Raw genomic sequence first — 56,930 nt, 5'->3', positions numbered from 1 at the left:
GTCGTCGGCCCGGTGCTCGCCGAACCAGTAGTAGTAGGAGCCGACCTTGATGACGCCGCCGCCGTGCGCGTGCAGCGCCTCGCCCGAACTCGTCGTGAACTGGGTGCCGTTGGCGATGGTCTGGGGTGCGGCCTGGGCGGGGGCCGCGGTCAGCAGGGCGGCGGCGAGGGCGCAGCCCAGGGCGAGCAGGGCCGCACAGGCACGTCTCAGGGATGTCATGTCAGGCGCTCTCCTTCGGGGTGGGCGCGTCGGCGACGGGGATGCCGAAGTGCGGGGTGCCGTCGCCGCGCCATCCGAGCTTCTGGATGCGGGTGTGCCGGTTGGGGTCGTCCAGCGGGTCGCCCTCGATCTCCTTGTACGGGCGGGCGTGGTAGACGAGGACGTCGGTGCGGCCGTCCTCGGCGACGGTGAACGAGTTGTGTCCCGGGCCGTACTGCCGGGTGCTGTCGTTGCTGGTGAAGACGGGCTCCGGGGACTTGGTCCAGGAGGCCGGGTCCATCAGGTCGGCGCCGGCGTCGGCGGTGAGCAGGCCGAGGCAGTAGTGGAAGTCGGTGGCGCCGGCCGAGTAGGAGAGGAAGACGCGGTCGCCGCGGGCGAGGAACGAGGGCCCTTCGTTGACCTTGTAGCCGACGCACTCCCAGTCGTACTCGGGTGTGGTGAGCCGGACTTGAGGGCCCGCCAGGGTCCAGGGATTCGCCATCTTCGACAGCCAGACGGCGGTGTTGTTGTCGACGTCGGGCTCGTGCTGCGCCCAGGCGAGGTAGCGCTCGCCCCGGTGGGTGAAGGTGGTGGCGTCGAGCGAGAAGGTCTCCCAGGCGGTCCTGATCTGCCCCTTCTCCTCCCACCTGCCCTTGAAGGGATCGGGGTTGGTGTTCTCCAGGACCCAGATCCTGATGTCCCAGACGCTCTCGGCGGGCGCGGCGGCGAAGTAGACGTACCACGCGCCGTCGATGTGGTGGATCTCCGGCGCCCAGATGTGCGCGCCCATGTCCCCGGTGGCGTGCTTCCTCCAGATGACGGACTCGTCGGCGCCGGACAGCCCTTGGAGGGTGCGGGAGCGGCGCAGGATGATCCGGTCGTACTCGGGGACGGTGGCCGTGAAGTAGTAGTGACCGTCGGAGTGCCGGTGGATGTGCGGGTCGGCGCGCTGCTCGACGAGCGGGTTGCGGTAGCCCCGAACCCGGTCCACCGCCGCGGCCTGCGACGCGGTTCCGGGAAGGGCGACGAGCGCACCGGTGGCCGCGGCGCTCCGCAACATGCCCCTGCGGGTGGGCTGTTCGGATGTGTTCATACTCCCCTTACGCCTTCGTCCGAGTGGCCGAACGTCAATCGTCATCACGAACAACGTGAAGGTAGAGGCGTGTTACGGGGAGGTCAACGGGTCGGACGGAACTGGCGGGTCCGCCGTGTCCCCGGCACATTCGGCATAGCCGACGGTGATGGAAGAAGGACTTGGACGGCGAGCGGACGACCGCGGAACCTTGAGTACGGCGCACGGGGCACCGAAGTCCCGTCACCCGATGACGAGTTGAGGTCACTGATGAGCAAGGTCTGGTTGATCACCGGTGCGAACAGCGGTTTCGGCCGCGCCTTCGTCTCGGCGGCTGTCGCCGAGGGTGACACGGTCGTGGCCACCGCCCGCAGGCCCGAGACGCTCGCGGACCTGGTCGCGGCGCATCCCGGGCGCGTGGAGGCGGTGCCGTTGGACGTGACGGACCTGCCCGCGATCGACGCGGCCGTCGCCGGCGTCCTCACCCGGCACGGCCGGATCGACGTGCTGGTGAACAACGCGGGCCGCGGTCATGTCGGCGCGGCGTAGGCGGCCACCGACGCGGAGCTGCGGGACCTGTTCGACCTGCATTTCTTCGGGCCCGCGGCGCTGGTGCGCGCCGTCCTGCCGGGGATGGGGGCGCGTCGCTCCGGGGCGATCGTGCAGATGAGCAGCATGGGAGGGCAGGTGTCGTTCCCCGGCGTCGCGGCGTACAGCGCCACGAAGTTCGCCCTGGAGGGGTTCTCGGAGGCGCTCGCCCAGGAGGTCGCGCCGCTCGGCGTCAAGGTGCTGATCGTGGAGCCCGGGGCGTTCCGCACGAACCTGATGTTCAGCAGCACGGCGAGCGCGGAGATCGCCGGCTACGAGGAGACGGTCGGAGCCTTCCTCACCATGTCGGACAAGGCGACGGGGAACGAGCCCGGCGACCCGGCGAAGGCCACCGCCGCGGTCCTCTCTGCGCTGGGTGCGGACGCGCCCCCGCTGCGGCTCCCGCTGGGGGACATGGGGGTGGACCGGGTGCTCGGGCATCTCGACTCGGTGCGCACAGAGGTACTGGCCTGGCAAAAGGTCACCCGAGCCACCGCCTTCGGCGATTGACCTGCCCGGGGCGGCGCCGAGGCCGCGTCGCCGCCCCGAACCCCGCTGCTCAATCGCCGGAGAGGCTCGCTCGACCGGAATCGGAGGGGCTCGCACGATGCCGTGCGCGGCAGAAGTCGGCCGTCTCCTTGATGGCCTCGGGCCCCACCCGGCAGCACCCGCCGATCAACCGGGCTCCCCGATCCCGCCACCCGGCGAGCGACTCCCCCGCGAAGGACGAGTGCCCGACCCAGCGGCGTGCCCGCGCGTCCCAGGTCTCCCCGCTGTTCGGATACACCACCACCGGCTTCCCGGTGACCCGCGCGGCGCTCTCGATCGCCCGGTCCACGTCTCCCGGTACGCAGCAGTTGACGCCGACCGCGATCACCTCGGGTACGTCGGCGGCGAGTGCGAACGCCTCGTCCAGCGGCTGCCCGGCGCGGGTCCGGTCCCCGTCGATGCTGTACGAGAGCCAGGCCGGCACCCCGAGCCCGCGCACCGCGCGCAGCAGGGCCCGTGCCTCGTCGGCGTCCGGCACGGTCTCCAGGGCGAACACGTCCGGCCGCGCCGCGGCGAGGGCTTCGAGGCGGGGCCGGTGGAAACGTTCGAGTTCCGCCACGGTCAGCCCGTACCGGCCCCGGTACTCCGAACCGTCGGCGAGCATCGCCCCGTAGGGCCCGGCCGACGCGGCCACCCACAGCGGCCGCTCGACCCGCGCCCGCCGCGCCGCCTCCCGGGCCAACTCGACGCTCAGGGCCATGAGTTCGGCGGCCCGCGCCCGTCCGATGCCGCGCCGCGCGAACCCCTCGAACGTCGCCTGATAGCTGGCGGTGATGGCGACGCTCGCGCCCGCCTCGTAGTACGTGCGGTGGGCCGCGACGATCGCCTCGGGGTGCTCGTCGAGCAGCCGCGCCGACCACAGCTCGTCGCTCAGGTCGTGCCCGGCGGCCTCCAGCTGGTTGGAGAGGCCGCCGTCGAGGACGAGGACCGGGTCGTCGGAACCGAGCGACGGGAACGCCTCACCGCCAGGAACACTGTTCATGACGTCGACGCTACTAGGGCCAGTCTTCAGACTCCCGCCTGCCTCGTGCGCCCCCGTCGCCCCTGGTACGCCCTACTGGTCGATGAGCTGCCGCTCGCGCCCTCCCTGGTCGAGCCGGAAGGGCGGGTACACGTCGGTCATCAGGTACGCGTAGGCGAGCACGCGTGCGGCCCAGCGGTGCAGGCCGACGTTCAGGTCGTACATGCCGCGCGGGTAGACGCCCGTGAACAGGAGGGCCACGCCGGCGTAGAAGGTGAGCAGCCCGCACAGGCCGACGGCCGTCGTGGAGGAGCCGACCAGGAGCGACAGCAGGAACAGCTGGGGCAGCACGAGCAGCCAGCCCTTGATGAGCACCAGCCAGCGGTTGAGGTCCTCGGGGTAGGCGACGTCGAGGCGGGCCGGGTAGTCGGGCGCGGCGCCGAGCGTGAAGGGCGGATAGCGGTCGGTGCCGAGCGCGCCGTACGAGTAGTAGCCGACGCGCCAGGTCCAGCGCAGCACCCCGAGGTTGAAGTCGAACAGGGCCCTCGGGTAGCGGGTGGTGAACAGGATCGCGAAGAAGGCGATGACGGTGACGACGGCGTGCGCGATCCACAGGAACAACAGCAGGACGTAGTGCGGGATCGCGAGGATCCACTTCACCAGCCACAGCCAGCGCGAGAGCGCCGGATCGTAGTCGCCTTCCAGGGTGACGGGGCTCGGTGGGTGCTTGCTCGGGGCGGTGCTCAGGGTGGGCGCGGACATCGTTCCCCCTCCGCCTGGCGGTCTGGGCCCTTCCTGTGTAAGTCCGCCCGGCGGCCCGAACAAGGAGATGCGCCGCGTCCGTTTCGTACAAGACCGTGGGCGCGCCGCGCGCCTACGGTGAGCGCATGAACGACATCAGCAACCGTGAGATCCGTATGGACGCCATCGGCGTCGCCACCTCCGACCTGGCCGCCGCACTCGCCTTCTACCGCCTCCTCGGCCTCTCGTTCCCGGAGGGGGCCGAGCAACTGCCGCACGTGGAGGTGGAGTTGGCGGGCGGCATCCGGTTGATGTTCGACCCGGTCGAGGACGCGCCGGGCCGCGGCACCGGCCGGATCGCGCTCGCCTTCCACTGCGGCGACGCCGCCGGGGTCGACGCCGCGTACGACACGGTGACCGCCGCCGGGCACCACGGTGAGAGCAAGCCGTTCGACGCGCCCTGGGGCCAGCGGTACGCGGTCGCGCACGATCCGGACGGGAACCAGATCGACCTGTTCGCCTGACCGTCGCTACCGGGGGCGGCGCACCTCGAAGTCGGCGAGGCGGAAGTGGCTCCACGTCGTACGGAACGCGAAGTGCCCGCTCGTGTACGGCTCGGGGTCGGTGTAGTCGAAGACCAGTTGCCCGTTGTTCCACCACTGGACCGTGGAGCCGTCCGAGACGATCCGGACCCGGTTCGGCTCGTTCGCGGTGAGGAGCGGCCCCGGGTAGTCGTAGACCAGGGGCCGCACCCCGCTCTCGCCGACGTAACGGCGCAGCCGGGTCGTGGTGTTGTAGTTCGCGCCGAAGCCCGCGTAGTACGTAGTGAGGTAGTCGTAGTCGGCGAGCGCGCCGGTGCGGGTGGTGGCGAAGAGGTCGCGTGGGGAGCGGACATCGGTCGCGTTCCAGAAGTTGTTGAGGTCGGACACGCGGTCGTTGACGCCACCCTCGTCGACCGGCGTGGCCGTGTACGAGATGACGTACGGGCCGGTCAGGCGTTGTCTGAACCAGAGGGACGCACCGGCCGGTACGTCGATGTCGAGGACGCCGCGCGAGGCCGTGACGCTGCCGCCGTTCTCCAGCTCGACGGCCCAATGGCGCAGTCCGTGGCGGAAGCCGTCGGCCGCGATCAGCCGCCCCCGCGGCCGCGCCGACGCCGTACCCGCCGGCAGCAGGACCCCGGCGGCGGCGCCCGCGAACAGGGCGCCGAAGGTGCGGCGGGAGGGGGTGGTGCGCCTGGTCATGCGTGCTCCTCGGGGTGCGGTGCGCGACGGGCTCGGCTCCACGGTGCCGATGCCGACTACCGGTGACGATGGCCGTCGAAGCGCATCGACACCAGATCCTCACGGAACACGCCACGCGATCGCAACACTCCGCACATGAACCCACAGGTTTCCCTGGGGCCTCTGACGGCTTCCTCCAGGTCGCCTCACACGAGGCGGCGCAGCGTGTCTCCCGTCAAGTCCTTCACCTCGCGGGCGAGATGGGCCTGGTCCGTGTACCCGGCGCGGTACGACGTCTCGGCGAAGGGGACGCCCGCGCGGGCCAGGGCGAGGGCGCGCTGGAGGCGGAGGATCCGGGCGAGCGTCTTGGGTCCGTAGCCGAAGGCGGCGAGTGAACGGCGGTGCAGGACACGGGTGTTGAGCCCCGCGCGGCGCGCGGTCTCGGCGACGGTGGCACCCGCGCGCAGGGTGCGGACGATGCCGGCGAGCCGCGGGTCGGGCGGGCCCGTGGCGTCCGCCAGACGGACCGCCAGCGCCTCCAACTCGGCCGCGGGGTCGGGCGATTCACCGATGCGCTCGGTGAGCCGCCGCACCCGCGCGGACGGCCACAGCTCGGCCAGGCCGACACCGCGGTCCCGCAGTTCGTGGGCGGGGACGCCGAGGCAGGCGGGGGCCGCGCCGGGCGCGAACCGGATGCCCGCGTACCGGGTGACGGCGGCGGGGGCGGGGCGGTGGGCCCGGGTGTCGGGGCCCGCGACCCTCAACTCCCCCTCCACCCACAGCAGATCCATGCAGCCGTCGGGCAGCACCGGCGCGGCAGGGCCCCGGGCCGGGTCGACGGTGCGCCGCCACACGACGGCGCCGGGCACCAGGGCCGTCCGCTCCTCGTACCCACCGTCGCCCGTCACGACCGGTACTCCTGCGGGCTCACGCCGTACACCCGCTTGAACGCGCTCGACAGGGCGAAGGCGCTCCCGTACCCGACCCGGCGCGCTATCGCCGCGACCGTCAGCTCCTTGTCGCCGTCGCGCAGCGCGTCCGCCGCGAGCGCGAGCCGCCAGCCCGTCAGGTACGTCATCGGGGGCTCGCCGACCAGTTCGGTGAAGCGGCGGGCGAGCCCGGCCCGCGACACCCCGGCCTTCTCGGCGAGTTCGGTGACGCTCCACGGGTGCGCCGGGTCGTCCTGGATCAGCCGCAGCGCGGGGCCGACGACCGGGTCGCCGAGCGCCCGGTACCAGGCCGGCGCGACCGCCTCCGGGCGGGCGAACCAGGCCCGCAGCGACGCGATGAGCAGCAGGTCGAGGAGCCGGTCGAGGACGACCTCCTGGCCCGGCTCGTCCCTGCCGATCTCGTCGGCGACCAGCGGGGTCAGCGGGCACCGCCACACCTCGGTCGGCAGGACGAGCAGCGGTGGCAGCGCGTCGAGCAGCCGGGCCGTGATCTCGCCGCGCATCTGGTACGTCCCGATGAGCATCCGCACGGGCGCGCCCCGCGCCTCGCCCCACTCCCGCACCCCGAGGTCCCGGTACCGGCCGACGTGCGCCGGGCCGAGCGGGCGGCAGGCCTGGCCGGGGCCGATCTCGGCGCGCGGCGCGGTCGCCGGGTCGTCGCAGCAGACGTACGGGTCCGGGCCGCGGGCGATGGCGATGTCCCCGGGGCGGATGTGCCGCGGTACGGCGTCGCCGCCCGGCCCCTCGGGGAGGATCCACGCCTCGCCCTCGTCCATGATCATGACGGTGAGCGGCGCCTCGTCGGCGATCCGCAGGGACCACGGCGGCTCGAAGCAGGCCCGGATCATGAAGGCCCCGCGCGCCCGCGGCCCCTCCAGGAGCCCTGCGAATACGTCCATACCGGCCAGCGTAGACGGACGCGTATGGGAGTGAGCGGCTCACCGATGTCGGCGTGCGCGGGGCGGCAGTTGACTGAACGCATGACAGAAAACACGCGGGACAAGCAGCACACAGAGCACGTGAAGACGGTGACGACCGTGCTGGTGACCGGCGCGACCGGGCGGACGGGGAGCCGGGTCGCGGACGCGGCGCGCGCCGCCGGGCTCACCGTGCGGGCGGCATCGCGCTCGGGCGAGGTGCGGTTCGACTGGGCCGACCCGGGCACGTGGGACGCGGCGCTGCGCGGCGCCGACGGGGCGTACCTGGTGTACCCGCCGGACGTCGGGGCGCCGGGCGCGGCCGACGCGGTGGGCGCGCTGGCCCGCCGGGCGGTGGCCCTCGGGGTGCGCAGGCTCGTGCTGCTCTCGGCGCGCGGCGAGGATCAGGCGCTGCCCGCGGAGGCGGCGCTGCGCGCGTCGGGGGCGGACTGGACGGTCCTGCGGTGCGCGTGGTTCGACCAGACCTTCAGCGAGGGGCCGCTGCTCGAACAGGTGCGGGGCGCCGAGCTGGCGTTCGCCGCGCCGGACGCCCTGCACGAGCCCTTCATCGACGTACGGGACATCGCGGACGTTGCGGTGACGGTGCTCCGGGACACGACGGACCGGTACGCGGGCCAGGTCGTGGAACTGACCGGGCCCCAGGCGCTCACGTGGGGCGAGGCGCTGGCGGAGGTGGGGCGGGCCACGGGCTCGCCGAAGCGGTATGTGGCGGTGCCGGTGCGGGAGTACGGGGCCGCGCTGCGGGAGTTCGGTGTCCCGGAGGAGGAAGTGGCGTTCCTGGTCGACCTGTTCGGCACGCTCCTGGACGGCCGCAACGAGTCGGTGACCGGTGCCGTGGAGCGGGTCCTCGGCCGCGCCCCACGCCCCTTCTCCGCGTTCGCCACGCAGACGGCGACATCCGGCACCTGGAAGTAGGGGGCACCCCGCCGGGGACGCGGGCCAGGACCAGCCCCATAAGGGGCGCGGGGAACTGCGCGACCAGCCCCCACCGGGCGATCACCCGCGAACGGCGCTGTACCGGCCGCCCGATGAAGCGCTCACCCCGCGCCGGGGGCGCCGCCCCGAGACGGCGGGGCCGGGCGTCAGGCCTCCTCGTCCTCCGGAGGAACGTCGCGGCGGGTGTGGGTCGTCCGCAGGCGTGACGTCACGTCCTCCGGGGGCAGGAACTTCGACCAGCGCTCGGGGAACTCGGACGGCATGTCGGGGTCGTCCGGATCCCGCGCCGCCTCGGAGCGGGCCACCAGCTGCGCGGCGACAGCCGTCCGCACCCGCTCGTTCGCGGCCCGCGCCGCGGCCGTGGCGACCGAGGGCCACACCCGGTCGATCGCGGCGTTCACCGCGGCGCCGACGAGCACCGCGAACGCGGACACGCCGATCCACAGGAGCACCGCGACCGGCGCGGCCAGCGAGCCGTAGATCGTCGGGCCCTCGATGGTGTTGGTGATGTACAGCCGCAGCAGGAAGCTGCCCGGGATCCACATCGCGAGCGCCACCAGCGCCCCCGGCACGTCCTCGATCCACGGCGAGCGCACCGGCACGGACACGTGGTACAGCGTCGTGAGGAAGGCGATCGAGAGGATCAGGACGACCGGCCAGTACAGGATCTGGACGAGCGTCTCCGACCACGGGACGAGGGCGATGACCGCGTCGGGACCGGCGATCATCAACGGCAGCGCCACCGATCCCACCACCAGGCCCACCAGGAACAGCAGGAACGCGAGCAGCCGCGTTTTGACGATGCCGCGCACACCGTCGAGGCCGTACATCACCGTCACGGTGTCGACGAACGTCGACACCGCGCGCGAGCCCGACCACAGCGAGATGAGGAAGCCGATGGAGATGACGTCGGGGCGGCCGCCCTTGAGGACGTCGTCCAGGATCGGCTGCGCGATCTCCCGTACGCCCTCGTCGGTGAGGACGGTGCGCGAGGCCTCCAGGATGTTGTCGCGGACCCCCTCGATGGTGTTGGCGCCGGTCCACGCGTCGACGTAGGCGAGCAGTCCGACCAGCGACAACAGCAGGGGCGGCACCGACAGCAGCGTGAAGAACGCCGCCTCGGCGGCCAGGCCCAGGATGCGGTACTCCATGCAGGAGTTGACGGTGTCCTTGAGCAGCAGCCAGGCGGTCCTGCGCTTGGAGACGTTCTGGTAGAGCACACGCGCCCGGTGGAGACGGCCCTGCGGCTGGGGGGATTCACTTGCTGGCTGCACGCCCTAAAGGTATCCGTCACACGTGGCCACACCCATCCCCGGTGCCGTGCCCGGCCCGGCGTCCACTGCCGGAACCGCGCTGGCCGAATGACGCGGCCACTCGCGGGGAACCGCCCGGCGCCTTTATGCCGTCTTCCGTGTGAGTTCCCCGGCAGTGGACGCCATTTCAACGAAGAAACGACATGACCGCGTCAGCGCCGGGGAACGGGAAAGAGCCAACTGTTCAATCCGGGTTGAACCGTTCATGAAACGGCAGAAAGAATCCGGATTGTATTCGTTGTGCCCGGCGGGGGGCCGTGCGAGCGCAACGTACCTGGGGGGACATCGGGGGTTGCGGGCCTTGCCCGTTGCAGAAGCGCTGCCGTGCGAGGTGCGCATTTCACCGTTTGCTCCTGCTTTTCAGAAACAACAGCGATAACCACGAGGAGCATCTGTGGCGAACGGCACCGAAATCGTTCTCGCCGAAGTTCTGGCGGATGTCGTGCGGCAGGATCATGTGCCGCCCGAGAGTCATTTCTTCGACGATCTGTGCGCCAATTCCCTGGTGATGGCACATTTCTGCGCCCGCGTGCGCAAACGCACCGACCTGCCGTCGGTGTCGATGCGGGACGTGTACGGCCATCCCACGATCCGCTCGCTCGCGGCCGCGCTCGACGCGGTCCCGGCGGCCGAGCCGGTCCCGGCCGCGCCGCCGGAGCCACCGCCGCCGCCCGGCAGCACGCGCCGCTATCTGGTCTGCGGCGCCCTGCAGTTCCTCGTCTTCGCCGTGTACTGCGCGGTCGCGGGCCTGGCCACCGCGGCCGGCTACGAGTGGGTGTCCGCGGGCTCCGGCGGCGCCGACGTGTACCTGCGCTCGGTGATGTTCGGCGGCGCCCTGTTCGCCGGCGCGTGCGTCGTGCCGATCGTGGCGAAGTGGCTGCTGGTCGGCCGGTGGCGGGAGACCGAGTTCCCGGTGTGGAGCCTCGCGTACGTCCGCTTCTGGACCGTGAAGGCGCTGCTGCACGCCAACCCGATGGTGCTGTTCGTCGGCAACCCGCTGTACGTGCTGTACCTGCGGCTGCTCGGCGCGCGGATCGGCAAGGGCGTGACGATCCTGTCGCGCGACGTGCCGGTCTGCACGGACCTGCTGACGATCGGCGCGGGCACGGTGGTCCGCAAGGAGTGCCACTTCCTCGGCTACCGGGCGCACGCCGGTCGGATCCGCACCGGCCCGGTCACGCTCGGCCGGGACGTGTACGTCGGCGAGAAGACCGTCCTGGACATCGGTACGTCGATGGGCGACGGCACCCAGCTCGGCCATGCCTCCGCCCTCTACGACGGGGCCTCGGTCCCGGCGGGCGAGCACTGGCACGGCTCTCCCGCGCGCCGCACGGACGTCGACTACGTCCGGGTGCCGCCCGCCCGCACCTCGGCCGTCCGCCGGTCCTGGTACGCGCTCGGGGGCCTCGCGCAGATGCTGCTGCTGTACGTGCCGCTCGCGATCGGCGGCAGCTATCTGCTGCTCACCGAGGTGCCCGCGCTCGGCTCGCTGCTCTCGCCGGCCTCGAACGACCTGACGTCGGCGGCGTTCTACGGGCAGGCGCTCGCCCTGTCGCTCGCGGGCTTCGTCGGGTTCCTCGTCCTCGGATTCGCCGTCGTGTCCCTCGTGCCGCGCGCGCTGCGGCCGCTGCTGCGCGAGGACCGCACGTATCCGCTGTACGGCTTCCACTACTCGGTGCAGCGCGCGATCGCCCGGATGACGAACCTCAAGTTCTTCAAGTGGCTGTGCGGCGACAGCTCGTACATCGTCGGCTACCTGCGCGCCATCGGCTACGACCTGTCGCAGGTCGAGCAGACCGGCTCCAACTTCGGTACGGAGGTGCAGCACGAGACGCCGCACCTGGCCACGGTCGGCAGCGGCACGATGGTCGCCGACGGTCTGTCCGTCGTGAACGCCGACTTCTCGGCCACGTCGTTCCGCGTCTCGCGCGCCACCATCGGCGCGCGCAACTTCCTCGGCAACCACATCGCCTACCCGGCGGGCGGCCGCACCGGCGAGAACTGTCTGCTCGCGACCAAGGTGCTCGTGCCGCTGGACGGCGAGGTGCGCGAGGGCGTGGGGCTGCTCGGCTCGCCGCCGTTCGAGATCCCGCGCTCGGTGGAGCGCGACAGCCGCTTCGACCATCTGCGTGAGGGGGCCGAACTGCCCCGCAGGCTCGCCGCGAAGAACCGCTTCAACCTGCGCTCGATGGCGCTGTTCCTCGGTGTGCGCTGGCTGCACTGGTTCGCGCTCTCGCTCCTCGGGTTCGCCGCCTTCGACCTGTCCGACCACTACGGCCGGACCGGCGGACTGTTCGTCGGCGCGGGCATGGTCGCCGCGCTCGCGTTCAGCACCGGCTACTACGTGCTCGTGGAGCGGATCCTGTGCCGCTTCCGGCCGCTGGAGCCGCGGTTGTGCTCGATCTACGACCCGTACTTCTGGTGGCACGAGCGGCTGTGGAAGGTGCCGGACAACCATCTGGCCGCGTTCAACGGGACGCCGTTCAAGAACGTGGTGTGGCGGGCGCTCGGCGTCCGGCTCGGCCGCCGGGTCTTCGACGACGGCGTCAGCATCACCGAGCGGACCCTGGTGTCGATCGGCGACGACAGCACGCTCGCCGCGCACACCAAGGTGCAGGCGCACTCGCAGGAGGACGGCACGTTCAAGTCCGACCGCATCGCGATCGGCGCGGGCTGCAGCCTCGGCACGGGCGCGCTCGTCCACTACGGCGTCGACATGGGCGACGGTGCCGTGCTCGCCCCCGACTCCTTCCTGATGAAGGGCGAGCAGATGCCGCCACAAGCACGCTGGGGCGGAAACCCCGCGGTGGGGAGGTAGGGCCATGACCTCTATGACCGAGTACGAAGTGCGGCTTCCCGCGGGCCTGTCGACGTCCCACGAGGCGCTGGAGTCCGCGCACGCCCGGGTGCTCGACGCGCTGTCCGCCGCACCCGACGACACCGCGCTGCGCGTCGGCGTCACGGACCGGCACACCCTGTGCCTGCGCTACCGCCCCGACACCTACGACCGCGCGGCCGCCGAGCGCATCGCCGGCTACCACGTCGCCGCGCTCACCGCCCCGCTGCGCCGGAGCCTGCTCTCCGAGGAAGAACTCCGTTACCAGCTGGAGGAGTTGGCGGGACCGCACCGCGATCTGCCCGACCGGCGGGTGCACGAGCTGTTCGAGGAGCGGGCCGCCGCGCACCCGGAGGCCGTCGCGGCCGTGCACGGGGAGCGGCAGTGGACGTACACCGAGCTCAACTCCCGTGCCAATCAAGTGGGTCGGGCGCTCCTTGCACGCGGTCTGCGGCCCGAAGGGGTCGTCGCCGTGGTGATGGAGCGCGGCCTGGAGTGGATGGCCGCCGTCCTCGGCGTCCTGAAGGCGGGCGGCGCGTATCTGCCCGTCGAGCCGCACTTCCCGCGGGAGCGGATCACGGGGATGCTCGACCGGGCGGGCTGCTCGCTCGTCGTCACGGACGACCGGGCCGCGAGCGGCACCGTGTCCGTGGCGGGCGCCTGCTCCGAGGGGCACCTCGACACCGACCTCGGCCTGCGGATCGGCCCGGACCAACTCGCGTACCTCTACTTCACGTCCGGCTCCACCGGCGAGCCCAAGGGCGCGATGTGCGAGCACGCCGGGTTCCTCAACCACGTACTCGCGAAGATCGACGACCTGGGGATCGGCTCCGGTGACGTGGTCGCGCAGACCGCGCCGCAGTGCTTCGACATCTCGCTGTGGCAGCTGGTGGCCGCCCTGGTCGTCGGCGGGCGCACGTGCGTGATCGGGCAGGAGACGATCCTGGACGTGCCGCGGTTCGTGGAGGCGGTGGAGCGCGACCGGGTGAACGTGCTGCAGGTCGTGCCGTCGTATCTGGAGGCCGTGCTGGCCGAGTTGGGCCAGCGGCCACGCGAACTCCCCTTCCTGCGCTGCGTGTCGGTGACCGGCGAGGCGGTGAAGGCGGAGCTGGTGCGTCGCTGGTTCGCGGCCCGGCCCGGGGTGCGCCTCGTCAACGCGTACGGCCTGACGGAGACGTCGGACGACACCAACCACGAGGTGATGGAGCGGGCCCCCGACGGCGACCGGGTGCCGCTCGGGCGGCCGGTCGCGAACGTGCGGATCTACGTCGTCGACGAGGATCTGCTGCCCGTGCCGCTCGGCGCGCCCGGCGAGATCGTCTTCTCGGGGGTGTGCGTCGGGCGCGGGTACGTAAACGACCCGGAGCGCACGAAGGCCGCGTTCACCGAGGACCCCTACCGGCCGGGCGAGCGCCTGTACCGCAGCGGCGACCACGGGCGCTGGCGGGCCGACGGGAAGCTGGAGTTCCTCGGGCGGCGCGACAACCAGGTGAAGATCCGGGGCTTCCGGGTCGAGCTCGGCGAGATCGAGAACGCGCTGCTGCGGGTCGCCGGAGTCCGGGACGGCGCGGTGGTCGTGGTGCGCGGCACCCAGCTGGCCGCGTTCTGCACCGCACCCGACCCTGCACAACTCACCCACGTACGAGACGAGTTGGCGGTTTCGCTGCCGCCATACATGGTGCCGTACGCCGTGCACTGGCGGGAGCGGCTGCCGCTCACCGGCAACGGCAAGGTCGACCGCCGTGCGCTGACCGCGCTCGCCGAGGAGCTCGACAGCACGGCGACGGAGCCTCCCCGTACGGACGTCGAGCGCCGGCTGGCCGCCGCCTGGGCCGAGGTGCTCGGCGTACCCGTCGAACGTGTCGGCCGCCACGACCACTTCTTCGACCTCGGCGGCACGTCCCTGGCCGCCGTGAAGCTGGTGATCGCCCTCGACCGGGCGCTCACCCTCAAGGACGTCACGCGCCGGCCGGTCCTCACGGACCTCGCGGCGCTGCTCGACCGAGCCGTCTGAGAACCGAACCGACCGAGAACCGCCCGGAACCGCTCCGGGAAACTTCTGAAAGGAACCGCACCCGCATGCCGCTCTCAACCCCGTCCCACGACCTCGACCTCTCCCCCGGGAGCCCGCCGGTGCTGCGCGCCGAGCGCGACGGCAGTCCGGAGGAGTGGGCGGCCCGGCACCGCGACCATCTGCGGGCCGCCGTCGCCGAGCACGGCTGTCTGCTCGTCCGCGGCCTAGGCCTGACCGGCCCCGACACGGCGGGAGCAGTCTTCCGCCGCGTCGCCCGCACGCTGATGCCGGACCGGGAGCCGTTCGCGCCCCGGCGCTCGTACGGGGACGACGTGTACTCGGCCACCAAGTGGCCGCCGACCCAGCAGATGTGCATGCATCACGAGGTGAGCTACGCCGTCGAGTTCCCCGGACTGATGCTCTTCGCCTGCCTGGAGGCCCCGGCGAGCGGGGGTGCCACCGGCCTCGCCGACGCCGCCGCCGTCCTCGACGCGCTCCCCGCCGGGCTGACCAAGCGGTTCGAGCAGGAGGGGTGGCTGCTCACGCGGACGTACCACGACGAGATCGGGGCGTCGGTCGCCGAGGCGTTCGGCACCGACGACCGGGACGCCGTGGCCGCGTACTGCCGGGAGCAGGCCATCGATTTCGCGTGGCGGCCCGACGGTTCGCTGCGCACCCGGCAGCACCGCGCCGCGGTCCTGCACCATCCGGTGGACGGCCGCCGCGTCTGGTTCAACCAGATCGCGTTCCTGAGCGAGTGGACGATGGAGCCGGAGGTCCGCGAGTTCCTCGTCGAGGAGTACGGCGTCGACGGGCTGCCCTTCAACACCCGCTACGGCAACGGCGATCCGATCGACGAGGACGTCGTGCGCGCCCTCAACGAGGTGTACGAGGCGCACACCGTGCGCACCCGCTGGGCCTCCGGTGACCTGCTGCTCGTCGACAACGTCCGCACCGCGCACAGCAGGGAGCCCTTCGACGGCCCCCGTGAGGTGCTCGCCGCGCTGGCCGACCCGGTCCGGCTCGCCGACTGCGCCCCCACGGCCGAGGTGGGCACCTCATGACCCCCACCTTCGCCGTGATCTCCGGTGCACAGGTCCAAGAGGCCCTGAAAGGAAGGGAGTCGGAGACCGCGGAGCTGATCGAGGCGGTCTACCGGCAGCACGACGCGGGCGGGACGGTGAACCCGCCCTCGTACTTCCTGCGCTTTCCCGACCGGCCCACCGCCCGCATCATCGCGCTGCCGGCCTCGCTCGGCGGACCACTGCGCGTGGACGGTCTGAAGTGGATCTCCAGCTTTCCGGAGAACACCGCGTCGGGCCTGCCGCGGGCCTCCGCCGTGCTGATCCTCAACGACCCGGACACCGGGTATCCGTACGCCTGCCTGGAGAGTTCGGTGATCAGCGCCACCCGCACCGCCGCCTCCGCGGCCCTCGCGGCCGACCGGCTCAGCCGCGAGCGGACGCGCCCGACCCGGGTCGGCTTCATCGGCACCGGACTGATCGCCCGGCACATCCACACCCATCTCGCCGCCACGGGCTGGGAGTTCGAGGAGACGGGCGTGTACGACGTGGCGGCGGACAGCGCGGCGGGCTTCCGCTCCTACCTGGAGCGGGCGGGCACCCAGGGGAAGATCACGGTGCACGACGCCGCCGAACCCCTCATCAGGTCCAGCGACCTGATCGTGTTCGCGACGGTCGCCGCACGCCCGCACATCCACGACCCGGCCTGGTTCGGTCACCATCCGCTGGTGCTGCACGTCTCGCTGCGCGACCTGGCGCCCGAGATCCTGCTCGCGTCCGCGAACTACGTCGACGACGTCGAGCACTGTCTCAAGGCGGACACGTCACCGCATCTGGCCGAACAGCTCACCGGGAAGCGGGACTTCGTCGACGGCACGCTCGCCGACGTGCTCACCGGGAGGGCCCGCGTGCCGGGCGACCGGACCGTGGTGTTCTCGCCGTTCGGACTGGGGGTACTCGATCTGGCCGTCGGCCGTTTCGTGCACGACGAAGTGGCCCGCAGAGGGCAACTGCACGTGGTGGACGGCTTCTTCAACGAACTACGACGCCACGGCTGACCAGCCGGAGAACAGGAGCAGGGGGACATGAATAACGGGGGACCCAAGGAGAGGGGGGCGGGACGACATGTCAGTCATTGACGATCCCGCACAGTTCAACGAAGAGGAGCTCTACGTCAATCTGCGGGCCTCGATGGGCCTGCCGCTCTTCCTGAAGTGCGAGGGCTTCAACTTCGCCGGATCCATCAAGATGAAGGCCGCCACCGAGATGGTGAACGCCGCCGAACGGGACGGGCTGCTGCGGCCCGGTTCCGTGCTCATCGAGTCGTCGTCCGGGAACCTGGGCGTGGCGCTGAGCGTCATCGCGGCCCATCGCGGCTACCGGTTCCTGTGCGTCACGGACGTGCGCTGCAACGCGCCGACGATCCGCCTCATGCGGGCGCTCGGCAGCCAGGTGCACGTCGTGCGCGAACCGACCGCCCACGGCGGTCTCCTGGGCGCCCGGCTCGCCTACGTGCGGGCCCTGTGCGCCTCGGACGACCGGTACGTCTGGCTCGACCAGCACAGCAACGCCGGCAACTGGCGGGCGCACTACCGCACCACGGCCCCGGCCATCGCCCGGCGCTTCCCGCGCCTCGACGTGCTGTTCGTGGGGGCCGGGACGACGGGGACGCTGATGGGCTGCGCCCGCTGGTTCTGGCAGTGGCGGCGCCCGGTGCGCATCGTCGCCGTCGACAGCGTCGGCTCGGTCACCTTCGGCGGGCCCGCCGGGCCCCGGCGGATCCCGGGGCTCGGGGCGGGTGTGCGGCCGCCGCTGCTCGACACCTCGTACATCGACGACGTCGTGCACGTCGAGGAGAGCGACGCGGTGCAGGTGTGCCGCCGGCTCGCGAGCCGCGGGTTCCTGTTCGGCGGCTCGACGGGCACCGTCATCAGCGGGGCGGGCCAGTGGCTGGCCCGGCACGGGCGGCGCGGCCTCACCTCGGTGGCGATCGCCCCCGACCTCGGCGAACGCTATCTCGACACGGTGTACCGCGAGGACTGGCCGCCGGCGGACGTGCCGCGGCCCGAGAGGGGACCGGAGAGGGAGCAGGCGATGGCACACATCGGCTGAGTGCGGTGGTGAGGCGTCGAGGGACGCCCGGGTAGGTTCCAGACATGGCAGGCAGCACGCACACCGTGGGGAACCAGCCCCCGCCCCTGACGGGGTACGACGTCTTCACCACCGACCGGGTGCTCACCGAGGGCGTGACCCGGCACCTGGCACCCGAGCTCCGCGCCGAGGCGGGCGCGGAGCTCGCACTGCTCGGCCGGACGGCCGGTTCGGCCCAGGCCCAGGAGTGGGGCCGCCTCGCGAACGAGAACCCGCCGGTCCTGCGCACGCACGACCGCTACGGACACCGGATCGACGAGGTCGAGTTCCATCCGTCCTGGCACCGCCTCCTCGGCAAGGGCGTCTCGTCCGGGCTCACCGCGGCCTGGACCCGGCCGGGCGGCCATCTGCGGCGCGCGGCCGCCTTCCTGGTCTGGTCGCAGGTCGAGGCCGGTCATCTGTGCCCGCTGTCGATGACGCACGCGGCGGTTCCGGCGCTGCGCGCGCGTCCCGACCTCGCCGAGGTCTGGGAGCCGCTGCTCACCTCGTCCCTCTACGACGCCGGGCTGCGGCCCGCGGCGCGGAAGGCCGGGGCGCTGTTCGGCATGGGGATGACGGAGAAGCAGGGCGGCAGCGACGTACGGGCCAACACGACGCGGGCCCGCGCCCTCGACGATGCCGGGACGTACGAGCTGACGGGCCACAAGTGGTTCTGTTCCGCGCCCATGTCGGACGGCTTCCTGGTGCTCGCGCAGGCCGACGAGGGGATCACCTGCTTCCTGGTGCCGCGGGTCCTGGCGGACGGCGGCCGCAACCCGTTCGCGATCCAGCGGCTCAAGGACAAGCTCGGCAACCGGTCGAACGCGTCGGCCGAGGTCGAGTTCGACGGGACGTGGGCGCAGCGGGTGGGCGACGAGGGGCGCGGGGTGCGCACCATCATCGACATGGTCGCGGCGACCCGTCTGGACTGTGTGCTCGGCTCCGCGGCGCTCATGCGGCAGGCCGTGGCGCAGGCGGTGCACCACTGCACGTACCGGGAGGCGTTCGGCGGCCGGCTGCTCGACAAGCCGCTGATGACGAACGTGCTCGCCGACCTGGCCCTGGAGTCGGAGGCGGCGACGACGCTGGCGCTGCGGCTCGCGGCGGCGTACGACGCGGACGATCCGCGGGAGCGGGCCTTTCTGCGGATCGCGGTGCCGGCCGCCAAGTACTGGGTGACCAAGCGCTGTACGCCGTTGGTGGCGGAGGCCCTCGAATGTCTGGGCGGCAACGGGTACGTGGAGGAGTCGGGCATGCCGCGGCTGCTGCGCGAGTCGCCGCTCAACTCGATCTGGGAGGGCTCGGGGAACGTCCAGGCGCTCGACGTGCTGCGGGCGTTGCAGCGTGAACCGGAGGCGTTCAACGCCTTTCTGATGGAGATCGGCAAGGCGCGGGGCGCGGACCACCGCCTCGACACGGCGGTCAAGCACCTGCTGACCGAACTCGGTGATCTGGACGGGATGGAGGCGCGGGCCCGGCGCCTGGTGGAGCGGATCGCCCTCGTCCTGCAGGGGTCGTTGCTCGTACGGTTCGCGCCGGCCGAGGTCGCGGACGCGTTCTGCGCGACGCGGCTCGGCGGGGACGGGGGCGCGGCGTTCGGGACGCTGCCGCACACGCTCGACCTGGCCGGACTCGTGGAACGGGCGCGGCCCGTCTGACCGCCCGGCGCCGATGCGGGCGACGGGCTGGTCGGCGGGGATGGTGCTGCGCCGACACGGCACCATCCCCGCCTTCAGAGGCCCCACAGGGGAGCTTGAGCGCCGCCAGGGGAGGCGGCGTTGGTCCCATTTTCAAACGCCGCACGGCTGTTCGCCAGGGTTGCAGGGGGTTGCAACGATCCTTCATAAGACCGACCCTTGCCGTGGCTCGGGGAGCGCGTGACGTCGTGACTCCCCGCACACCTCTCGCAGAGCGAGGAAGCAGGCATGAAGAACGACTCGACGATCGATCTGGCGCGGCTGTCCGCGATGGACGTGAGGCTGGCGTCCCGGCTGCTCAAGGGCGTACGCGACGCGACGCTCTCGGGGCAGCGGCCGCCGGTGCTGCCCCGGCCGGTGATCGGTGAGTCCTGGGGGCGGATGCTGCGCGGCGGCGTCGATCCGGACCGTGACGTCCGCACGAGCCTGCTGAGCGTCGACGAGGTGGAGGAACGGCGGCAGTCCTCGCCGCTGTTGCCCGTCCTGCCCGTGCTGCGCGAGGGCCTCGTGGCGGTGGCCGAGGCCGCGCAGCACATCATGGTGATCAGTGACGCGGAGGGCCGGATCCTGTGGCGCGAGGGGCATCCGGCGGTGCTGCGCAAGGGCGACCGGCTCGGTTTCCAGGTGGGTGCGCACTGGGCGGAGGACGTCGTCGGCACGAACGGGGTCGGCACCCCGCTGGTGACGCGCCGCCCCGTCCAGGTGTTCTCCGCCGAGCACTTCGTGCGCTCGCACCACTCGTGGACCTGCACGGGCGCGCCGATCATGGATCCGCGTGACGGGCGGCTGCTCGGCGTCGTGGACGTCAGCGGGCCGATGGAGACCATGCATCCGGCAACGCTGTCGTGGGTGACGTCGGTGGCCCAGCTCGCCGAGGCCCGGCTGCGCGAGCGGCATGTGGCGGGCCTGGAGCGGCTGCGGGCGGTGGCCGCCCCGCTGCTCGCCCGCATCGACGGCCGGGCTATCGCCGTCGACCGGCACGGCTGGCCCGCCGCGGTCACCGGGATGCCGCTCCCGGAGCGGGTGGCTCTGCCCAAGTCCCTGACCGAGGGCATCTGTTGGATACCCTCGCTCGGCGCCTGCCGGGCGACACCGCTGCCCAGCGGCTGGCTGCTGCTCCTGATGGACGACGTGCCGGAGCCGCTGGCCGCGACCCGGATCACCCTGGACCTGAGTCGGCCGCGCCGCTGCTCGATGCGGGTGTCGGGCGGCGCGGCGCCCTGGGCGCACGAACTGAGCCCGCGGCACGCCGAGTTGCTGTACCTGCTGGCCCTGCACCCGGACGGGCGCAGCGCGGCGGGTCTGGCCGAGGACCTGTTCGGCGACCCGGGCCGCACGGTGACGGTGCGCGCGGAGATGTCCCGGGTGCGCCGCTATCTCGGCGGTCTCCTCGCACACCGCCCGTACCGCTTCCTGGAGGACGCGGAGGTCGAAGTGCTGCTGCCCGAGGACCCGTTGGACCTGTTGCCGCATTCGACGGCGCCTGCGGTGGTCAGAGCGCGGAATCCGGAGCCCTGACCGCGGTGACCGCATCCGCGATCCGCCGGGCGGCCTCGGCGGGGGTGATGTGCGTGGTGTCGACGACCTCCGCCTCGGCGTGCAGCCAGGTGCGGGCCGCCTCCGCGTACGGTTCGAGGTACTCCATGCGGAATATGGAGGGCCCCATCACGACGTCCCCCTCGATGCGCCCGCGCAGGGTCTCCTGGTCGGCGTGGAGCACGAAGTGCCGTACGGGGATGGCGTGTTCGGCGAGGCCCGCGCTGATCTCGCGCCAGTACGCCTCGACGAGGACGGTCATGGGCATCACCAGGGTGCCGCCGGCGTAGTCGAGCACGCGGCGGGCGGTCTCCACGACCAGCGGCCGCCACGGCGGCCAGTGCTGGAAGTTACCCGTCCAGGGCAGCGCCGGCTTGATGTCCATGAGCGTCTCGCCGACCTTCTCGGCGTCGAACACCCGTGAATCCGGGATCAGTCGCTGCACCAGCGCACCGGTCGTCGTCTTGCCCGCGCCGTGGGTGCCGTTCAGCCATACGATCATGGGCCTCACGCTAGCGTCACGCGTCGGCCACCTCACAGACCTCACCGGCGGCCAGGGGTACGCTCCGCCCCCGTGGCCGCACTCTCACTGACCGCACTCGTCACGGGCGTCACACGAGCCACACGCGTCATGGGCAAGCAGAGGACGGAGCGGAAGTACCCCACCCCGCTCACGCTGCACCAGCTCTGGATGGTCTCGCTCGGCGCCCCGGTGAGCCGCGACCGCGACGCGGCGCGCACGACGCTGTACCCCTTCACCCGCATCGACGACGACAGGGCCCGGCACCGGCTCGCGGAGGAGTGGGAGATCCACACGCGCGAGCAGCTGATCGGCCGCCTCGGCGACCTGGCCCGCTCCGGCTACCGCGCCGCGGCCCGCGCCCGCCTCGGCGTCGAACCGCTCGCCTGGGACATCGCCCTGTACACCGACCTCACGCGCCGCGGTTTCGCCTGTGGTCTGGTGACGGAGGCCGACGCCTGGAACCTGCTCAAGAACGTCGTACCGCGGGTGGCGGGCACGTACAACTCCTGGCAGGAGTACGCGGACCACTACCTGCTGGGGCGGCAGGTGTGGCGGGACGGTCTGCGCGGCACCCCGGACGCGTCCTTCGCCGCCCCGCAGACCACGGCCGACGCCCACCTGCGCCGCCTCCTCGATCCGTCCGACGCGCGCAGCCCCTGGAATCTGGCCCCTTGGGAAGCGATACGCCGCCCGGACCGCGCCCGTACGGTCTGAGCCCCCCGCGACGGCCGAACCCGCATGTCGGACGCCCTTCGGCCCCACCTTGGCCGCCCCGCCCGCCCCGTGATCCGATGTCCCCCATGAACACCGTCACCGTCACCACCTGGTCCCTCGAACAGACCTCCCCGGCCGATCTGCGCCCCGCGACCCCGCCCCCGGGCGACGACGTGCGCATCGTGCGCGCCGAGGTGCCGTCGCCGGAGTTCAGCCGGTTCCTGTACGCGTCCGTGGGCGGCGACATCAAGTGGATCGACCGGCTCGGATGGACGTACGCGCAGTGGCAGGAGCAGCTCGGCAGGCCCGGGGCCGAGACCTGGGTCGCGTACGACCGGGGTACGCCGGCCGGATATGTGGAGCTGGACGCGCAGGACGACGGTGTCGTGGAGATCGTCTACTTCGGGCTGATCCCCGCCTTCCGCGGGCGGCGGATCGGCGGACACCTGCTGTCGTACGGGGTGGCGCGGGCCTGGGACCTGGCCGAGCGGTGGCCCGAGCGGACGCCGACCAAGCGGGTGTGGCTGCACACGTGCTCCCTGGACGGGGAGCACGCGATGGCGAACTACGAGCGGCGCGGGTTCCGGCTGTTCAGGACGGAGGACGGCGAGGAGCCCGAGGTGGCCGCTCCGGGACCGTGGCCCGGCGCTTAGGGATCGCACCGCCCCGCGGAACCCCCGCACCGAACAGGCCTTTCGCCGCAATCCGGGCAGTCGGATACCCCTCCGACGTGACCCGGACCACACATGTCCGCGATGTGGGACACATGCGTCCACATCGCGGACGATGGTGGACCGGGCCCAAAGTCCCATGACACGCTTCCGTCATGTCTACAGCTGGAATTGCCTTGGTGAGTCGGCGGCACGTCGACTTCGGCCGCATGTCCAGCGCCATCTGTCCGGCGCGCTGAGAGAACCAGCACCGCAGACTTTCCGCCTTCGTCGGATTCACTTGTATCTCCCTGCGCACCGCCGCGCCTCGCGCGAAGTGTGCGGGTCAGAGCCGTCTTAAGCCTGCCCGTAAGGAATTACCTCCATGGCTGCCACCCCTGAAAAGCCCACCCCGGCCGCGCCCCGCCGCAAGGTGAGCCGTCACCGCGGCGAGGGCCAGTGGGCCGTGGGCCACTTCACGCCGCTCAACGGCAACGAGCAGTTCAAGAAGGACGATGACGGTCTCAATGTGCGGACACGCATTGAGACGATCTACTCCAAGCGCGGCTTCGACTCCATCGACCCCAATGACCTGCGCGGACGCATGCGCTGGTGGGGTCTGTACACCCAGCGCAAGCCCGGGATCGACGGCGGCAAGACGGCCGTCCTCGAACCGGAGGAGCTGGACGACGAGTACTTCATGCTGCGGGTCCGGATCGACGGCGGGCGGCTGACCACCGAGCAGCTGCGTGTCGTCGGCGAGATCTCGCAGGAGTTCGCGCGCGGCACCGCCGACATCACCGACCGGCAGAACATCCAGTACCACTGGATCCGGATCGAGGACGTGCCCGAGATCTGGGAGCGGCTCGAGGCCGTCGGGCTGTCCACGACCGAGGCCTGCGGTGACACGCCCCGCGTGATCCTCGGCTCGCCCGTCGCCGGGATCGCCGCGGACGAGATCATCGACGGCACCCCGGCGATCGACGAGATCCAGCGCCGGATCATCGGCAACCCGGCGTTCTCGAACCTGCCGCGCAAGTTCAAGTCGGCGATCTCCGGTTCGCCGCTGCTCGACGTGGTGCACGAGATCAACGACATCGCGTTCGTGGGCGTGAACCACCCCGAGCACGGGCCCGGCTTCGACCTGTGGGTCGGCGGCGGCCTGTCCACCAACCCGAAGATCGGGCAGCGGCTCGGCGCCTGGGTGCCGCTGGACGAGGTGCCGGACGTCTACGAAGGCGTCATCTCGATCTTCCGTGACTACGGCTACCGGCGGCTGCGCACCCGCGCCCGTCTGAAGTTCCTGCTCGCCGACTGGGGCACCGAGAAGTTCCGCCAGGTGCTTGAGGACGAGTACCTGAAGCGGAAGCTGGTCGACGGGCCCGCGCCCGCCCAGCCCGTCGAGCGGTGGCGCGACCACGTCGGCGTGCACCGGCAGAAGGACGGCAACTTCTACGTCGGCTTCGCCCCGCGCGTCGGCCGGGTGGACGGCGCCACGCTCACCAAGATCTCCGAGGTCGCGGCCGCCCACGGTTCGGGCCGGCTGCGCACCACCGCCGAGCAGAAGATGATCGTCCTCGATGTGGCGGAGGACCAGGTCGACGCGCTCGTCTCCGCACTGGAGGCGCTGGATCTGCGGGTCAACCCCTCCCCCTTCCGGCGCGGCACCATGGCCTGCACCGGCATCGAGTTCTGCAAGCTCGCGATCGTCGAGACGAAGGCGCGCGGCGCCTCGCTCATCGACGAACTGGAGCGCCGTATCCCGGACTTCGACGAGCCGATCACCATCAACCTCAACGGCTGCCCGAACGCCTGCGCCCGCATCCAGGTCGCGGACATCGGTCTCAAGGGCCAGCTGATGCTCGACAAGAACGGGGAGCAGGTCGAGGGCTATCAGGTGCACCTCGGCGGCGCGCTCGGCCTGGAGGCCGGGTTCGGCCGCAAGGTCCGCGGCCTGAAGGTAACCGCGACCGAACTGCCCGACTACGTCGAGCGGGTCCTCACGCGCTTCCAGGCGGAGCGCGAGGACGGCGAGCGGTTCGCGACGTGGGCCTCCCGCGCTTCCGAGGAGGCCCTCTCATGAGCGAGCGCGCCGCCCCCTTCTACTGCCCGTACTGCGGCGACGAAGACCTTCGTCCGAACGAGGAAGGTCACGGCGCCTGGGAATGCGCGGCATGCAACCGAGCCTTCCAGTTGAAGTTCCTCGGGCTGCTGTCCCGTGGACTTCAGCGCAACGACGGTGGAGGGGAAGAGATATGACGACCGCTCAAGTCACCTCTGAAGCAGAAGAGTTGAAGGCGCTCGCCGAGCAGGCCGGGCGCGACCTGGAGGACGCCTCCGCCCTGGAGATCCTCCGGTGGGCGACGGAGACCTTCGGCAAGAAGTTCTGTGTGACCTCGTCCATGGAGGACGCGGTCGTCGCCCACCTCGCCTCGCGCGCCCTGCCCGGCGTGGACGTCGTGTTCCTCGACACCGGCTACCACTTCGAGGAGACGATCGGCACCCGGGACGCCGTCGAGGCCGTGATGGACGTGAACGTCATCACCTTGACGCCCCGTCAGACCGTCGCGGAGCAGGACGCCGAGTTCGGCCCGAAGCTGCACGACCGCAACCCCGACCTGTGCTGCGCGATGCGGAAGGTCAAGCCGCTGGAAGAGGGGCTGACCAGGTACGCCGCCTGGGCCACCGGGCTGCGCCGCGACGAGTCCCCGACCCGCGCGAACACGCCGGTCGTCGGCTGGGACGAGAAGCGGCAGAAGGTCAAGGTCTCGCCGATCGCCCGCTGGACCCAGGACGACGTCGACGCCTATGTCGCGGAGCACGGCGTGCTCACCAACCCGCTCCTGATGGACGGTTACGGGTCCGTGGGCTGCGCCCCGTGCACCCGCCGCCTCCTGGAGGGCGAGGACGCCCGCGCCGGCCGGTGGGCGGGCAGCGGCAAGACCGAGTGCGGCATCCATGGCTGAGACCGCCGGGGAGCCCGAACTCACGCACCAGACACAGACCTTGGAGAAGCAAGTGACCGGAGCCACGATCTGGCTCACGGGTCTGCCGAGTGCCGGCAAGACCACCATCGCGTACGAGCTGGCGAACACGCTGCGCGCCGAGGGCCGTCAGGTCGAGGTGCTCGACGGCGACGAGATCCGCGAGTACCTCTCGGCGGGCCTCGGCTTCAGCCGTGAGGACCGGCACACGAACGTGCAGCGCATCGGCTTCCTGGCCGAACTCCTCGCCCGTAACGGCGTGTTGGCCCTGGTGCCGGTCATCGCCCCGTACGCGGACAGCCGCGAGGCGGTGCGCAAGCGCCACCAGGCGGGCGGCACCGCCTACCTGGAGGTGCACGTCGCCACTCCCGTCGACGTGTGCTCCGTCCGCGACGTGAAGGGCCTGTACGCCAAGCAGGCCGCCGGTGAACTGACGGGCCTGACCGGGGTGGACGACCCCTACGAGGCACCGCAATCGCCCGACCTGCGCATCGAGTCGCAGAACCAGACCGTGCAGGAGTCCGCGGCGGCGCTGCGTGCGCTGCTCGCCGAAAGGGGTCTCGCCGCATGACGACCGTAGTGACCGCCTCCGAGGAGACGGACAGCCCTTACGCCCTCAGCCACTTGGACGCTCTGGAGTCCGAGGCGGTGCACATCTTCCGCGAGGTGGCGGGCGAGTTCGAGCGGCCGGTGATCCTGTTCTCGGGCGGCAAGGACTCCATCGTCATGCTGCACCTGGCGCTGAAGGCGTTCGCGCCCGCCGCGATCCCCTTCTCCCTGCTGCACGTGGACACCGGGCACAACTTCCCCGAGGTCATCGAGTACCGCGACCGCGCGGTGGCCGAGCACGGATTGCGGCTGCACGTCGCCTCCGTACAGGAGTACATCGACCGCGGCGCCCTGAAGGAACGGCCCGACGGCACCCGTAACCCGCTGCAGACCGTCCCGCTCACGGAGAAGATCCAGAGCGAGAAGTTCGACGCGGTCTTCGGCGGCGGGCGCCGCGACGAGGAGAAGGCACGCGCCAAGGAGCGGGTGTTCTCCCTGCGCGACGAGTTCTCGCAGTGGGACCCGCGCCGCCAGCGCCCCGAGCTGTGGCAGCTGTACAACGGCCGCCACGCACCCGGCGAGCACGTCCGCGTCTTCCCGCTCTCCAACTGGACCGAGCTCGACGTCTGGCAGTACATCGCCCGCGAGAACATCGAACTCCCCGATATCTACTACGCCCACGAGCGTCCGGTGTTCAGCCGCAACGGCATGTGGCTGACGGCCGGCGACTGGGGCGGCCCGAAGGACGGCGAGACGGTCGAGACCCGCCTCATCCGTTACCGCACCGTCGGCGACATGTCCTGCACCGGCGCCGTCGACTCGGACGCCACGACCATCGAGAAGGTCATCGCCGAGATCGCCGCGTCCCGGCTCACCGAGCGGGGTGCCACCCGCGCGGACGACAAGATGTCCGAGGCCGCGATGGAAGACCGTAAGCGCGAGGGGTACTTCTAACCATGAGCACGACCACTGCTGCTGAAGAGCTGGCCGGTCTGTCGGCCACGACCCTGCTGCGCTTCGCCACGGCCGGGTCGGTCGACGACGGCAAGTCCACCCTCGTGGGCCGCCTCCTGCACGACTCCAAGTCGGTCCTCGCCGACCAGCTGGAGGCCGTCGAGCACGCCTCGCGTTCGCGCGGTGCCGCCGAGCCCGACCTCGCGCTGCTCACCGACGGACTGCGCGCCGAGCGCGAGCAGGGCATCACGATCGACGTCGCGTACCGCTACTTCGCGACCCCGCGCCGCCGCTTCATCCTCGCGGACACCCCGGGGCACGTGCAGTACACGCGGAACATGGTCACCGGCGCCTCGACCGCCGACCTGGCCGTGGTGCTCGTCGACGCCCGCAACGGCGTCATCGAGCAGACCCGCCGGCACGCCGCCGTCGCCGCGCTGCTGCGCGTCCCGCACGTCGTGCTCGCCGTGAACAAGATGGACCTCGTCGCGTACGAGGAGCAGGTCTTCGCGCGGATCGCCGAGGAATTCACCGCGTACGCCAGCGAGTTGGGCGTCCCGGAGATCACCGCGATCCCGATCTCGGCGCTCGCCGGGGACAACGTCGTGGAGCCGTCCGCCAACATGGACTGGTACGGCGGCCCGACCGTCCTGGAGCACCTGGAGACGGTGCCGGTCAGCCACGACCTGACCAGCTGCCACGCGCGCCTTCCCGTGCAGTACGTGATCCGTCCGCAGACCGCCGAGCACCCCGACTACCGGGGATACGCGGGTCAGATCGCCGCCGGCACGTTCCGCGTCGGCGAGTCCGTGACCGTACTGCCGTCGGGCCGTACGTCGACGGTCGCCGGGATCGACCTGCTCGGCACGGCCGTCGACATCGCGTGGACGCCGCAGTCGATCACGCTGCGCCTGGCGGACGACATCGACATCTCGCGCGGCGACCTGATCGTGCCGAGCCACGACGCGCCCGCCACCTCGCAGGACGTCGAGGCGACCGTCTGCCACGTCGCCGACACCCCGCTCGTCGTCGGCCAGCGGGTGCTGCTCAAGCACACCACCCGCACGGTCAAGGCGATCGTCAAGGAGATCCCCTCAAGGCTCACGCTCGACGACCTCTCCCAGCACCCGGCGCCCGGGCAGCTCGTCGCGAACGACATCGGCCGGGTCAAGGTGCGGCTCGCCGAGGCGCTCGCCATCGACTCCTACGCGGACTCGCGGCGCACCGGCTCCTTCCTGCTGATCGACCCGGCGGACGGCACGACGCTCGCCGCCGGCATGGCCGGCGAGGCGTTCGCCAACGCCGCCGAGACCACCGCCAACTCCGTTGCTGACGAAGACGGTTGGGACTTCTGATCACCATGATCTCCATCGACTACTACGGGACGTTCGCCAAGGAGGGCGGCCGCGTCGGCAGCGGCGCCCTCGGCAGCGGACAGGGCGGGGTCGCCCGATGTGCGTGAAGACGTACGCGCACTGCCTGCGCGCCCTCACCCCCCACGCCCCGTACATCAGAAGACGAAGACCAGTCGACCTCCCGGCCACGCCATAGGCGCGTGACCCGCCGGGCCTACGAGAGGAACACCTCCCGTGCCTGCCAATCGCTCGACCCTTGTGCGACGCTCACTCGCCGCCGTCGCCGCCCTGCCGCTCCTCGCGCTCACCGCGACGGCCTGCGGATACGGGTCTGCCGACGACGACAGCTCCAAGGAGAACGTCTCCGCCAAGGGCAAGACCCTCTCCGCGGACACCGTGAAGATCGGCTACTTCGGCAACCTGACCCACGGCACCGCGCTCGTCGGGCGTGAGCAGGGCATCTTCCAGAAGGAACTGAAGGGCACGAAGGCGCAGTACTCGACCTTCAACGCCGGGCCCGCCGAGATCGAGGCGCTGAACGCCGGATCGATCGACATCGGCTGGATCGGTCCCTCGCCCTCCATCAACGGCTTCACCAAGTCCAAGGGCACCTCGCTGCGCATCATCGGCGGCAGCGCGGCCGGCGGTGTGAAGCTGGTCGTCAACCCGAAGAAGATCAAGACCCTGGACGACGTCAAGGGCAAGAAGATCGCCACCCCGCAGCTCGGCAACACGCAGGACGTCGCGCTGCTGAACTGGATCGCCGAGAAGGGCTGGAAGGTCGACGCCCAGTCCGGCAAGGGCGACGTCTCCGTGGTCCGCACCGACAACAAGATCACCCCGGACGCCTACAAGTCCGGTTCGATCGACGGCGCGTGGGTGCCGGAGCCGACCGCGTCCAAGCTGGTCGCCGAGGGCGCGAAGGTGCTGCTCGACGAGAAGGACCTGTGGCCCGACAAGACCTTCGTGATCACGAACATCATCGTGTCGCAGAAGTTCCTCAAGGCGCACCCGGACGTCGTCGAGGCGGTGCTGCGCGGCTCGGTGAAGACCAACGCGTGGATCAAGTCGAACCCGGACGACGCGAAGGCCTCGGCCAACAAGCAGCTGGAGGCCGACTCCGGCAAGGCGCTGCCCGCCGAGGTGCTCGACCCGGCGTGGAAGTCGATCCAGTTCACCGACGACCCGCTGGCCTCCACGCTCACCAGTGAGGCCGACCACGCGGTGAAGGCGGGCCTGCTGGAGAAGCCCGACCTGAACGGCATCTACGACCTGAAGCCGCTCAACAAGATCCTCAAGGCCGAGGGCGCGTCGGCGGTCGACGACGCGAGCCTGGGCGTCAAGTAACTCAATCCCCTTTCCATACAGCCGAGTTATTGAGACCCCAGGAGGTGACGACCATGGCGACGACACTCGCCAAGGCGGCCGACTCCGCCGCCGCGACGGGCGGCCAGGCCGCACGGATCGAGCACGTCTCGAAGTCCTTCGCCACGCCGGCGGGCTCCCAGCTCGTCCTGGACGACATCACCCTCGATGTCGCTCCGGGCGAGTTCGTCACTCTCCTGGGGGCCTCCGGCTGCGGGAAGTCGACACTGCTCAACCTGGTCGCGGGGCTCGACGCCCCGTCGGCCGGCTCCATCGCGACGGACGGGCGGCCCGCCCTGATGTTCCAGGAGCACGCCCTGTTCCCGTGGCTGACCGCGGGCAAGAACATCGAACTCGCCCTGAAGATGCGGGGAGTTCCCAAGCAGGACCGCCGCGGCCGCGCCGAGGAACTCCTCGGACTGGTGCGGCTGCGGGGCGCGTACGGCAAGCGGGTGCACGAACTGTCGGGCGGCATGCGCCAGCGGGTGGCGCTCGCCCGCGCGCTCGGCCAGGACGCCCGGCTGCTGCTGATGGACGAGCCGTTCGCCGCGCTCGACGCCATCACCCGGGACGTGCTGCACGACGAACTGACCCGGATCTGGGCGGAGACGAACCTGTCGATCCTGTTCGTCACGCACAACGTGCGCGAGGCCGTGAAGCTCGCGCAGCGTGTGGTGCTGCTGTCCTCGCGTCCGGGCCGGGTGGCCCACGAGTGGACGGTGGACATCCCGCAGCCGCGCCGGATCGAGGACGCGGACGTGGCGGAGCTCTCCGTCGAGATCACCGAACAACTGCGGGGGGAGATCCGTCGCCATGGCAAGGACTGAACCGGCCCCGGCCGTCGACAAGGCCGGGGCCCGGCACGACGACCTCGCGGGCCTGGAGGCGGGGCTCGACGCGCTGGAGACGACGCACGCGAGCCGCACCCCGTTCTCGAGGACGCTGCGGGACAAGGTCCTGCCGCCGCTGACCGCGATCCTCGTGATCCTGGTGGTGTGGCAGGCACTGATCTCGTTCAAGATCGTCGACGATCCGACGAAGCTGCCGTCCCCCGCGGACGTGTGGCACGAGGTACAGACGTCCTGGCTCAAGGGCGACCTGCTCGGCTATGTCTGGACGAGCGTCTCGCGCGGCCTGCTGGGCTTCCTGTTCGCGCTGGTCATCGGCACGCCGCTGGGGCTGCTCGTCGCGCGGGTGAAGTTCGTGCGCGCGGCGATCGGACCGATCCTGTCGGGCCTCCAGTCGCTGCCGTCGGTCGCCTGGGTGCCGCCGGCCGTGCTGTGGCTGGGCCTGACCAACGAGATGATGTACGCGGTGATCCTGCTGGGTGCCGTGCCCTCGATCGCCAACGGTCTGGTGGCCGGTGTCGACCAGATCCCGCCGCTGTATCTGCGGGCGGGCCGCACCCTGGGGGCCACGGGCCTGAACGGCCTGCGGCACGTGGTGCTGCCGGCCGCGCTGCCCGGCTACCTCGCGGGCATGAAGCAGGGCTGGGCGTTCTCGTGGCGGTCCCTGATGGCCGCCGAGATCATCGCGTCCTCGCCCGACCTGGGCATCGGCCTCGGCCAGCTCCTGGAGAACGGGCGCACCAACTCCTCGATGCCCATGGTCTTCCTCGCCATCCTCCTGATCCTGATCGTCGGTATCGTCATCGACCTGCTGATCTTCAGCCCGCTGGAGCGCCGCGTGCTGCGCGGACGCGGCCTCCTCGTCAAGAACTGAGCGCACTGCCATGCACCACTCCTCCACCTCCCCCGTCCTGCTGGTCATCGCCCACGGCAGCCGCGACCCGCGGCACGCCGCGACGGTGCACGACCTCGTGCGCGAGGTGCGGGCGCAGCGCCCGGACGTGCGGGTGGAGACGTCGTTCCTGGACTTCAACATCCCTTCGGTGAACGGGGTGTTGGAGTCCCTGGCGGCGGAGGGCGTCCGTGACGTGATCGCCCTCCCCCTCCTGCTGACCCGGGCCTTCCACGCGAAGGCCGACATCCCCTCGGTGCTGCGCGAGGCGCCGCGGGGCATGCGTGTCCGGCAGGCGGACGTCCTCGGCCCGTCACCGCTGCTGGTGTCGGCCCTGGAACGCCGTCTGTACGAGGCCGGGCTGAGCCCGGCCGACAGGCCCACGACCGGGGTCGTCCTGGCCTCGGCGGGCTCCTCCGACCCGGAGGCGATCGCAGTGATCGCTGAAATCGCGCGGGAGTGGCGGCACACCGGTTGGTGCGCCGTGCGGCCTGCGTTCGCCTCCGCATCCCTTCCCCGCACCGCGGACGCGGTGCGGGAACTGCGCGCCCTCGGCTGCGAGCGGATCGCGGTCGCCCCGTACGTCCTCGCCCCCGGCCGCCTGCCGGACCGGATCGCGGCGGGCGCGGCGGACGCGGACGTCCTCGGCGACGTACTGGGAGCCGCGCCGGAGGTGGCGCGTGTCCTGGTGCGGCGCTACGAGACTGCTGTCGTACGGGAGTTGGTGGCGGTCGGCGCCTGACCGCCAGGTCGGCCACCGGGTCGGCCACCGGGTCACGTCGTCGCCGGCAGCACCTCCACCGTCCGCACGATCCGCTCCAGCAGCGTCTCCTCATAGGGCAGGAACGGCAGCGCCCGCGCCTTCGGCCCGTCCTGCGGTACGTCGATGTCGACGGGCTCCCCGTGGCGGCTGACGCGGCCGGTGGCCAGGTGCACGGTGTGGCCGCGCACGGTCAGGTGCCGGTCCGCCACCGCCACTCCGTCGGCGTCGGCGAGGATCCGGCGCAGCCGCTCCCACCGCTCGTGGCCGGCGTCGGCCGCGCGCAGCGCCTCGGAGCGCACCACCGGGTCGAGCTCCCCGAGCGGCGGGGCGAGGCGGACTCCGCACACGGTGAGCCAGCCGGTGCGGCCCGGGTGGACGTGCTCGCCGAAGTCCACGGTGACCCGGGCGGGGCCGAACCGCCGGGCCAGTACGTCGTGGTCGAGGGTCCAGCCCTCGCGCACGGCGATCCCGGGGAAGGTGGCCGCGTCGAGCAACGGGCCCTCGAACAGGGCGGTCTCGGCACCGGTCTCGGCGGGCGCGTACCTGACCTGCGAAGAGACCACGTGACACCCCGTCACGTCAGCCGCACAGCTCCTCCCCCAGCTCGCTCCGCATGTACCGCACGCTGCGTCCGCTCCGCGTCCGCGTCGGCAGTCCCGCGTCGTAGAGGACGGACAGGTGCTGGCTCACCGCGCCCGGGGTGACGTCGAGGCGGTGGGCCAGTTCCGTCGTGGAGGCGGGTTCCTCGAGCAGGCGCAGGAGGCGGGCGCGGGGGCCGCCGAGGAGGCGGGTCAGGGCCTCGTCGGAGACCGGTGGCGGGGTCTGCGAGATCGTGGCGCGGCCACGCGCGGGGTAGCTGAGCAGGGGCGGCAGGCCGGGGTCGATCATGGTGTGGGCGCCGTGGCAGAAGAGGGTCGGCACGAGGACCAGACCGCGGCCGCCGATGCGGATGTCGGCCGCGGGCCAGGGTCGGTAGTTGTGCGACGCGACGAGGGTGAGCACGTCGCCGTTCCAGGACAGGCGCGGGTCGAGGCTGGTGAACAGCCCGCCGACGCCCTCTTCCGCGAGCACCTTGCCGCGGTGGGTGAGGTCGCTCTCCAGGACCGAGTGGACGCGCGGCCACCAGTGCGGGGCGAGGCACGTGTGCCAGTAGGACTCCAGGGCGTCCGCGACGCGGTCCAGGTGCGGTGGGCGCGGCGGGACGGGGACTGGCGCGGCGAGTGACGCCCGGAAGCCGTGTCACCCGAAGTCGAGGCCGCCGGTGCGGGTCCGCTTGAGCTCGAAGAAGTCGGGGTGCGCGGCCAGCACCCGGAAACTGTCGAAGAGTTCGGCAGCCCGCTCGCCGCGCGGGATCGCCCGCAGGACGGGCCCGAACCACACCGTCCCGTCGACGTGGATCGCGGGCGTGCCGACGTAGCCGTCCGCGTCGGGCTCCTTGCCCGCGTCGTGGCTGCGGCGCACGGCGTCGTCGTACGCCGGATCGTGCGCGGCGGCCGCCAGTTCGGCGGGCAGCCCGAGCTCGGCGAGTGCCTCGGCGACCACGGCGTCGAAGTCGCCGTTCTTCTCCTCGTGGATCCGGGTGCCGAACGCCGTGTAGAGGTCGCGCAGGACGGCGTCCCCGTGGCTCCGGGCGGCCGCCACGGCGACCCGCACCGGGCCGATCGACTTGTCGACCAGCTCCCGGTACCAGTCCGGGAGTTCGTTGCCGATGTTGTGCAGGTACAGGCTCATGGCGTGGAACCGGAGGTCGAGCGGGCGCTCCCGCTCGACCTCCAGGATCCAGCGGGAGGTGATCCAGGCGAAGGGGCAGGCGGGGTCGAAGTAGAAGTCGACGCGAGTGGTCATGCCCGAGAAGCTATCCGCCGGATGGCCCTGAACTGTGGTCCATTCCCGCCGCGATTCACTGGGCCATTCACAGCGGCCGAGGATCCCGGCCGCTGAGCGCCAGGGCCCGCGCGTACACCGGTGCCCCGTCCGGGAGCTCGACGGGATCGGCGAACCCTTCGTACTGCCGGTACATCGCGGCGTTCTTGTCGACCACGGACAGGAGCAGCGCGGCGGCGCCGTCCGAGACGCGGAACTCCTGGCCGGTGGCGCGGGCCACGTCCCAGCCGTGCAGGACGAGTTCGGCCCACAGCAGCGAGGCGACCTCCGGCGCGGGCTGCCGCGCGAATCCGAGCTCCACCTCGCCCTCCCAGACGGCCGGCTCCGACCAGGCGGCGACGGCCCGCTCCAGCCGCTGCGCGTACCGGTCCGCCCAGTCCGGGTCGCCGGTGAAGTCCCGGGTGCCGAGGTCGTCGGGCAGCGGCTCGCGCCGGGCGCGGTGCTCCATGCCGGTCCCGGTGTAGGCGACCCAGTGGTTGACGAGGGCGCGCACGTCCCAGTCGCCGCAGCCGGACGCCGCGTCGAGCCGGTCGGGCTTGACCGCCGCCGCGACGCGGGACGCCTCGGCGGCGCATTCGGTCAGGCAGGGGTACACGGTCTCCATACGCTCTTCGATGCGTTCCATGCCCTGACCGTACGAGGAGGCACCCCCGCCCTTCTTGAACAAACGCGACAGCCCCGGGCCCGGGGGCTAGACACGTGCGTCGACGGCCTCGACCAGCTCCGCGACCGACATCGCCCCGGCCGGACGCCCTTCCCGTGCCGCCTCGTTGACGAGTTCCTGGAGTGCGTCGTTGACCGGGGTCGGTACCCCGTGCAGTCGTCCGAGCAGGCCGATCTCGCCGTTCAGGTAGTCCGCCTCGACGGTGCCGGAGCCCCGGTTCAGGGACTGCCAGGTGGAGCCGCCGCCGCGGGGCGAGCCGTCGAGGGGCTCGAAGCGGATCTTGTCGGCCCGCGCCTCCTTCTCCTCCTCCTGGCTCGCGTACGCGATCCCGGCGGCGGCGAACGCGGCCTCGCCCTCGGCGCGGGCCCGGCCGACCAGGGCGAAGCCCTCGTCGCTGCCGATCACCCCGGTGAGCGCCTCGATCGCGTTGGCGAGGTTGTTGAGGAGTTTGGCGTACTTCCAGCGCATCGCGTCGTCGACGACGGGCGCGCCGAGCCGTCCCCTTTCCAGGCCGTCGGCGATGGCGCGGGCCGTGTCGTCGCTGCCCGCCGGGTAGCGGCCCAGGTGGAGGATCCCGGTCAGCGGGGCGCCTGCGGCGCGGACGACGCCCGGCTCGACGTACGTGGCGGGCAGCCAGACGCACATCGCGTACACGCGCCGGAAGGTACGGAGCGCGATCCGTTCGCTCTCGACGCCGTTCTGCGCGCACACCAGCGGCAGTCGCCGGGCCGCGGTGCCGCCGCCCTCGACGGGGGCGGCGGCCCACGCGGCGAGCGCGGCGGTGCTGTCCTGGGTCTTCACGCAGAGCACGAGGACGTCGTCGGCGCGCAGGGCGCCGAGCGCCTTCGGCCCGTCGGCCACCGGCAGCCGATGGGTGTGCGTCCCGTCCGGCGCCTCGAACGTGAGGCCCCGCTCGCGCAGCGCCTCGTACTGCCGGCCCCGTGCGACGAGGACGACGTCCTGCCCCGCCTCCGCGAGCCGGGCGCCGATGGCGCCGCCGACCGCTCCTGCTCCGATGATGAGATAGCGCATGCCGACGACCCTGGCACAGCCGGGACCTCGCGAACCAGATGCACAGACCATCCGTTACGGTCGCCCCATGACGCACTCGGCCCCGCGGGCGACCCTCACCATCGGTTCCGGCCTGCCCGTACGCCGTCTCGGCTACGGCACGGTGCATCTGGCCGGGCACGGCGCCTGGGGCCCGCGCGGCACCGACGCGAACGCGACGGCGGTGCTGCGGCGCGCCGTCGAGCTGGGCGTGAACCTGGTCGACACCGCGGACAACTACGGTCCGGGCGTGGTGGAGGAGCGGGTAGCCGCGGCCCTGCGCCCGTACGCCGACGGTCTGTTGATCGCGACCAAGGGCGGTGTGGTGCGGACGTCCGCCGAGTCCTGGCACATCGACGGCCGGCCGGAGCGGCTGCGCGCGATGTGCGAGGCGAGCCTGCGCCGCCTGCGGCTCGACCGCATCGACCTGTACCAGCTGCACCGGCTCGACCCGGACGTGCCGATGGCCGAACAGCTGGGCACACTGCGGGAGTTGCGGGACGAGGGGAAGATCCGGCACGTGGGTCTCGACTCGGTGCGGGCCGAGCAGTTGCGGCAGGCGCTCGACCTGGACATCGTGCCGATCGTCTCGGTCCAGAACCGCTACAACGTCCTGGACCGCGTCTCGGAGCCGCTCCTGAAGCTGTGCGAGGAGCACGGCATCGCGTTCCTGCCGTGGTTCCCGCTGGGCAACGGCGCGCTCACCGGGCACGCGGTCCTCGCCGACATCGCGGCGGCGCACGGCGCGAGTCCGTCGCAGGTCGCGCTCGCCTGGCTGCTGCACCACTCCCCCGTGCTGTGCCCGACGCCCGGCACGGGCTCGGTGGCGCACCTGGAGGAGAACGTGGCCGCGGCCGGGCTGCGGCTGACGGATGCGGACATGGCCCGCCTGGACGCGCTCACTCCCGCGGGCTCGTGAGCTCCACCAGTTTGACGACGGTGTTCCAGTTCCGGCTCGTCGCGATCAGCCCCTTGGTGACGGCGGGCCTGGACAGCTGCTCGGCGAGCTTGGAGCGGCCGAGGCCGTCGGGCGCGTAGAGGTAGAGGGCGCGGTCGCCGAGGCGGAAGTCCTCGGGTGCGTACGCGGGCAGGTCGATGCCCGCGAACCGCTCGGCCTCGACGGGCTGCGAGAAGTACGTGACGTGCAGCTGCTTGCCCTCCAGCTCGGCGGCGGGGAACGGGCAGTCGTCCCGCACGGCCCGCAGATACGCGTGGTCGCGCACGAGGACGTCGACGGTGAAGCCGAACGTGTCGGCGACGGCCTTCTCGATCGCGGCGGCGTGGCCGCTCTCGTCGCCGCTGCCCGAGGCGGCGAAGGTGACGTTGCCGCTCTGCAAGTACGTCGCCACGTCGTCGTAGCCCAAGTGCTCGATGAGTGGCCGCAGTTGGGCCATCGGGACCTTCTTGTTGCCGCCCACGTTGATGCCGCGCAGCAGGGCCGCGTACCGGGTGATCGCCATGCGCACACGATAAGGCGGCCGTCGTGCCCCGTGGGGGTGGGCGCGACGGCCGCCGGCTCAGGAGAGGCCGTCGGAGCTACTCGACGATCTTCAGGAGCTTGTTCGCGGTGCCGTCCGACGCGTTCTTGATGGCGTCGGGGGTGGCCCCGTCGGTGAGCGCCTTGGCGACGTCGGCCGGGGCCGCGTCCGGGTGACCGCCGAGGTAGACGGCGGCGGCGCCGACGACGTGCGGGGTCGCCATCGACGTACCGGAGATGGTGTTGGTGGCGTCGTCCCCGGTGTTCCAGTCGGAGGTGATGTCCGAGCCGGGAGCGTAGATGTCCACCACGGAGCCGTAGTTGGAGAAGTCCGACTGCTCGTCGTCCTTGGTGGAGGAGGCGACGGTGATGGCCTCCGGGACGCGGGCGGGGCTGGACTGTGCGGCGTCCGAGGACTCGTTGCCCGCAGCCACCGCGTAGGTGACGCCGGAGTCGATCGACTTCTTCACCGCGGCGTCCAGCGCCTCGTCCACGCCGCCGCCGAGCGACATGTTGGCGACGGACGGGCCCGAGTGGTGCTCGGTGACCCAGTCGATGCCCGCGACGACCTGCTCGGTGGTGCCGGAGCCCTGGTCGTCGAGGACGCGGACGGCGACGATCTTCGCCTTCTTGGCGACGCCGTGCGCGTCACCGGCGATGGTGCCGGCGACGTGCGTGCCGTGCCCGTTGCCGTCGTCGGCGCTGTCGTCGTTGTCGACGGCGTCGAAGCCGTAGGAGGCGCGGCCGCCGAAGTCCTTGTGGCTGATGCGGACGCCGGTGTCGATGACGTACGCGGTGACGCCCTCGCCCGCGGTGTCGGGGTAGGTGTACTTGCCGTCGCCCGCGGTGTCCGCCTGGTCGATGCGGTCCAGGCCCCACGACGGCGGGTTGTCCTGGGTGGCGGTGGTGTGGAACTTCTTGTTCTGGACGACCTTGGAGACGGACTTGTCGGCGGCGAGCCGCTTGGCCTCGGTCTGCGAAAGACCGTTCGCCGAGAAGCCGTTGACGGCCGAGTCGTAGTTGCGGCGCAGGGTGCCGCCGTACTCCTTGGCGAGGTCCTTCTTGGCGGCGGTGTTCGCCTTCTGGTCGAGCAGCACGATGTAGCTGCCGGACACGGCGCCCTTGACGCCCTGGCCGTACACGGTGCCCTCGGCGGGGGCGGCGTCCGCGAAGCCGCCCGTGAGGACGGTGACGCCCACGGCGGTCGCCGCCGTGGCTATCGCGGCGGTCAGCTTCATCGAACGCGCACGCTTGTGAAGTGCCATGAAGAGTGAACTCCTCGTGGTGTGTGGGGGGTTGTGTGGTGTCTACGCGCGTGGGGGCGCGCAATTTCGTGCAACCTCCGGCAATCTCCGGAAGATGTCCGGGGGTTGAGACGAAACCCTGACCGATTGACGCGACCAGATCAAGACCTACATGCACCTGTGACTTGTTCAACAAGGTTTCGTAATAATAAAACCGACATAGCACTCAACCCCTCATAGATGTAAGGGACTTGCGTCATCCTCGCTGCCGACCCGCGCGCCCGACACTTCACCGAACAGCACGACGAACCGCTCTTAAGTCGCCCATACCTTCGAATCCGGAGGTGACCTCATGGCGAGGAACGGGGAACGGCGGCACCGACAGGACGGCCGGGTACGCGGCTTCGCGGCCCGGGCCGGCGGATGGAGCGCCCGGCATCGGTGGGCGGCGGTGGGGATCTGGGTGCTGTTCGTCGTGCTGGCGATGGGCATCGGCTCCGCGGCGGGACGCGTCGACGTCGAGGAGAGCGACCAGCTCAGCGGCGAGACCAGCCAGGCGTCGCGGATCGTCGACGACGCGGGCATCGACGAACCGGCGGGCGAGACGGTGCTCGTCCAGGGCAAGGACCGGCAACTGGCCGCCACCGCACCGGAGTTCAAGCGCGCGGTCGCCGACGTCATCAAGGCCGTCGAGGGCACCGGCGCGGTCACGAACGTGCGCTCGCCCTACGCGGCCCGGGCCCAGACGATCTCGAAGGACGGCCGCACCGCGCTCGTCCGGTTCGACATGCGCGGCGACCCGGACACGGCGTCCGACCGGGTCGAGCCGGTCCAGAAGGCGGTCGAGGGCGTCGCCGGCGACCATGACGCGCTGCGCATCGAGGAGATCGGCGCGGCGAGCATGAACAAGACCTTCGACGACGCGTTCGGCGACGACTTCCGGCGCGCCGAGCTCTCGGCGGTCCCGGTGGCGCTCGGCATCCTGCTGATCGCGTTCGGCGCGCTCGTCGCGGCGCTGCTCCCGGTGGCCCTCGCGATCACGGCGATCATGGCGACGATGGGCCTGATGGGCATCGTCAGCCATCTCCAGCCGATGAGCGAGACCGCCAACTCCGTGATGCTGCTCGTGGGGCTCGCGGTCGGCGTCGACTACTGCCTCTTCTATCTGCGCCGTGAGCGCGAGGAGCGGATGAAGGGCCACGACCCGCGGACGGCGCTGCGGATCGCGGCGGCCACCAGCGGCCGGGCGATCATCGTCTCCGGCGTCACCGTGTGCGTGGCGATGGCGGGCATGCTGTTCACCGGCCTCGCCGAGTTCCAGGCGATGGGGCTCGCCTCGCTGATGGTGGTGGCGGTCGCGATGGTCGGCTCGGTGACCGTGCTGCCCGCGCTGCTCTCGCTGCTCGGTGAGCGCGTGGAGAAGGGCCGCATCCCCTTCCTGCACCCGACCAGGCGCCGGGGCGGGACCGGGAACGGCGAAGGGGGCAGCCGCTTCTGGACGCGCGTCCTGACCGTCGTGCTCAAGCGGCCCGCCGTCTCCGTGCTCGTCGCGGTCGGCGCGCTCCTCGCGATCGCCGCGCCCGCACTCGGCATGAAGACCCAGAACCTCACCCTGGACCAGGAGTTCGGGAACTCGCTGCCGATCGTCGCGACGTACGACCGCGTCAACGAGGCGTTCCCCGGCGGCTCCGACCCGGCCGAGGTGGTCGTCAGGGCCGACGACATCAACGCCCCGCAGGTGCGCGCCGCGATCGACGACTTCCGTACGCGGGCGGTGGGTTCGGGTTCCTCGCGCGGCCCGGTCGAGGTGACCGTGCACGCGCGGCAGAACGTCGCGCTCATCGACGTACCGCTCGTCGGCGGTTCGGACCAGGGCCGGGCGGAGGAGAGCCTCGCGCTGCTGCGGGACGAGATCCGGCCGGACACGCTCGGGAAGGTCGACGGCGTCGAGGCGCCGATCACCGGTCAGGTCGCGGGGTCGAAGGACTTCAACGACCAGATCGTCGGCTCGGTCGCGCCGGTCCTCGCGTTCGTGGTCGTCTTCGCGTTCCTGCTGATGCTGCTGTCGTTCCGCTCGCTGACCGTCGCGATCACGTCGATCGTGCTCAACCTGCTGAGCGTGGGCGCCGCCTACGGGATCCTCGTCGCCGTCTTCCAGCACGGCTGGGGCGCGGGCCTGGTCGGCGCCGAGGGGGTCGGCGCGATCATCTCGTGGCTGCCGCTGTTCCTCTTCGTGATCCTGTTCGGCCTGTCGATGGACTACCACGTGTTCGTGGTGTCACGGATCAAGGAGGCGCGTCTTCAGGGACGTACGAACACCGACGCCGTCCGGCACGGAGTGGTCACGACCGCGGGCGTGGTCACCAGCGCGGCCGTGATCATGGTCGCCGTCTTCTCGATCTTCGGCACGCTGTCGATGCAGTCGATGAAGCAGATGGGCGTGGGCCTGGCGGCCGCCGTGCTGATCGACGCGACCGTCATCCGGGGCGTGCTGCTCCCGGCCGTGATGGCGCTGCTCGGCGAGCGCAACTGGTACCTGCCGAAGTGGCTGCACCGGATGCCGGACCTCACGCACGACGAGGTGCCCGCCGGAATCGACGTGGCACCTCGTAAGGGGGGCGAGGAACTGCGGGTCTGAGGGCCTGCGCCGACCGCGCGCCCCCGCCCCGCCCCGGACGGTCCGTTCGCCGCCGCGTCACACGGCGGTGACCAGGCCGTCCTTCTTCTCGCCGTCCTTCTCGCCGTCCTGTTGCGCGGCTTCGCTCTGCGCCGCTTCCTGCTCCGCCGCTTCCCTTTCCGCCGCCTCCTTCTCGAAGGCGGCGAGCGTGCGGCCGAAGTCGCGGGTGGACAGCAGCAGCTTGTAGATGATCGCGAGCTCGAAGACGAGCAGCAGCGCACCGGCCACGATGGTGGTGCCGATCACCTGGTCGAGCAGGGGGCCGATGATGAAGACGGCCATCTGGAACTCGATGCCGCTGATCAGGTGCGTACGGATCCGGTGGCGCAGCAGGAAGGCGCGCATGCGCAGATAGACCGGGAAGCGGCTGCGGAATTCCTGGTGCAGGTCGACGACCTGGGGCTTCGGGGCCGGGAGCGCGGTCTCCTCCGGGGCCTCGGTGTCGTCGTCGATCGCCGCGTCCTCGGCCGTGGCGTCGGCGACCGCTCCGCGCAGGTCCTGCTCCATGTCGGCCGACGGGTTGGCCCGCAGCAGGTCCTCCATGAAGGCGAGGCCCTGCGCGTTCTGGGCGCGGCGGGCGGCTCGCACATGGGCCTTGATCTTCTTGCGCATGTTGTGCCGGGTCTTGAAGATCTCCAGCGCGTTCAGGTAGCGCAGCGCGTCGAGGAAGACGACGGCGACCGCGAGCCACACGTACCAGATGTCGCCGGTGCGGTGGTACTGGCCGCCCATCAGGGCCACGGCGCAGGCCATGACGCGGACGCGGTCGAAGATGTAGTCGAGCCAGGCACCGAACACGGAGCCCTGCCCGGTCAGCCGCGCGACCTTGCCGTCCATGCAGTCGAGGATGAAGCTCAGGTGGTAGATCACGGCGCCGAGGATCAGCCAGCGCCAGTCGCCCATGGCGAAGCAGCCGGCCGCGCCGAGGCCCAGGATCAGGGCGCCCCAGGTGATCTGGTTCGGGGTGATACGCGTCCACCGGGCCGTCAGCCGCACCAGGGGCGTGGCGACCGGGTCGACGAGCAGCACGGTCCACCAGGCGTCGCGCTTCTTCTGAGTGATCCGACGCACTTCAGGCAGCGGTGGTATGTCTCGAGGCATGAGGTGCGCCAACTTTCCGGGATTCAGAGCAAGTTCACCTCACGCTAAGAAAACGTTCTCACCAAATTCAAGAGGAACCGGGTACAACCTTTTACCGGAGGTAGGGGTCGTACGTAGCGGGTCAACGGGCATTCCCCAATGACCCGGCGTTACCCGAGCGTTATTCAATGACCTACTCGTTATCGCACGGGCACATTATTTTCACCGGGTGAGTGGAACCATTTACCGCTGAATCCCGTCCGCCGTCCGGCCGCGCTCCCCGGGCAACTCCGCCTCGATGAGATCGGCCGCCCGCTTCGTGCCGCCTTCTTGGGCCATGTCCTGCTGGATGGCGGCGAGGCGACGCGCCACCTCGGGGTCGCCCACGAGCGCGAGCACGGCCTCCCGCAGAGTCTCCGCGGTGGCCTCCTCCATGGGAAGGTGCCGGGCGACACCGAGCCCCTGCAACATGTCGGCGTTGCCGAACTGGTCGACGGCCTGCGGCACGGCGACCATCGGGGTGGCGGTGGCGAGCCCCTCCTGGCTGCCGCCCGCGCCGGCGTGCGTGACGAAGGCGTCGGCCTGTTTCAGGATCGCCAGCTGCGGCACCCAGTCGCGGACCTCCACGTTCCCGGGGACCGGCCCGAGGTCGTCGGCGGTGACGTGCTTGCCGACCTGGAGCACGACGTGCCAGCCCGGCAGATCACCGAACGCCTTCGCGCACTCCCGGTAGAAGTCCGGCTGCTTGGTGAACGACGAACCGAGCGAGACGAGCAGCACCCGCTCGGCACCCTCCGGCCGCCGCCAGTCGCCCTGCGCGCTCCGGTCGCCCTGACAGGCTCCCACGAAGGTGTTCTTCGTCTCGTCGACCCGGTCGGCGTTGGGCTGGAGGGCCCTCGGGATGAGCACGAGGGTGCGGTCGTAGCGGCCCCAGAACTCGTCGGCGCTCTTCGGCACCCCGGACTCCTTGAGCCAGGCGTCGAACTTCTCGAAGTACGCGTTGCCGCGCGGTGTCTGCCGGGGCTCGGCCCACATAGGCTCCGCGACCTCCTCCTGGTACCCCTCCCAGGCGACGAGGTTGGGCGAGAGAGTGATCGCGGGCACGCCCCAGCGATGGGCGAGGACGCCCGCCGGATACGAGGTGATGTCGTGCAGCACCAGGTCGGGCACGCCCGCTCCGCCGTCCCCCTCATAGGCCTCGATGAGCTGGGGCAGGGCCTGGATCGCGTCGTTCAGGAACGGCTCGACGTTGTCGAGCAGCGTGGTCCCCCACGCCGCCGGGTCGTCGTCGGGGCCGGGCAGCGTGGTGCGATAGAGGACCGGCTCCGCACCGGTCTCGGCGACCTTCTCCTCGAAGAGGTGCGGAATCGCGTACGTGACGCGGTGCCCACGGGCGACGAGTTCCCGGATCACTTCCAGACTCGGGTTCACGTGCCCGTGGGCGGCGATGGAGAACATGGCGATGTGGGCGCGCTTGCCGTGCTGGAGCTGTTCCGGGTTCGTCATGCGCCCACCGTAAGCGAGACGAGACGTCTCGTGCAACTCATTTCACGCGAGAGGCGCCCCCGAGTCCGGGCGGTCCGGCCGACGACGGCGGTCGGCCACCAGCTCTCGATGGAGCGTCAGCCACTGGCCCGGCGACACCTCGCCCACCAGCGCGGCCGGAGCGATCCCGGCCGTGCGCGCCGCCGCGTCGACCCGTCGGCGCGGGTGGGCCCTGCTCAGTGAGGCGCGCAGGCTGCCGCCGATGCCGGAGTAGCCGAGTTCGACGAGCGTCCGGTACGTCGCGTACGCGGCCGGCGCGAGGAGGGGTTCCGGGCGCCTCTCGATCCGCAGGATGCCGGCGTCGACGCGGGGCACGGGGCGGAAGGCGGCGCGCGGGACCCGGCCGAGCAGCCGCCACCCGAAGTGCGGCCAGGTGAGGACGGTCAGGCGGGTCCAACTGCCGTAGTCCCCGGTGCGTTTGCGGGCGTACTCGAGCTGGGTGAGGAAGGTCGCGTCGGTGAGTTCCGGCGCGCGCAGGCACCACTCGACAACGGCGGAGGTGCGCGAGAAGGGCACGTTCCCGGCCACGGCGAACGGGGTGCGGGGCGGGCGTGCGGCGAGGAAGTCGCCGTGGCGGACCTCGACTTGGGGGTGGCGGGCGGCGCAGCGCCGACGCAGCCCGGGGACGAGCCGGCCGTCGATCTCGTACGCCACGAGCGACGCCACCCTGCGGGCCAGGGGCTCGGTCAACGCCCCCTTGCCCGCGCCGACTTCGAGCAGGAGCGAGGTGTGCGCGGGGTCGTCGGGATCGAGGCGGGGGACGGCGAGCCGGGCGAAGCGGTGCGCGACGGCTCGGTCGGTGAGGAAGTTCTGCGAGAGGGACTGCCGAATGCGGGCAGGGGCGGCCATGGCCTGCGGTCCTTGTCATCCGTACGGAAAGAGGGCGGATGAGGGCCCTGACCGAGGACCGGGTACGTCGAGCGGGATGCGTCGGAAGGACCCGGGGTCAGAGCACCGGGCCGACGCGCAGCCGAGCGGCGTGCGCGCAGCCCAGGACCTGGCGGGTCACCGAGACGGCCATCATGGCGGCGCTGCACATGGGCGTCATGGTGGACGGCCGGGGCCGCCGCCGTCCACCGAGTTTCCCGCTCCTGCGGGGCCTACCGCTGGTACCGGGCCAGGACGAGGTTCCCGTCGTCGACCAGGCGGTGGCGCAGTTCGTCGAGGTCGATCGCTCCGCTGTAGTACTCCTGGAACGCGGGGGTCGCCACCTTGTCCTTCCACTCCGGGTAACCGCGCACGGACTGCGCGGGCGCCGAGCGGAGGTGGGAGGCGAGGGCGGTGCCGGCCGCCCAGTCGTTCTTCGGTGTACGCAGAGCAGGGGCTTTCAGGGCCGCGGTGCCGGTCGGCAGCATCCAGTCGCCGAGGGCGAGGCGCACCATGTTGCGGGGCTGGAGAAGGAAGTCGATGAACTGGGCCGCCTCCTTCTTGTGCGGGCTGTCCTCGGCGATGGAGAGGGTCTGCGGGCTGACGCCCTGGGTGAGCCCGTCGGCGCCGGCCGGCGCGGGCAGCACCTGCCAGTCGAAGCCCTTGGGGGCCTGCTGCACGATCTGCTGCCGGTAGGAGAACCCCAGGGGCACCATCGCGTACTTCCCCGCGAAGAACCCGGGCAGTGTGTCGGATCCGCCCATGCCGAGGGTCGCGTCGGAGGCGCTGCCGTCGATGTTCACCTGGTCGTGAACGGTGCGCGGCATCACCTCGTCCGCCGCGTCGAAGCGGATCGTCACCTTGCCGTCCGCGCCGCGGTGGAACATGCGGCCGCCGGTCGACAGGGAGAGGTTCAGGGTCGCGGAGACCGGTTCCTTGAGCGGCCAGGCGACGCCGTACGTGCCTTTGCCGCCGCCTTCGGCGCCGAGCTCCTCGGTGATCCTCCGGAACTCGTCCCAGGTCCATGGGTCGTCCGGGGTCGGGATGCGGACGCCGGACTTCTTGAGCAGCTTGGCGTTGGCGATGAGGACGCGCGGTTCCTGGAGGAAGGGGACGCCGTAGATTCCGTCGCCGAACGTCGCCGTCTCCCAACTGCGCTGCGGGATGCCGGACTTGAGGCGTCTCGGGAGGTAGTCGCGCAGGTCGGCCAGGTAGCCGCCGTAGGCGAAGTCGGCCAGGTCGTCGGAGGCGTCGTGGATGATGTCGGGCGCCTCACCGCCCTCGAAGGAGGTGAGGAGCTGGTCGTGGACGCCGTCCCAGCTGCCCTGGACGTACTCGACATGGATGTCGGGGTGCTCGGCGTTCCACTCCCTCACCAGCTGTTTGTTGGCGTCGACGGACTCCTTCTGCCAGGCGAGGGACTGGAACGCGAGGGTGACGCGGCCGCCGGTGTCCTTCGCGTCCGACGTGCATCCGGCGAGCAGCAGCGCCCCCACCGCGACCAGCGCACCGGCCAACCTCCTTGCACGTCGCATCACTTCACCGCCCCGGCCAGCATTCCGCCGGTGATCCGTTTCTGGATCAGGGCGAAGATCAGCAGCGACGGCAGCGTCGCCAGGAACGCCCCGGCCGCGAGCGGGCCGAGGTCGGCGACGCCCTCGGCGCCCAGGAAGTGGGTGAGGATCACCGGCAGCGTCTGCCGCTCCGGCGTCTTCATCAGGACCAGCGCGAAGAAGAACTCGTTCCACGCGGTGATGAACGCGAACAGTCCCGTCGCCACCAGCCCGGGCGCGAGCAGCGGCGCCGTGACGGACACCAGGATGCGCAGCCGCCCGGCGCCGTCGACCGCCGCGGCCTCCTCCAACTCCCTTGGTACGGCCCGGACATATCCGACGAGCATCCACAGCGCGAAGGGCAGCGCCCACACCACGTAGACCATGGTCAGGCCGACCAGGGAGTTGATCAGGTGGAGGTTCTTGAGGATCAGGAACAGCGGGATGATCAGCAGCACGAACGGGAACGCCTGGCTGATCACCACCCATCCGGTCGCCGCCCGCGCCAGCGGGCTGCGGTGGCGGGCCATGACGTAGGCCATCGGGGTCGCGATGACGATCGCGATCACGGCGGCACAGACGGCGACGAGCAGCGAGTTCACCGCGGCCCGCAGCAGGGGCTGTTCGTCGAAGGCCTGCCGGAAGTTGGCGAGGGTGGGGTCCTTCGGGATCCAGGTGGGGTGAAGGCTCGCCAGTTCGCGCGGCGGCTTGAACGCCGTGGAGATCAGCCACAGGAACGGGAAGGCGAGGAAGACGAGATAGGCGAGGAGCGCGAGGTACTGACCCGCGCGCGGGTTTGCTCGTCCTGTTCATCACTCGTCGCCGCCCTTCAGTCGGCCCACGAGATAGAGGGCGAGGAGGATCGAGATCACGGCGACCATGGCGCAGCCCATCGCCGCCGCGTAGCCGAACTGGCCGTAGCGGAAAGCCTCTTCGTACGCGAACAGCATCGGCAGGCGGGTGCGGCCGCCCGGTCCGCCGTTCGTCAGTACGTAGACCAGGGCGAACGAGTTGAAGTTCCAGATGAAGTTGAGCGCGCTGATGGCGAGCGCGATCGGCCGGATCGCCGGCCAGGTCACCGTGCGGAACCGGCGCCAGGCGCCCGCGCCGTCCATCGCCGCCGCCTCGTGCAGCTCGCGCGGGGTGTTCTGCAGTCCGGCGAGGAGCGCGACCGTGGTCTGCGGCATGCCCGCCCAGATGCCGACGACGATCACGGCGGGCAGCGCGGTGGTCAACCCGGTGAGCCAGTCGTGGCCGTCGCCGAGGCCGAGGTCGCGCAGCGTCTCGTTGAGGATGCCCGCGTCCGGGTTGTAGACGAGGCGCCACATGATGCCGACGACGACCTCCGGCATCGCCCACGGGATGATCGCGAGCGCCCGCGCCAGCCAGCGCAGCCGCAGCTCCTCGTTGAGCAGGAGGGCGAGGCCGAGGGCCAGCACGAACTGCGGGACCGTCACCCCGACCGCCCACACGAGCCCGATCCGGAACGACTCCCAGAACAGCGTGTCGTGCAGCAGATCGCTGAAGTTGAGGGTGCCGACCCACTGGGTGGCCGCGGTGCGCCCCGACTGGGAGTCGGTGAACGCGAGCCCGATCCCGTAGAGCAGCGGGCCGACGCTCAGCACCAGGATCGGGATGAGCGCGGGCAGCACCAGGAACCAGGCGCCGCGCTCTCTTGCCGCCCGCGACGGCGTGGGTGTCGCGATCGCCGAGGTCACTTCAGGCGGCTCCTTCGGGCGGTTCGGATGGCGCGGTTCGGATGACACTCACGGCTTCCGGCCGCCCGGGCGGCCCCCGTCATGGTCCTGACAGGTCCCTACGCAGTCAAGACATGCGGACGGGTACGAGGAGGCGCGCGGCCGGGTGCGAGACTGGGCCGGTACCAGCTGGAACGCGGGAGGCACGAGATGGACGAGGCACGGGCACGGGACGTGCTGGCGCAGGCGGAGATCGGTGGCGCGACGGACGGCGCGGAACTGCTCGCGCTCGGGGAGAACGCGGTCTTCGGCGTCGGCGACCTCGTCGTCAAGGTGGGCCGTGGCGTCGAGCGGGCCCCCGAACTCCTCGACCGGGCCCGCCGCGAACTGGCCATCGCCTCCTACCTCGCCGAGCACGGGGTTCCCGCGGTACGGGCGGTCAAGGCCGAGCCGCTGCTGGTCGACGGGCACCCGGTGACGGTCTGGCACCGCATCCCGGCGGCCCTGCGCCCCGCCGAACCGCGCGATCTCGCGGAGCTGCTGAAACTGGTGCACGCACTGCCCGCCCCTTCCGGGTTCGAGCTGCCCCGCCGTGAACTGCTCGGCGGGGTCGAGCGGTGGCTGCGGCTCGCGGGCGACGCGATCGACCCGGCGGACGCGGCGTACCTGCGCGAGCGGCGCGACGGCTTCGCGGCGGCCGCCGCCGCGCTCACCCCTCACCTCCCGCTCGGCCCGATCCACGGCGACGCCCTGCCCCGCAATGTGCACATCGGGCCCGAAGGGCCGGTCCTGGTCGACCTGGAGACGTTCTCCGCGGACTTCCGGGAGCACGATCTGGTGGTCATGGCCCTGTCGCGGGACCGGTACGGGTTGCCCGCGGCGGCCTATGACGGGTTCGTCGACGCGTACGGATGGGATGTGCGCGAGTGGGACGGGTGTGCCGTGCTGCGCGGGGCGCGGGAGACCGCGTCCTGTGCGTGGGTGGCCCAGCACGCGCCGAGCAATCCGAAGGCGTTGGCGGAGTTCGGGCGGCGGGTGGCGTCGTTGCGGGACGGGGATGCCGAGGTTCGGTGGTACCCGTTCTGAGGTGACGGCTCGCTTTCGGCCGTCCCACCGTGGCACGGGGGCCTCGCCCCCGGACCTCCAGTCCTCAAACGCCGGACGGGCTGGATTGTTGCCCGGACGGGCTGGATTGTTCGGTTGTCGCCCTCATCGGCCACGCCGAATCCACCACCGCCTTCGCATCGCCCTTCCTGCGCAGGAAGCTCTGGAAGTCCGCGGCCCATTCCGCGTACCACTCCACCTGCCGGCGATGCAGCTCCGCGGCGCCGAGTGCGGCGACCTTCGCGTGTCGCTCGCCTATCGCGCGGGCCAGCAACGTCGCGGCCAGCGCGTCCGCCGATGCGTCGTGCGCGGCGTCGAGCGTGACGCCGTACTCGGTGCAGACCGCTTCGAGGTTGCGCTTGCCGCGGCGGTAGCGGTCGACGCTGCGGTCGATCGTGTACGGGTCGACGACCGGTCCCGGCTCCGCTCCGCCGAGGCGGTCGCGCAGCGAGGGCAGTCCGTGGCGGGCCAGTTCGGCGGAGAGCAGGGTCAGGTCGAACGCCGCGTTGTACGCGACCACCGGGACGCCCGTGCGCCAGTAGCCGACCAGTGCCTCGGCCATCGCGTCGGCGACGCGGTCGGCCGGTTCACCCTCGGACGCCGCCCGCTCGCTGCTGATCCCGTGGACCGCGACCGCCTCGTCCGGGATCGGGACGCCGGGGTCGGCGAGCCACTGCCGGTGGCCGAGGACCGTCCCGTCCCTGACCTCTATGACGGCGCCCGTGACGATGCGCGCCTCGCGCGGATCCGTCCCGGTCGTCTCCAGGTCGAAGCCGACCAACAGCTCCCGGTGCCAGCTCATGGCAGCCCCCTTCTTCATGGTGCGTTCCCCCAATGACCACCACGATCGCATGCGCCACTGACAACCGGCCCCCGGCCTGTTCCCCCAAGGGAAATCCCGAGGAACGCAGGTTCTACGACACCGGCCTCGCGTCCGCCCACGCCTGCTCGAACTCGTCGCGGTACGTCACGAAAAGTCCGTTCTCGCCGGAATCCGTCGCGGCGCCGGACCGCACGACGCGGCCACCGCCGCGCAACACGAGCACCGGCACCTCCATCCCCCGGGTCCTGCGCAGATACGACTGGACGACGGCGACGCCGTCCGAGCCGTCGCCGTCGACGAGGTACGCGGTGAAGCGCGGCGTCTCGTCGAAGACCTGGATCTCGAAGGCCCCCGGGTCCTTGAGCCGGGCCCGCACCCGCCGCATGTGCAGGATGTTCATCTCGACGGCGCGGCTCAACTCGCCCCGCTTGAGACCCAGTTCCCGCTCACGCCGCTTCACCGCGCTGGACGCGGGGTTGAGGAAGAGGAGGCGCACCCGGCAGCCCGACTCGGCCAGCCGGACGAGACGCCGCCCCGAGAAGTTCTGCACCAGCAGGTTCAGGCCTATCCCGATCGCGTCGAGCCGCCGCGCGCCGCCGAACAGGTCCTCGGCCGGGAACTGGCGAAGGAGCCGCACCCGGTCCGGGTGGACGCCGACCACGTCCGCGTACCGGTCGCCGACCATCTCCTCGACCGCGTCGACGGGCAGCCGCCGGGCGGAGGGCACGTCGGACCCCGCGCCGAGCATCTCCAGGAGACGGGCCGAGGCGCGCTCGGCCTGGGCGAGGACCGTCCCGGACAGGGCGCGGTTGCGGGAGACGACGTTGCGGGTGACCTCCAGCTCGTCCAGGGCGAGTTCGACGTCGCGCCGGTCGTCGAAGTACGGCTCGAAGCACGGCCAGTGCTGGACCATCAGCTCCCGCAGCTGCGGGAGCGTCAGGAACGACAGGACGTTGTCGTCGGCCGGATCGAGGAGGTAGCCCTTGCGGCGGCTGACCTCGCGCACGGCGACGGCCCGCTGCACCCACTCCTGCCCGGCGGGCCCGGCCGCGGCGACCACCCAGTCGTCGCCGTGCACGGGCTCGTAGATGGGCCGCAGCACGGCCGCGACGACGGCGCGCAGCCGCTGCTCGACCAGGTTCAGCCAGATGTAGGCACGCCCGGCTCGTTGGGCGCGCGTACGGACCTCGCCCCAGGCGTCGGCGCCCCAGTCCAGTTCGGGTCCGATCTGCGATCCCACATCCATGGGCCGAGCAAGTGACACCGCACCGGGCGGGATGTCCGTAGAAGCTGCCCCTTGCCCTTCTTGACCCTCGTGACCGTCGTCACCAGGGGGCAGCTCCAGACCTCCCGAGCTCACCCGCTCCGCACCGCCTTCCGCTCCCCCGAGCTTGTCGAGCACTCCCCCAGCAACGATCAAGGAAGGGTACTCCGGGAGCGGCGGGCGGTGCAGCCGGATGGGCCTGTTGAAGCGGCGGAGTTTCTCAACTCCCGTTTCCGGGAACGCCGTTCTCCCCCGCGAGGTCGGCGGGAGTGAGCGGATTCATAGCGGTCACGTCCCTGGGGGCCAGTGAGAAGCCCTGCCAGTGCACCGGCATGGGCTGTTGGTCCTCGTCCCGGGCGATGTGGTGGAACCCGATGTTGACCCAGGCGATCGGGTGCTGGAGCGTCTGCCCGGTGACCCACTTGTCCACGCTCGTACCGCCGCAGCGCGCGCGGGGGTTGTCGCTCGCGAACTGCTCGCACTTGTTGTACTCGGTGAAGTACACGTCGTGCTTGGTGTACGAGCGGCCGGGGAACTTGCTGGAGCGGCCGGGCACGAACTCGTAGGACCTGGGGTGCCCGTCCTGGTTGGTGCCGGCCGTGGACACCACGCGCCACCACCGCATGTCCTTGATGTCACCCGCGAGTTCCTTCGTGACGGGCGTGCGGGTCGTCTTCGTCCTGGGTGATCCGTTGCCGCTCGGCGGGGTCACCTTGGAGTCGTACTGCTCGACCTTGCTCCTGCTCGAGCCGTCGAGGCCGAAGTTGAGCCGCCAGAAGACGTTGTGGGCGTGGCTCTCGGCGTAGGCGCTCGCACCCTTGCCGAGCGGCCAGCCCTTGCCGTCGGCGCCGTCGTAGTCGTACGGCGAGAGGCTTCCGGTCGCGCCCACGTTGGAGGTGATGGTGCCGTCGGAGGAGAAGCGCCACTCGGTGATGTACTCGTACCAGGACGTCTTGTTGACCGTGTAGACGAGCAGGTCCTTGCCCTGGGCGGTGAAGACCTTGTTGCTGCCTCCGGTCGACATGTCGTCGTTGAGCCGGTACGCGTGCCCGCGTGCCCGCGTGGTCGTGCACAGGCCCTTCACGTTGCCGACGTCGGGGACCTTGACCGTCTTGATGGTGCCGCCGGGACACTCGGCAGGCCGCAGTGTCTGCAGGGCGGTTCCGAAGTCCTGCCCGGTGAGGTCGTCGTACTCGTTCTCGCCGTCGTCGTAGGGCACGTGGATCTGCGCGAGGCGGGCGCTGGTGAGGACGGGAATCGGCTGGGGCTCGCTCTTGGGCTGGTAGCTGACGGCGTCCAGGACGAGTCCGGCCAGGCTGTTGTAGTGCCAGCACATCCGCCAGGTGGTGCCGCCGTCGAGGGTCTGCTCGATCCGGTACGCGGCCGAACAGGCGGGCGCGGCGGCCGCGGGCGCCTCACGCGGTTCGGCCGTGGCGGCGGGAGCGGTGGTGAGAGCGGTTCCGAGCAGCGCGGTGACCGCGAGACCCGCGAGGGCGGTGGCGGGCCGGGTGCGGGCGCGCCGGGCTCTGTTGACGTGCGTGACGTCCGTGACGTGCATGCTGAAGGGCTCCTTCGTGCAGGAGAAGCAGGAGATGCGGAAGAAGAGGGCGACGGGGCCGGAGCCGGACTACCGGTCGAGACGGGCCACGCCGCGGTCGCTCAGGTCGACGACGAAGGCGCGGGTGTCGATCCACGGCCCGTTCTTGACCTTGGCGGCGACGCGCACGCAACGGTGCTCGCCGCACTCCTTCAGGCCGGCGGGAAGGTTCTCGACGGTCTCCTTGCGGAACACGCCGCCGCTCACGTCCAGCTGGTCCGCCGTGGTGAGGGCGTTCCCGGTGGCGTCCTTGTAGTCGTCCTTCAGTCCTGCGCCGAGCGGGCTGTCGATCAACAGCTGCGTCGCCTCGGCGAGTTCGTCCCTGACGGGCGGTGGCTGCACGCCCTGGTCGGTCTGGGTGTCCTCGACCTCTCCGGTGTCGAGATTCACGACCGCGGTGACGGTCGCGTCGTTCTTGTAGTCGTAGGAGACGACCTCGGCCCGGCGCTGTCGCGCGGACGATCCGCTCTCGGTCGGGTCCCACTCGGACAGGTTCGTCGACAGGTGCTGCGGTCCGCGGTCGCCCTCGACGTCCTCGGACTTGAGCCGGAATCCGTCCGTGTTCTCCGCGAGTTTCTCGGCCCGGGCGATCTCGGCGTCGGTCAGCGGATCGCGCCCGACGCCCTTCTCCCCCTCCGCGGGCGCGGCCTCGACCGTGCCCTCCGGTGGCACCGCGTCCTGCTGTGCCGATCCGGCCCTGGCCTGGTCACCGGCGCTGTCGTCCGGCAGGCTCACGCCGACCGCGACCGCGGCACCGGCGGCCGCGAGGGCCACTCCTGCCACCAATTTCCCGAGATGGCGTCTTGCTGGCGCGCGCACATCTACCCCCTGGATCCCCGGCAGCCACACGCGTGGGCACACCGGTCATGCGTGGTCTTCCTGTAAGAGGGGGCCAACTCCCGGCTGGTTCCGCCACGTTCGGGGGAGACTGACCCTTGTCGCCCGGAACCCCGGGCCGGAAGTGGAAGAGTCGTCAGCATGCAGGTCTGGCCTGGACAGGCGTATCCGCTGGGTGCCTCGTACGACGGTGCCGGCACCAACTTCGCGGTCTTCTCGGAGGCCGCCGACCGAATCGAACTGTGCCTGTTGCACGACGACGGGTCGGAGACCGCGGTGGAGCTACGCGAGTCGGACGCCTTCGTGCGGCACGCCTTCTTACCCGGCATCATGCCGGGGCAGCGCTACGGATACCGGGCGCACGGGCCGTACGAGCCGGAGAACGGCCTGCGCTGCAACTCCGCGAAGCTGCTGCTCGATCCGTACGCGCGCGCCGTCAGCGGGCAGATCCGGTGGAACGAGTCGGTGTACGGCTACCCGTTCGGCTCCCCGGACGAGCGCAACGACCAGGACTCGGCGCCGCACGCGATGGCGTCGGTGGTGGTCAATCCGTACTTCGACTGGGGCGACGACCGGCCGCCGCGCACGGACTACCACGAGACGGTGATCTACGAGGCCCATGTGAAGGGCCTGACGATGCGGCATCCGGCGCTGCCGGACGAGATGCGCGGCACGTACGCGGCGCTCGCGCATCCGGCGATCATCGAGCACCTCACCGAACTGGGCGTGACCGCGCTGGAGTTGATGCCGGTCCATCAGTTCGTCAACGACCACCGGCTGGTCGAGATGGATCTGAACAACTACTGGGGCTACAACACCATCGGGTTCTTCGCGCCGCACAACACGTACGCGTCGTGGGGCGACCGGGGTGAGCAGGTCCTGGAGTTCAAGTCGGCGGTCCGCGCCCTGCACCAGGCGGGGATCGAGGTCATCCTGGACGTCGTCTACAACCACACGGCCGAGGGCAACCATCTGGGCCCGACGCTCTCCTTCAAGGGCCTCGACAATCCGTCGTACTACCGGCTGACCGACGATCCGCGCTACTACATGGACACCACCGGGACGGGAAACTCGCTCCTGATGCGGTCCCCCCACGTACTGCAGATGATCATGGATTCGCTGCGCTACTGGGTCGAGGAGATGCACGTCGACGGGTTCCGCTTCGATCTCGCGGCCACGCTGGCGCGGCAGTTCCACGAGGTGGACCGGCTGTCGTCGTTCTTCGACCTGGTGCAGCAGGACCCGGTGATCTCCCAGGTGAAGCTGATCGCGGAGCCGTGGGACGTCGGCGAGGGCGGCTACCAGGTGGGCAACTTCCCGCCGCTGTGGACGGAGTGGAACGGGAAGTACCGCGACACCGTGCGGGACCTGTGGCGCGGGGAGCCGCGCACGATCGCCGAGTTCGCGGGCCGGCTCACCGGTTCCTCGGACCTGTACCAGGGTGACGGGCGCCGCCCGCTGGCCTCCATCAACTTCGTGACCTGCCACGACGGTTTCACCCTGCGCGACCTGGTGTCGTACAACGAGAAGCACAACGACGCCAACGGGGAGGGCAATCGCGACGGCGAGTCCCACAACCGGTCCTGGAACTGTGGCGCCGAGGGCGAGTCGGACGATCCCGATGTGCTCGACCTGCGGGCCCGCCAGATGCGCAATTTCGTCGCCACGCTGATGCTGTCGCAGGGTGTGCCGATGCTCAGCCACGGCGACGAGTTCGGCCGCACCCAGGGCGGCAACAACAACGCCTACTGCCAGGACAACGAACTGGCGTGGGTGAACTGGGCGGACGAACCCGAAGGCCGGGACGCGCCCGAGGACCCGTTCCTGACGTTCACGCGCGCGATGGTGCAGCTGCGACGCAAGCATCCAGTCTTCCGCAGGCGGCGCTTCTTCCACGGCCGCCCGGTGGAGGGCACGCACGACGAGCTCTCCGACATCTCCTGGTTCACGCCCGAGGGCGAGGAGATGACCCAGCAGGACTGGGGATCGGCGCAGGCCAGCGCGTTGTCGGTGTTCCTGAACGGCAACGCGATCTCGGAGCCCGGGCCGCGCGGCGAACGCATCCAGGACGACTCGTTCCTGCTGCTGTTCAACGCCGATCCGCAGGCGCAGGAGTTCGTGGTGCCGGTCAATCACGGACAGCAGTGGCACCCGGTCGTCGACACCGCGCTGCCCGAAGGGCTCCCGGCCGACGACAGCCAGAAGGTGCAGGCGGGCGACCGGCTGACCCTGGTGGGCCGCAGCCTCACGGTCCTGCGACGGCCGGCGTAGGCGGGTCGGCGGGCGCCTGAAGGGGCCGTACGCGCAGCGCGACGAGGAAGGCGAGGACCGCGGCCACGCTGCCCACCGCGAACGCGGCAGCGGGCCCGTGGGCCTGCGCGAGGCGCCCCGCCACGGCGAGCGTGACGGCCTGTCCGCCGACGAAGGCGCTCGCGGCGACCGTCATGCCCTCGGCGAGCCGTTCGCGCGGCACCGCGCGTTCGGTGAGCCCGAAGCCGGTGATCAGGTTCGGCGCGAACAGGGCGCCGAAGACGGTCACGACGACGTACAGGAGCGGCAGGGTGTCCGTGACGATCAGCGGGAGCGAGAGGAGCGCGGCGCCGGCCGTGGCGACGCGCCAGCGGGCCGGCAGCGTGAACCGTTCGGGCACCGCCGCCATCGACAGGCCGACGACGGCGCTCATGACGCCCATCGCGGCGTACACGAGCCCCGCCTGGTCCTCGTGGCCCAACTCCTGGGTGAGCGCGGTGATCCCGGCGCCGCAGCCGCCGAGCAGAACGCCCAGGAGGACGAGGCCCCCGCGTACGACGTGGACCTGGCGCGGCATGCGCGGCCCGCTCGCGGACGCCGCCCTCTTGGCGGACCTGGGCACGGCGCCGGCCGTCGGATGCAGGGCGAAGCCGGCTCCGCAGACGGCGACCAGGAGGGCCGCCGCGCCGAACGCGTAGGCGGGGTGCGCGATCACGGAGGCCACCCCGATGAGGGCCGGGCCGAGCACGAAGGACAGTTCGTCCATCGTCGACTCCAGGGACAGCACGGCGTTCACGACCCGCTCGTCGGCTCCCTCCCGGCGGACGAGGGCGACACCGCGGGCGCGCGCGAGCGGCCCGATCCCGGGCACGGTGGCGCCCGCCAGGATCCCCAGGGCGACCAGTGCGGGCGTCGGCAGGTCGTGGAGCGCGGCCAGGGTGTAGAGCGCGATGGCGAGAGAGTTGAGCAGGGCGAAGGCGAGCACGACCGGGCGCTGGCCGCGCCGGTCGGCGAGC

52 protein-coding genes and 1 pseudogene (2 of these 53 running past the window's edge) are annotated in these 56,930 nt (G+C 71.2%); 26 read left to right on the top strand and 27 right to left on the bottom strand.

Annotation, left to right across the window (positions count from 1 at the left end; translation table 11 throughout):
- Positions 1-210, bottom strand: partial view of an RICIN domain-containing protein gene (locus B072_RS0140075; RefSeq protein WP_026246825.1) — the start only. It extends 1,200 nt beyond the left edge of the window; 210 of the gene's 1,410 nt are visible here — the first part of the coding sequence; it begins with the start codon at positions 208-210; its stop codon lies off the left edge, out of view.
- Positions 211-220: 10 nt separating this feature from the next.
- The gene (locus B072_RS0140070) at positions 221-1,291 is read right to left on the bottom strand and encodes a family 43 glycosylhydrolase (protein WP_026246824.1); all 1,071 of its coding nucleotides are present in this window, start codon (positions 1,289-1,291) and stop codon (positions 221-223) included.
- 249 nt (positions 1,292-1,540) lie between these two features.
- Here B072_RS0140070 and B072_RS45100 point away from each other — a divergent pair.
- A pseudogene (locus B072_RS45100) lies at positions 1,541-2,368 on the top strand (oxidoreductase).
- A gap of 49 nt (positions 2,369-2,417) precedes the next feature.
- Here B072_RS45100 and mmuM read toward each other — a convergent pair.
- Together mmuM and B072_RS0140055 are read right to left on the bottom strand one after the other, a co-directional pair.
- Positions 2,418-3,389, bottom strand: coding sequence for a homocysteine S-methyltransferase (mmuM, locus tag B072_RS0140060; protein ID WP_018535638.1), 972 nt, complete (start codon positions 3,387-3,389; stop codon positions 2,418-2,420).
- A gap of 72 nt (positions 3,390-3,461) precedes the next feature.
- Positions 3,462-4,130, bottom strand: coding sequence for a DUF4389 domain-containing protein (locus B072_RS0140055; RefSeq protein ID WP_018535637.1), 669 nt, complete (start codon positions 4,128-4,130; stop codon positions 3,462-3,464).
- A 125-nt stretch (positions 4,131-4,255) separates the two neighbouring features.
- Here B072_RS0140055 and B072_RS0140050 point away from each other — a divergent pair, with 125 nt between their 5' ends.
- Positions 4,256-4,633 (top strand): VOC family protein, encoded by a 378-nt coding sequence (locus tag B072_RS0140050; RefSeq protein ID WP_026246823.1) that lies wholly within the window; start codon positions 4,256-4,258, stop codon positions 4,631-4,633.
- A gap of 6 nt (positions 4,634-4,639) precedes the next feature.
- Here B072_RS0140050 and B072_RS0140045 read toward each other — a convergent pair whose 3' ends face one another.
- From B072_RS0140045 to B072_RS0140035, 3 genes are all read right to left on the bottom strand, one after another.
- Positions 4,640-5,353 (bottom strand): DUF6250 domain-containing protein, encoded by a 714-nt coding sequence (locus B072_RS0140045; RefSeq protein WP_018535635.1) that lies wholly within the window; start codon positions 5,351-5,353, stop codon positions 4,640-4,642.
- A 185-nt stretch (positions 5,354-5,538) separates the two neighbouring features.
- On the bottom strand, positions 5,539-6,240 hold the full coding sequence (locus B072_RS0140040; protein WP_018535634.1) for a helix-turn-helix domain-containing protein: 702 nt from the start codon (positions 6,238-6,240) through the stop codon (positions 5,539-5,541).
- Positions 6,237-7,181: an AraC family transcriptional regulator gene (locus B072_RS0140035; RefSeq protein ID WP_026246822.1), complete on the bottom strand. Its 945-nt coding sequence runs from the start codon at positions 7,179-7,181 to the stop codon at positions 6,237-6,239. Before B072_RS0140035 ends, B072_RS0140040 begins: the two co-directional genes overlap by 4 nt.
- A gap of 81 nt (positions 7,182-7,262) precedes the next feature.
- On the opposite strand from B072_RS0140035, the gene B072_RS0140030 reads away from it, so the two are divergent.
- A complete protein-coding gene (locus B072_RS0140030) occupies positions 7,263-8,135 on the top strand; it encodes an NAD(P)H-binding protein (protein WP_026246821.1) in 873 nt (290 codons plus the stop codon).
- Between the two features lie 167 nt (positions 8,136-8,302).
- Here the strand turns inward: B072_RS0140030 and B072_RS0140025 are convergent, their stop codons facing one another.
- Positions 8,303-9,430 (bottom strand): YihY/virulence factor BrkB family protein, encoded by a 1,128-nt coding sequence (locus B072_RS0140025; RefSeq protein WP_026246820.1) that lies wholly within the window; start codon positions 9,428-9,430, stop codon positions 8,303-8,305.
- Positions 9,431-9,863: 433 nt separating this feature from the next.
- Here B072_RS0140025 and B072_RS0140020 point away from each other — a divergent pair, with 433 nt between their 5' ends.
- The 7 genes from B072_RS0140020 to B072_RS0139990 all read left to right on the top strand — a co-directional run bounded on the left by B072_RS0140020 (position 9,864) and on the right by B072_RS0139990 (position 20,686).
- Complete coding sequence (locus tag B072_RS0140020; protein WP_018535630.1) at positions 9,864-12,287, top strand: Pls/PosA family non-ribosomal peptide synthetase; 2,424 nt, start codon at positions 9,864-9,866, stop codon at positions 12,285-12,287.
- Positions 12,288-12,300: 13 nt separating this feature from the next.
- The gene (locus B072_RS0140015) at positions 12,301-14,319 is read left to right on the top strand and encodes a non-ribosomal peptide synthetase (RefSeq protein WP_018535629.1); all 2,019 of its coding nucleotides are present in this window, start codon (positions 12,301-12,303) and stop codon (positions 14,317-14,319) included.
- Between the two features lie 65 nt (positions 14,320-14,384).
- Entirely contained in the window at positions 14,385-15,383 is a 999-nt protein-coding gene (locus tag B072_RS0140010) for a TauD/TfdA family dioxygenase (RefSeq protein WP_018535628.1), read from the top strand.
- Positions 15,380-16,399, top strand: coding sequence for a 2,3-diaminopropionate biosynthesis protein SbnB (gene sbnB, locus B072_RS0140005; RefSeq protein WP_018535627.1), 1,020 nt, complete (start codon positions 15,380-15,382; stop codon positions 16,397-16,399). Before B072_RS0140010 ends, sbnB begins: the two co-directional genes overlap by 4 nt.
- 67 nt (positions 16,400-16,466) lie before the next feature.
- Positions 16,467-17,453, top strand: a complete 987-nt coding sequence (gene sbnA / locus B072_RS0140000) for a 2,3-diaminopropionate biosynthesis protein SbnA (protein WP_018535626.1) — start codon at positions 16,467-16,469, stop codon at positions 17,451-17,453.
- A gap of 44 nt (positions 17,454-17,497) precedes the next feature.
- Positions 17,498-19,129, top strand: coding sequence for an acyl-CoA dehydrogenase family protein (locus tag B072_RS0139995; RefSeq protein ID WP_018535625.1), 1,632 nt, complete (start codon positions 17,498-17,500; stop codon positions 19,127-19,129).
- Positions 19,130-19,396: 267 nt separating this feature from the next.
- On the top strand, positions 19,397-20,686 hold the full coding sequence (locus B072_RS0139990) for a helix-turn-helix domain-containing protein (RefSeq protein ID WP_018535624.1): 1,290 nt from the start codon (positions 19,397-19,399) through the stop codon (positions 20,684-20,686).
- On the opposite strand, the gene B072_RS0139985 is transcribed toward B072_RS0139990, so the two are convergent.
- Positions 20,661-21,206: an AAA family ATPase gene (locus B072_RS0139985; RefSeq protein WP_018535623.1), complete on the bottom strand. Its 546-nt coding sequence runs from the start codon at positions 21,204-21,206 to the stop codon at positions 20,661-20,663. The two genes, B072_RS0139990 and B072_RS0139985, sit on opposite strands and share 26 nt — an antisense overlap.
- A 72-nt stretch (positions 21,207-21,278) precedes the next feature.
- On the opposite strand from B072_RS0139985, the gene B072_RS0139980 reads away from it, so the two are divergent.
- From B072_RS0139980 to B072_RS0139925, 12 genes are all read left to right on the top strand, one after another.
- Positions 21,279-21,941, top strand: coding sequence for a DUF1266 domain-containing protein (locus B072_RS0139980; RefSeq protein WP_234019019.1), 663 nt, complete (start codon positions 21,279-21,281; stop codon positions 21,939-21,941).
- Between the two features lie 86 nt (positions 21,942-22,027).
- Positions 22,028-22,594, top strand: a complete 567-nt coding sequence (locus B072_RS0139975) for a GNAT family N-acetyltransferase (RefSeq protein WP_018535621.1) — start codon at positions 22,028-22,030, stop codon at positions 22,592-22,594.
- Between the two features lie 382 nt (positions 22,595-22,976).
- Complete coding sequence (locus tag B072_RS0139970) at positions 22,977-24,674, top strand: nitrite/sulfite reductase (RefSeq protein ID WP_018535620.1); 1,698 nt, start codon at positions 22,977-22,979, stop codon at positions 24,672-24,674.
- Positions 24,671-24,850: a hypothetical protein gene (locus tag B072_RS47180; protein ID WP_078506741.1), complete on the top strand. Its 180-nt coding sequence runs from the start codon at positions 24,671-24,673 to the stop codon at positions 24,848-24,850. Before B072_RS0139970 ends, B072_RS47180 begins: the two co-directional genes overlap by 4 nt.
- A complete protein-coding gene (locus tag B072_RS0139965; RefSeq protein WP_026246818.1) occupies positions 24,847-25,557 on the top strand; it encodes a phosphoadenylyl-sulfate reductase in 711 nt (236 codons plus the stop codon). The genes B072_RS47180 and B072_RS0139965 overlap by 4 nt, the downstream gene beginning before the upstream one ends.
- Positions 25,550-26,146: an adenylyl-sulfate kinase gene (gene cysC, locus B072_RS0139960; RefSeq protein ID WP_018535618.1), complete on the top strand. Its 597-nt coding sequence runs from the start codon at positions 25,550-25,552 to the stop codon at positions 26,144-26,146. Before B072_RS0139965 ends, cysC begins: the two co-directional genes overlap by 8 nt.
- Positions 26,143-27,078 (top strand): sulfate adenylyltransferase subunit CysD, encoded by a 936-nt coding sequence (gene cysD / locus B072_RS0139955; protein ID WP_026246816.1) that lies wholly within the window; start codon positions 26,143-26,145, stop codon positions 27,076-27,078. The genes cysC and cysD overlap by 4 nt, the downstream gene beginning before the upstream one ends.
- A 2-nt stretch (positions 27,079-27,080) precedes the next feature.
- Positions 27,081-28,433: a sulfate adenylyltransferase subunit 1 gene (locus tag B072_RS0139950; RefSeq protein ID WP_018535616.1), complete on the top strand. Its 1,353-nt coding sequence runs from the start codon at positions 27,081-27,083 to the stop codon at positions 28,431-28,433.
- Between the two features lie 234 nt (positions 28,434-28,667).
- Positions 28,668-29,780 (top strand): aliphatic sulfonate ABC transporter substrate-binding protein, encoded by a 1,113-nt coding sequence (locus B072_RS0139940; protein WP_026246814.1) that lies wholly within the window; start codon positions 28,668-28,670, stop codon positions 29,778-29,780.
- A 53-nt stretch (positions 29,781-29,833) separates the two neighbouring features.
- The gene (locus B072_RS0139935) at positions 29,834-30,625 is read left to right on the top strand and encodes an ABC transporter ATP-binding protein (protein ID WP_018535613.1); all 792 of its coding nucleotides are present in this window, start codon (positions 29,834-29,836) and stop codon (positions 30,623-30,625) included.
- Positions 30,612-31,520 carry an ABC transporter permease gene (locus tag B072_RS0139930; protein ID WP_018535612.1) on the top strand — a complete coding sequence of 303 codons (909 nt, stop codon included), beginning with the start codon at positions 30,612-30,614 and terminating at the stop codon, positions 31,518-31,520. The genes B072_RS0139935 and B072_RS0139930 overlap by 14 nt, the downstream gene beginning before the upstream one ends.
- A gap of 10 nt (positions 31,521-31,530) precedes the next feature.
- On the top strand, positions 31,531-32,280 hold the full coding sequence (locus B072_RS0139925) for a sirohydrochlorin chelatase (protein ID WP_018535611.1): 750 nt from the start codon (positions 31,531-31,533) through the stop codon (positions 32,278-32,280).
- A 32-nt stretch (positions 32,281-32,312) separates the two neighbouring features.
- Here the strand turns inward: B072_RS0139925 and B072_RS0139920 are convergent, their stop codons facing one another.
- The 5 genes from B072_RS0139920 to B072_RS0139900 all read right to left on the bottom strand — a co-directional run bounded on the left by B072_RS0139920 (position 32,313) and on the right by B072_RS0139900 (position 35,881).
- Positions 32,313-32,864, bottom strand: a complete 552-nt coding sequence (locus tag B072_RS0139920) for a hypothetical protein (protein ID WP_018535610.1) — start codon at positions 32,862-32,864, stop codon at positions 32,313-32,315.
- A 16-nt stretch (positions 32,865-32,880) separates the two neighbouring features.
- Positions 32,881-33,372 carry an ArsR/SmtB family transcription factor gene (locus tag B072_RS45095; RefSeq protein ID WP_018535609.1) on the bottom strand — a complete coding sequence of 164 codons (492 nt, stop codon included), beginning with the start codon at positions 33,370-33,372 and terminating at the stop codon, positions 32,881-32,883.
- A gap of 168 nt (positions 33,373-33,540) precedes the next feature.
- Positions 33,541-34,146, bottom strand: coding sequence for a DsbA family protein (locus tag B072_RS0139910; RefSeq protein ID WP_018535608.1), 606 nt, complete (start codon positions 34,144-34,146; stop codon positions 33,541-33,543).
- 67 nt (positions 34,147-34,213) lie between these two features.
- Complete coding sequence (locus B072_RS0139905; protein ID WP_043245613.1) at positions 34,214-34,810, bottom strand: TIGR03086 family metal-binding protein; 597 nt, start codon at positions 34,808-34,810, stop codon at positions 34,214-34,216.
- Between the two features lie 66 nt (positions 34,811-34,876).
- Positions 34,877-35,881 carry a ketopantoate reductase family protein gene (locus B072_RS0139900; protein WP_018535606.1) on the bottom strand — a complete coding sequence of 335 codons (1,005 nt, stop codon included), beginning with the start codon at positions 35,879-35,881 and terminating at the stop codon, positions 34,877-34,879.
- A 67-nt stretch (positions 35,882-35,948) separates the two neighbouring features.
- Between B072_RS0139900 and B072_RS0139895 the strand changes: the two genes are divergently transcribed.
- A complete protein-coding gene (locus B072_RS0139895; RefSeq protein WP_018535605.1) occupies positions 35,949-36,818 on the top strand; it encodes an aldo/keto reductase in 870 nt (289 codons plus the stop codon).
- Here B072_RS0139895 and B072_RS0139890 read toward each other — a convergent pair.
- Together B072_RS0139890 and B072_RS0139885 are read right to left on the bottom strand one after the other, a co-directional pair.
- On the bottom strand, positions 36,799-37,359 hold the full coding sequence (locus B072_RS0139890; protein ID WP_018535604.1) for a DUF1697 domain-containing protein: 561 nt from the start codon (positions 37,357-37,359) through the stop codon (positions 36,799-36,801). The two genes, B072_RS0139895 and B072_RS0139890, sit on opposite strands and share 20 nt — an antisense overlap.
- A 76-nt stretch (positions 37,360-37,435) precedes the next feature.
- On the bottom strand, positions 37,436-38,641 hold the full coding sequence (locus tag B072_RS0139885; protein ID WP_018535603.1) for a S8 family peptidase: 1,206 nt from the start codon (positions 38,639-38,641) through the stop codon (positions 37,436-37,438).
- A 331-nt stretch (positions 38,642-38,972) separates the two neighbouring features.
- Here B072_RS0139885 and B072_RS0139880 point away from each other — a divergent pair, with 331 nt between their 5' ends.
- Complete coding sequence (locus tag B072_RS0139880) at positions 38,973-41,258, top strand: MMPL family transporter (RefSeq protein WP_026246813.1); 2,286 nt, start codon at positions 38,973-38,975, stop codon at positions 41,256-41,258.
- 57 nt (positions 41,259-41,315) lie between these two features.
- Here the strand turns inward: B072_RS0139880 and B072_RS45090 are convergent, their stop codons facing one another.
- The 6 genes from B072_RS45090 to B072_RS0139845 form a co-directional block, all read right to left on the bottom strand.
- Positions 41,316-42,398: a CDP-alcohol phosphatidyltransferase family protein gene (locus tag B072_RS45090; protein ID WP_078506740.1), complete on the bottom strand. Its 1,083-nt coding sequence runs from the start codon at positions 42,396-42,398 to the stop codon at positions 41,316-41,318.
- Positions 42,399-42,620: 222 nt separating this feature from the next.
- The gene (gene mgt, locus B072_RS0139870) at positions 42,621-43,883 is read right to left on the bottom strand and encodes a macrolide-inactivating glycosyltransferase (RefSeq protein WP_018535600.1); all 1,263 of its coding nucleotides are present in this window, start codon (positions 43,881-43,883) and stop codon (positions 42,621-42,623) included.
- A 42-nt stretch (positions 43,884-43,925) separates the two neighbouring features.
- Positions 43,926-44,771 (bottom strand): ErmE/ErmH/ErmO/ErmR family 23S rRNA (adenine(2058)-N(6))-methyltransferase, encoded by an 846-nt coding sequence (gene erm / locus B072_RS0139865; protein WP_018535599.1) that lies wholly within the window; start codon positions 44,769-44,771, stop codon positions 43,926-43,928.
- 251 nt (positions 44,772-45,022) lie between these two features.
- Positions 45,023-46,324 (bottom strand): ABC transporter substrate-binding protein, encoded by a 1,302-nt coding sequence (locus tag B072_RS0139855; protein ID WP_051127399.1) that lies wholly within the window; start codon positions 46,322-46,324, stop codon positions 45,023-45,025.
- Positions 46,324-47,076 carry a carbohydrate ABC transporter permease gene (locus B072_RS45085; RefSeq protein ID WP_051127398.1) on the bottom strand — a complete coding sequence of 251 codons (753 nt, stop codon included), beginning with the start codon at positions 47,074-47,076 and terminating at the stop codon, positions 46,324-46,326. Before B072_RS45085 ends, B072_RS0139855 begins: the two co-directional genes overlap by 1 nt.
- A gap of 78 nt (positions 47,077-47,154) precedes the next feature.
- On the bottom strand, positions 47,155-48,060 hold the full coding sequence (locus B072_RS0139845; protein WP_018535595.1) for a carbohydrate ABC transporter permease: 906 nt from the start codon (positions 48,058-48,060) through the stop codon (positions 47,155-47,157).
- 189 nt (positions 48,061-48,249) lie between these two features.
- Between B072_RS0139845 and B072_RS0139840 the strand changes: the two genes are divergently transcribed.
- The gene (locus B072_RS0139840; protein ID WP_018535594.1) at positions 48,250-49,125 is read left to right on the top strand and encodes a phosphotransferase enzyme family protein; all 876 of its coding nucleotides are present in this window, start codon (positions 48,250-48,252) and stop codon (positions 49,123-49,125) included.
- Between the two features lie 64 nt (positions 49,126-49,189).
- On the opposite strand, the gene B072_RS0139835 is transcribed toward B072_RS0139840, so the two are convergent.
- The 4 genes from B072_RS0139835 to B072_RS0139820 all read right to left on the bottom strand — a co-directional run bounded on the left by B072_RS0139835 (position 49,190) and on the right by B072_RS0139820 (position 53,610).
- Positions 49,190-49,945: a 3'-5' exonuclease gene (locus B072_RS0139835; RefSeq protein WP_018535593.1), complete on the bottom strand. Its 756-nt coding sequence runs from the start codon at positions 49,943-49,945 to the stop codon at positions 49,190-49,192.
- 112 nt (positions 49,946-50,057) lie between these two features.
- A complete protein-coding gene (locus B072_RS0139830; RefSeq protein ID WP_026246811.1) occupies positions 50,058-51,326 on the bottom strand; it encodes an SAV2148 family HEPN domain-containing protein in 1,269 nt (422 codons plus the stop codon).
- Between the two features lie 124 nt (positions 51,327-51,450).
- Positions 51,451-52,788, bottom strand: coding sequence for a hypothetical protein (locus B072_RS0139825; protein WP_018535591.1), 1,338 nt, complete (start codon positions 52,786-52,788; stop codon positions 51,451-51,453).
- A 69-nt stretch (positions 52,789-52,857) separates the two neighbouring features.
- Entirely contained in the window at positions 52,858-53,610 is a 753-nt protein-coding gene (locus B072_RS0139820; RefSeq protein ID WP_234019018.1) for a Tat pathway signal sequence domain protein, read from the bottom strand.
- 195 nt (positions 53,611-53,805) lie between these two features.
- Here B072_RS0139820 and glgX point away from each other — a divergent pair, with 195 nt between their 5' ends.
- A complete protein-coding gene (gene glgX, locus B072_RS0139815; RefSeq protein WP_018535589.1) occupies positions 53,806-55,935 on the top strand; it encodes a glycogen debranching protein GlgX in 2,130 nt (709 codons plus the stop codon).
- Here the strand turns inward: glgX and B072_RS0139810 are convergent.
- A protein-coding gene (locus tag B072_RS0139810) for an MFS transporter (RefSeq protein WP_018535588.1) crosses the window boundary here: on the bottom strand, positions 55,910-56,930 show its 3' portion. It continues 242 nt past the right edge of the window; the window shows 1,021 of its 1,263 coding nt (coding positions 243-1,263); its start codon lies beyond the right edge, outside the window; the stop codon is at positions 55,910-55,912. The genes glgX and B072_RS0139810 overlap by 26 nt on opposite strands.

It is taken from the genome of Streptomyces sp. HmicA12 (assembly GCF_000373565.1).
Lineage (GTDB): Bacteria > Actinomycetota > Actinomycetes > Streptomycetales > Streptomycetaceae > Streptomyces.
This window is presented reverse-complemented; position numbering and strand designations above follow the sequence as displayed.

Coding starts and splice junctions, on each gene's coding strand:
- B072_RS0140070 (WP_026246824.1), bottom strand. CDS start 1,291: ATGAACACATCCGAACAGCCCACCCGCAGGGGCATGTTGCGGAGCGCC.
- mmuM (WP_018535638.1), bottom strand. CDS start 3,389: ATGAACAGTGTTCCTGGCGGTGAGGCGTTCCCGTCGCTCGGTTCCGAC.
- B072_RS0140055 (WP_018535637.1), bottom strand. CDS start 4,130: ATGTCCGCGCCCACCCTGAGCACCGCCCCGAGCAAGCACCCACCGAGC.
- B072_RS0140050 (WP_026246823.1), top strand. CDS start 4,256: ATGAACGACATCAGCAACCGTGAGATCCGTATGGACGCCATCGGCGTC.
- B072_RS0140045 (WP_018535635.1), bottom strand. CDS start 5,353: ATGACCAGGCGCACCACCCCCTCCCGCCGCACCTTCGGCGCCCTGTTC.
- B072_RS0140035 (WP_026246822.1), bottom strand. CDS start 7,181: ATGGACGTATTCGCAGGGCTCCTGGAGGGGCCGCGGGCGCGCGGGGCC.
- B072_RS0140030 (WP_026246821.1), top strand. CDS start 7,263: ATGACAGAAAACACGCGGGACAAGCAGCACACAGAGCACGTGAAGACG.
- B072_RS0140015 (WP_018535629.1), top strand. CDS start 12,301: ATGACCGAGTACGAAGTGCGGCTTCCCGCGGGCCTGTCGACGTCCCAC.
- B072_RS0140010 (WP_018535628.1), top strand. CDS start 14,385: ATGCCGCTCTCAACCCCGTCCCACGACCTCGACCTCTCCCCCGGGAGC.
- sbnB (WP_018535627.1), top strand. CDS start 15,380: ATGACCCCCACCTTCGCCGTGATCTCCGGTGCACAGGTCCAAGAGGCC.
- sbnA (WP_018535626.1), top strand. CDS start 16,467: ATGTCAGTCATTGACGATCCCGCACAGTTCAACGAAGAGGAGCTCTAC.
- B072_RS0139995 (WP_018535625.1), top strand. CDS start 17,498: ATGGCAGGCAGCACGCACACCGTGGGGAACCAGCCCCCGCCCCTGACG.
- B072_RS0139990 (WP_018535624.1), top strand. CDS start 19,397: ATGAAGAACGACTCGACGATCGATCTGGCGCGGCTGTCCGCGATGGAC.
- B072_RS0139985 (WP_018535623.1), bottom strand. CDS start 21,206: ATGATCGTATGGCTGAACGGCACCCACGGCGCGGGCAAGACGACGACC.
- B072_RS0139975 (WP_018535621.1), top strand. CDS start 22,028: ATGAACACCGTCACCGTCACCACCTGGTCCCTCGAACAGACCTCCCCG.
- B072_RS0139970 (WP_018535620.1), top strand. CDS start 22,977: ATGGCTGCCACCCCTGAAAAGCCCACCCCGGCCGCGCCCCGCCGCAAG.
- B072_RS47180 (WP_078506741.1), top strand. CDS start 24,671: ATGAGCGAGCGCGCCGCCCCCTTCTACTGCCCGTACTGCGGCGACGAA.
- B072_RS0139965 (WP_026246818.1), top strand. CDS start 24,847: ATGACGACCGCTCAAGTCACCTCTGAAGCAGAAGAGTTGAAGGCGCTC.
- cysC (WP_018535618.1), top strand. CDS start 25,550: ATGGCTGAGACCGCCGGGGAGCCCGAACTCACGCACCAGACACAGACC.
- cysD (WP_026246816.1), top strand. CDS start 26,143: ATGACGACCGTAGTGACCGCCTCCGAGGAGACGGACAGCCCTTACGCC.
- B072_RS0139950 (WP_018535616.1), top strand. CDS start 27,081: ATGAGCACGACCACTGCTGCTGAAGAGCTGGCCGGTCTGTCGGCCACG.
- B072_RS0139935 (WP_018535613.1), top strand. CDS start 29,834: ATGGCGACGACACTCGCCAAGGCGGCCGACTCCGCCGCCGCGACGGGC.
- B072_RS0139930 (WP_018535612.1), top strand. CDS start 30,612: ATGGCAAGGACTGAACCGGCCCCGGCCGTCGACAAGGCCGGGGCCCGG.
- B072_RS0139925 (WP_018535611.1), top strand. CDS start 31,531: ATGCACCACTCCTCCACCTCCCCCGTCCTGCTGGTCATCGCCCACGGC.
- B072_RS0139910 (WP_018535608.1), bottom strand. CDS start 34,146: ATGACCACTCGCGTCGACTTCTACTTCGACCCCGCCTGCCCCTTCGCC.
- B072_RS0139905 (WP_043245613.1), bottom strand. CDS start 34,810: ATGGAACGCATCGAAGAGCGTATGGAGACCGTGTACCCCTGCCTGACC.
- B072_RS0139900 (WP_018535606.1), bottom strand. CDS start 35,881: ATGCGCTATCTCATCATCGGAGCAGGAGCGGTCGGCGGCGCCATCGGC.
- B072_RS0139895 (WP_018535605.1), top strand. CDS start 35,949: ATGACGCACTCGGCCCCGCGGGCGACCCTCACCATCGGTTCCGGCCTG.
- B072_RS0139890 (WP_018535604.1), bottom strand. CDS start 37,359: ATGGCGATCACCCGGTACGCGGCCCTGCTGCGCGGCATCAACGTGGGC.
- B072_RS0139885 (WP_018535603.1), bottom strand. CDS start 38,641: ATGGCACTTCACAAGCGTGCGCGTTCGATGAAGCTGACCGCCGCGATA.
- B072_RS0139880 (WP_026246813.1), top strand. CDS start 38,973: ATGGCGAGGAACGGGGAACGGCGGCACCGACAGGACGGCCGGGTACGC.
- B072_RS45090 (WP_078506740.1), bottom strand. CDS start 42,398: ATGCCTCGAGACATACCACCGCTGCCTGAAGTGCGTCGGATCACTCAG.
- mgt (WP_018535600.1), bottom strand. CDS start 43,883: ATGACGAACCCGGAACAGCTCCAGCACGGCAAGCGCGCCCACATCGCC.
- erm (WP_018535599.1), bottom strand. CDS start 44,771: ATGGCCGCCCCTGCCCGCATTCGGCAGTCCCTCTCGCAGAACTTCCTC.
- B072_RS0139855 (WP_051127399.1), bottom strand. CDS start 46,324: ATGCGACGTGCAAGGAGGTTGGCCGGTGCGCTGGTCGCGGTGGGGGCG.
- B072_RS0139840 (WP_018535594.1), top strand. CDS start 48,250: ATGGACGAGGCACGGGCACGGGACGTGCTGGCGCAGGCGGAGATCGGT.
- B072_RS0139835 (WP_018535593.1), bottom strand. CDS start 49,945: ATGAGCTGGCACCGGGAGCTGTTGGTCGGCTTCGACCTGGAGACGACC.
- B072_RS0139825 (WP_018535591.1), bottom strand. CDS start 52,788: ATGCACGTCACGGACGTCACGCACGTCAACAGAGCCCGGCGCGCCCGC.
- glgX (WP_018535589.1), top strand. CDS start 53,806: ATGCAGGTCTGGCCTGGACAGGCGTATCCGCTGGGTGCCTCGTACGAC.